The sequence below is a fragment of the uncultured Parabacteroides sp. genome (assembly GCF_947855115.1).
Lineage (GTDB): Bacteria > Bacteroidota > Bacteroidia > Bacteroidales > Tannerellaceae > Parabacteroides.
The window spans coordinates 57,672-115,342 of record NZ_CANTZW010000003.1; the positions used below are offsets into that span (position 1 = coordinate 57,672).

At 45.4% G+C, this 57,671-nt stretch carries 45 protein-coding genes and 1 tRNA gene (2 of these 46 cut by a window edge); 20 read left to right on the forward strand and 26 right to left on the reverse strand.

All coding sequences use genetic code 11. The annotated features are described in order from the left end of the window. Window positions 1-1,284: the 5' portion of a HAMP domain-containing sensor histidine kinase gene (locus Q0110_RS03540; RefSeq protein WP_297902623.1), read on the reverse strand. 687 nt of this gene lie to the left of the window's left edge; only the first 1,284 of its 1,971 coding nucleotides appear in the window; its start codon is at window positions 1,282-1,284; its stop codon lies off the left edge, out of view. A gap of 259 nt (window positions 1,285-1,543) precedes the next feature. Continuing rightward, window positions 1,544-4,165, reverse strand: coding sequence for a valine--tRNA ligase (locus Q0110_RS03545; protein WP_297902626.1), 2,622 nt, complete (start codon window positions 4,163-4,165; stop codon window positions 1,544-1,546). Window positions 4,166-4,460: 295 nt separating this feature from the next. On the opposite strand from Q0110_RS03545, the gene Q0110_RS03550 reads away from it, so the two are divergent. The 3 genes from Q0110_RS03550 to mazG all read left to right on the forward strand — a co-directional run bounded on the left by Q0110_RS03550 (window position 4,461) and on the right by mazG (window position 8,365). After that, window positions 4,461-5,375, forward strand: a complete 915-nt coding sequence (locus tag Q0110_RS03550; protein ID WP_297902629.1) for an RluA family pseudouridine synthase — start codon at window positions 4,461-4,463, stop codon at window positions 5,373-5,375. Window positions 5,376-5,393: 18 nt separating this feature from the next. Further along, window positions 5,394-7,484 carry a cytochrome c biogenesis protein CcdA gene (locus Q0110_RS03555; RefSeq protein ID WP_297902632.1) on the forward strand — a complete coding sequence of 697 codons (2,091 nt, stop codon included), beginning with the start codon at window positions 5,394-5,396 and terminating at the stop codon, window positions 7,482-7,484. Between the two features lie 95 nt (window positions 7,485-7,579). Next, window positions 7,580-8,365 (forward strand): nucleoside triphosphate pyrophosphohydrolase, encoded by a 786-nt coding sequence (gene mazG / locus Q0110_RS03560; RefSeq protein WP_297902635.1) that lies wholly within the window; start codon window positions 7,580-7,582, stop codon window positions 8,363-8,365. Window positions 8,366-8,475: 110 nt separating this feature from the next. On the opposite strand, the gene Q0110_RS03565 is transcribed toward mazG, so the two are convergent. The 12 genes from Q0110_RS03565 to Q0110_RS03620 all read right to left on the reverse strand — a co-directional run bounded on the left by Q0110_RS03565 (window position 8,476) and on the right by Q0110_RS03620 (window position 19,474). Beyond that, entirely contained in the window at window positions 8,476-8,949 is a 474-nt protein-coding gene (locus tag Q0110_RS03565; protein ID WP_297902638.1) for a hypothetical protein, read from the reverse strand. 47 nt (window positions 8,950-8,996) lie between these two features. Then, a complete protein-coding gene (locus tag Q0110_RS03570; protein ID WP_297902641.1) occupies window positions 8,997-9,389 on the reverse strand; it encodes a hypothetical protein in 393 nt (130 codons plus the stop codon). Window positions 9,390-9,436: 47 nt separating this feature from the next. Further along, window positions 9,437-9,988: a sigma-70 family RNA polymerase sigma factor gene (locus Q0110_RS03575; RefSeq protein ID WP_297902644.1), complete on the reverse strand. Its 552-nt coding sequence runs from the start codon at window positions 9,986-9,988 to the stop codon at window positions 9,437-9,439. Window positions 9,989-10,006: 18 nt separating this feature from the next. Beyond that, a tRNA-Leu gene (locus Q0110_RS03580) sits at window positions 10,007-10,090 on the reverse strand. 143 nt (window positions 10,091-10,233) lie between these two features. Beyond that, complete coding sequence (gene groL, locus Q0110_RS03585) at window positions 10,234-11,874, reverse strand: chaperonin GroEL (RefSeq protein ID WP_297902646.1); 1,641 nt, start codon at window positions 11,872-11,874, stop codon at window positions 10,234-10,236. A gap of 41 nt (window positions 11,875-11,915) precedes the next feature. Next, a complete protein-coding gene (locus Q0110_RS03590) occupies window positions 11,916-12,185 on the reverse strand; it encodes a co-chaperone GroES (protein WP_005858788.1) in 270 nt (89 codons plus the stop codon). A gap of 390 nt (window positions 12,186-12,575) precedes the next feature. After that, window positions 12,576-13,931 (reverse strand): histidine--tRNA ligase, encoded by a 1,356-nt coding sequence (hisS, locus tag Q0110_RS03595; RefSeq protein ID WP_297902672.1) that lies wholly within the window; start codon window positions 13,929-13,931, stop codon window positions 12,576-12,578. Between the two features lie 154 nt (window positions 13,932-14,085). After that, window positions 14,086-14,772 (reverse strand): zinc metallopeptidase, encoded by a 687-nt coding sequence (locus tag Q0110_RS03600; protein WP_297902675.1) that lies wholly within the window; start codon window positions 14,770-14,772, stop codon window positions 14,086-14,088. 120 nt (window positions 14,773-14,892) lie between these two features. Next, on the reverse strand, window positions 14,893-16,164 hold the full coding sequence (locus Q0110_RS03605) for an adenylosuccinate synthase (protein ID WP_297902677.1): 1,272 nt from the start codon (window positions 16,162-16,164) through the stop codon (window positions 14,893-14,895). A 33-nt stretch (window positions 16,165-16,197) separates the two neighbouring features. Further along, window positions 16,198-16,659, reverse strand: coding sequence for a transcriptional repressor (locus Q0110_RS03610; RefSeq protein WP_297902680.1), 462 nt, complete (start codon window positions 16,657-16,659; stop codon window positions 16,198-16,200). Window positions 16,660-16,714: 55 nt separating this feature from the next. After that, window positions 16,715-17,410: a DNA alkylation repair protein gene (locus Q0110_RS03615; RefSeq protein ID WP_297902683.1), complete on the reverse strand. Its 696-nt coding sequence runs from the start codon at window positions 17,408-17,410 to the stop codon at window positions 16,715-16,717. A gap of 3 nt (window positions 17,411-17,413) precedes the next feature. Beyond that, window positions 17,414-19,474, reverse strand: coding sequence for a dihydrofolate reductase (locus tag Q0110_RS03620; protein WP_297902686.1), 2,061 nt, complete (start codon window positions 19,472-19,474; stop codon window positions 17,414-17,416). A gap of 172 nt (window positions 19,475-19,646) precedes the next feature. Here Q0110_RS03620 and mnmA point away from each other — a divergent pair, with 172 nt between their 5' ends. Next, a complete protein-coding gene (mnmA, locus tag Q0110_RS03625; protein WP_297902689.1) occupies window positions 19,647-20,723 on the forward strand; it encodes a tRNA 2-thiouridine(34) synthase MnmA in 1,077 nt (358 codons plus the stop codon). Between the two features lie 66 nt (window positions 20,724-20,789). On the opposite strand, the gene Q0110_RS03630 is transcribed toward mnmA, so the two are convergent. Next, window positions 20,790-21,731 carry a ribose-phosphate pyrophosphokinase gene (locus tag Q0110_RS03630; RefSeq protein ID WP_297902692.1) on the reverse strand — a complete coding sequence of 314 codons (942 nt, stop codon included), beginning with the start codon at window positions 21,729-21,731 and terminating at the stop codon, window positions 20,790-20,792. Between the two features lie 713 nt (window positions 21,732-22,444). Between Q0110_RS03630 and Q0110_RS03635 the strand changes: the two genes are divergently transcribed. Continuing rightward, complete coding sequence (locus Q0110_RS03635; RefSeq protein ID WP_297902695.1) at window positions 22,445-23,086, forward strand: DedA family protein; 642 nt, start codon at window positions 22,445-22,447, stop codon at window positions 23,084-23,086. A gap of 152 nt (window positions 23,087-23,238) precedes the next feature. Here the strand turns inward: Q0110_RS03635 and Q0110_RS03640 are convergent, their stop codons facing one another. Both Q0110_RS03640 and Q0110_RS03645 read right to left on the reverse strand, forming a co-directional pair. Next, window positions 23,239-24,942 (reverse strand): alpha-amylase family glycosyl hydrolase, encoded by a 1,704-nt coding sequence (locus Q0110_RS03640; protein ID WP_297902698.1) that lies wholly within the window; start codon window positions 24,940-24,942, stop codon window positions 23,239-23,241. A 59-nt stretch (window positions 24,943-25,001) separates the two neighbouring features. After that, window positions 25,002-25,838: a patatin-like phospholipase family protein gene (locus Q0110_RS03645; RefSeq protein WP_297902701.1), complete on the reverse strand. Its 837-nt coding sequence runs from the start codon at window positions 25,836-25,838 to the stop codon at window positions 25,002-25,004. 165 nt (window positions 25,839-26,003) lie between these two features. Between Q0110_RS03645 and Q0110_RS03650 the strand changes: the two genes are divergently transcribed. Both Q0110_RS03650 and Q0110_RS03655 read left to right on the forward strand, forming a co-directional pair. Then, entirely contained in the window at window positions 26,004-28,208 is a 2,205-nt protein-coding gene (locus Q0110_RS03650) for a sodium-translocating pyrophosphatase (protein WP_297902704.1), read from the forward strand. A 145-nt stretch (window positions 28,209-28,353) separates the two neighbouring features. Then, complete coding sequence (locus Q0110_RS03655; protein WP_297902707.1) at window positions 28,354-30,546, forward strand: glutamine synthetase III; 2,193 nt, start codon at window positions 28,354-28,356, stop codon at window positions 30,544-30,546. A 210-nt stretch (window positions 30,547-30,756) separates the two neighbouring features. Here the strand turns inward: Q0110_RS03655 and Q0110_RS03660 are convergent, their stop codons facing one another. Further along, window positions 30,757-31,644 carry a TIM barrel protein gene (locus Q0110_RS03660; protein WP_297902710.1) on the reverse strand — a complete coding sequence of 296 codons (888 nt, stop codon included), beginning with the start codon at window positions 31,642-31,644 and terminating at the stop codon, window positions 30,757-30,759. A 74-nt stretch (window positions 31,645-31,718) separates the two neighbouring features. Between Q0110_RS03660 and Q0110_RS03665 the strand changes: the two genes are divergently transcribed. Beyond that, window positions 31,719-33,047, forward strand: coding sequence for an MATE family efflux transporter (locus Q0110_RS03665; RefSeq protein WP_297902714.1), 1,329 nt, complete (start codon window positions 31,719-31,721; stop codon window positions 33,045-33,047). 69 nt (window positions 33,048-33,116) lie between these two features. After that, entirely contained in the window at window positions 33,117-34,397 is a 1,281-nt protein-coding gene (locus tag Q0110_RS03670; protein ID WP_297902717.1) for an O-acetylhomoserine aminocarboxypropyltransferase/cysteine synthase family protein, read from the forward strand. Between the two features lie 103 nt (window positions 34,398-34,500). Here the strand turns inward: Q0110_RS03670 and Q0110_RS03675 are convergent, their stop codons facing one another. The 3 genes from Q0110_RS03675 to Q0110_RS03685 form a co-directional block, all read right to left on the reverse strand. Then, window positions 34,501-35,655 (reverse strand): glycosyltransferase family protein, encoded by a 1,155-nt coding sequence (locus Q0110_RS03675; RefSeq protein ID WP_297902720.1) that lies wholly within the window; start codon window positions 35,653-35,655, stop codon window positions 34,501-34,503. Beyond that, entirely contained in the window at window positions 35,652-36,422 is a 771-nt protein-coding gene (locus Q0110_RS03680) for a UDP-2,3-diacylglucosamine diphosphatase (RefSeq protein ID WP_297902723.1), read from the reverse strand. The genes Q0110_RS03675 and Q0110_RS03680 overlap by 4 nt, the downstream gene beginning before the upstream one ends. A gap of 159 nt (window positions 36,423-36,581) precedes the next feature. Continuing rightward, window positions 36,582-38,738, reverse strand: a complete 2,157-nt coding sequence (locus tag Q0110_RS03685; RefSeq protein WP_297902725.1) for an elongation factor G — start codon at window positions 38,736-38,738, stop codon at window positions 36,582-36,584. Between the two features lie 324 nt (window positions 38,739-39,062). On the opposite strand from Q0110_RS03685, the gene hemW reads away from it, so the two are divergent. The 3 genes from hemW to Q0110_RS03700 all read left to right on the forward strand — a co-directional run bounded on the left by hemW (window position 39,063) and on the right by Q0110_RS03700 (window position 41,067). Further along, on the forward strand, window positions 39,063-40,190 hold the full coding sequence (gene hemW, locus Q0110_RS03690) for a radical SAM family heme chaperone HemW (protein ID WP_297902728.1): 1,128 nt from the start codon (window positions 39,063-39,065) through the stop codon (window positions 40,188-40,190). Between the two features lie 117 nt (window positions 40,191-40,307). Continuing rightward, entirely contained in the window at window positions 40,308-40,907 is a 600-nt protein-coding gene (locus Q0110_RS03695) for a zeta toxin family protein (RefSeq protein WP_297902731.1), read from the forward strand. Continuing rightward, window positions 40,900-41,067, forward strand: coding sequence for a hypothetical protein (locus tag Q0110_RS03700; RefSeq protein WP_168354445.1), 168 nt, complete (start codon window positions 40,900-40,902; stop codon window positions 41,065-41,067). Before Q0110_RS03695 ends, Q0110_RS03700 begins: the two co-directional genes overlap by 8 nt. Before the next feature lie 120 nt (window positions 41,068-41,187). Here the strand turns inward: Q0110_RS03700 and Q0110_RS03705 are convergent, their stop codons facing one another. Genes Q0110_RS03705 through Q0110_RS03715 form a run of 3 tightly spaced genes read right to left on the reverse strand, consistent with a single transcriptional unit; the run spans window position 41,188 to window position 44,902 of the window. Continuing rightward, window positions 41,188-43,347, reverse strand: coding sequence for a S46 family peptidase (locus tag Q0110_RS03705; RefSeq protein ID WP_297902736.1), 2,160 nt, complete (start codon window positions 43,345-43,347; stop codon window positions 41,188-41,190). Beyond that, a complete protein-coding gene (locus Q0110_RS03710; RefSeq protein WP_297902738.1) occupies window positions 43,344-43,817 on the reverse strand; it encodes a CYTH domain-containing protein in 474 nt (157 codons plus the stop codon). Before Q0110_RS03710 ends, Q0110_RS03705 begins: the two co-directional genes overlap by 4 nt. Before the next feature lie 26 nt (window positions 43,818-43,843). Then, window positions 43,844-44,902 carry a DUF2027 domain-containing protein gene (locus tag Q0110_RS03715; protein WP_297902741.1) on the reverse strand — a complete coding sequence of 353 codons (1,059 nt, stop codon included), beginning with the start codon at window positions 44,900-44,902 and terminating at the stop codon, window positions 43,844-43,846. A 124-nt stretch (window positions 44,903-45,026) separates the two neighbouring features. Here Q0110_RS03715 and Q0110_RS03720 point away from each other — a divergent pair, with 124 nt between their 5' ends. From Q0110_RS03720 to Q0110_RS03730, 3 genes are read left to right on the forward strand one after another with little or no spacing between them, the layout of a single operon-like run. Continuing rightward, window positions 45,027-46,241, forward strand: coding sequence for an S-adenosylmethionine:tRNA ribosyltransferase-isomerase (locus tag Q0110_RS03720; protein ID WP_297902744.1), 1,215 nt, complete (start codon window positions 45,027-45,029; stop codon window positions 46,239-46,241). A gap of 60 nt (window positions 46,242-46,301) precedes the next feature. Next, window positions 46,302-48,278 carry an OmpA family protein gene (locus Q0110_RS03725; protein ID WP_297902747.1) on the forward strand — a complete coding sequence of 659 codons (1,977 nt, stop codon included), beginning with the start codon at window positions 46,302-46,304 and terminating at the stop codon, window positions 48,276-48,278. Between the two features lie 8 nt (window positions 48,279-48,286). Then, window positions 48,287-48,799, forward strand: coding sequence for a histidine phosphatase family protein (locus Q0110_RS03730; protein ID WP_297902748.1), 513 nt, complete (start codon window positions 48,287-48,289; stop codon window positions 48,797-48,799). Window positions 48,800-48,846: 47 nt separating this feature from the next. On the opposite strand, the gene Q0110_RS03735 is transcribed toward Q0110_RS03730, so the two are convergent. Then, complete coding sequence (locus Q0110_RS03735) at window positions 48,847-49,230, reverse strand: hypothetical protein (protein WP_297902751.1); 384 nt, start codon at window positions 49,228-49,230, stop codon at window positions 48,847-48,849. A gap of 466 nt (window positions 49,231-49,696) precedes the next feature. On the opposite strand from Q0110_RS03735, the gene Q0110_RS03740 reads away from it, so the two are divergent. Further along, on the forward strand, window positions 49,697-50,683 hold the full coding sequence (locus tag Q0110_RS03740) for an SDR family NAD(P)-dependent oxidoreductase (protein ID WP_297902754.1): 987 nt from the start codon (window positions 49,697-49,699) through the stop codon (window positions 50,681-50,683). Between the two features lie 36 nt (window positions 50,684-50,719). Next, window positions 50,720-52,435 carry an alginate export family protein gene (locus Q0110_RS03745; RefSeq protein WP_297902757.1) on the forward strand — a complete coding sequence of 572 codons (1,716 nt, stop codon included), beginning with the start codon at window positions 50,720-50,722 and terminating at the stop codon, window positions 52,433-52,435. A 91-nt stretch (window positions 52,436-52,526) separates the two neighbouring features. Here Q0110_RS03745 and Q0110_RS03750 read toward each other — a convergent pair whose 3' ends face one another. After that, on the reverse strand, window positions 52,527-53,678 hold the full coding sequence (locus Q0110_RS03750; protein ID WP_297902760.1) for an aldose epimerase family protein: 1,152 nt from the start codon (window positions 53,676-53,678) through the stop codon (window positions 52,527-52,529). A gap of 304 nt (window positions 53,679-53,982) precedes the next feature. Between Q0110_RS03750 and Q0110_RS03755 the strand changes: the two genes are divergently transcribed. The 3 genes from Q0110_RS03755 to Q0110_RS03765 form a co-directional block, all read left to right on the forward strand. Continuing rightward, the gene (locus Q0110_RS03755; RefSeq protein WP_297902763.1) at window positions 53,983-54,777 is read left to right on the forward strand and encodes a thymidylate synthase; all 795 of its coding nucleotides are present in this window, start codon (window positions 53,983-53,985) and stop codon (window positions 54,775-54,777) included. Between the two features lie 62 nt (window positions 54,778-54,839). Next, entirely contained in the window at window positions 54,840-55,337 is a 498-nt protein-coding gene (locus Q0110_RS03760; RefSeq protein ID WP_297902765.1) for a dihydrofolate reductase, read from the forward strand. Window positions 55,338-55,424: 87 nt separating this feature from the next. After that, on the forward strand, window positions 55,425-57,671 hold the 5' end (the start) of the coding sequence (locus tag Q0110_RS03765; protein WP_297902768.1) for an alpha-2-macroglobulin family protein. Its footprint extends 3,438 nt past the window's final position; only the first 2,247 of its 5,685 coding nucleotides appear in the window; it begins with the start codon at window positions 55,425-55,427; its stop codon lies off the right edge, out of view.

Below are 57,671 nucleotides of genomic sequence, written 5' to 3' on the forward strand. Positions count from 1 at the left end.
CCGTATCCCCGCACGATGGCGACTATAGGCCACTATACCCAAAGCACCGCAAAGTAACAACACCAAGACAAATCCTCCTCCAAGCATTAAGACACGGATATGTGACTTTTCTGCCTCCAACTCTAGTTTCTTACTTTGCACTTCTAGTTCCTCTATCTCTCGTCGAGTTCTCAGCTTTGCCAAATCCTCGTAATATTTCACCCGCATAATCGAGTCATGTACCACCTTAGAATCTCTGTAAGCCCTAGCCGCTTCCATCCCTCTCCCGAGTTTATAATAGATACCAGCCTTAAAATCCTCCACAGAACTCCAGTCACGAAGGCGTTTCTTATCCAAAAGCATCTGTTCCAGCTTATCCGCTAAATCAAGGGCCTTTTCATATTTTCCCGCTAAAGCATAATAATTCATCCAAAGGAATTGAGGTAGGATTTGCTCGGCATTCATACCATGTTTTTTTTCGATATCCTCCATCATCCTTAAATGCTGATAAGCCAAAGACAGCTCTTTTTCCGCTATATAATATTGAGCAGAGTAATAATGATAACGTTCTTTTAAAAAAGCGACAGTATGTTCCGCATCTAATTGCGTGATCCCTTCACGCTCACACTCTTGTATACAAGAATCTAGCTTATTCAAATATTCCAATCGTAAATCCTTCGCAAGCAGTAACCGTAATACGTAAAACCAACGTATCCGAGAAGCACCGCGTTTCTCCATACCAGACAAGATCTCCCGGCTAAGCCGAACACCTTCTTCATCCAAACCTATATTGAAATAAAAATTAGCTAACGCCAGATTTGCCATATCCACCCCATCCGGATAATCAAAACGAGTTGCCAAACTCTTCAGGCTGTCCACTTCCCGGATTACCAAACCTTGCATTCCCTCATTCGCTAAAGAATAGATGTTCCATCCTTTCGCCCGGCATAATTCCTCAATCCGATTTGTCGCAATAAAAAGAGGTTCTGCTATTTTCAAATACATACGTAAGCTATCCGGATCTTGCATATAATAATAACGCATCAAGAATAACAATGCATTTCCTTTGTAATAATCACTATGTTGCCTCTGGGCCTCTTCCAGCAACAGATCCGCATATACCTTATATACTTTGTTGTGTGTATTGGCATATAGTAACTCATTCAATCGTTTCAGCTTGCTAGTATCCGGCAAGAACTTGATTTCTTTTCGTAAGCTATCAACGAGCGTGTTACCTCTCACCTCATCCGAGACGAACAAAGAGAGAATCATCCACCAACAACATATAAAAAGTAATTTCCTCATATACCTCTCTATATTTATAAGGCGACTCCATATTTTTAATGTACCAAACCGATAATAGAGTAAACGTATAACGGTATATTCCACATTTAAAGTTCCCTGAAAATCGTATCTATACAGTTTACGTGTGGCAAGTTAATAAAAATTTAAACGCTTAGATATTAATACAAGTCACATTTTCCAACTCTTTCAACAAAAAAAGCCTGTATCAATCAAAAGGAAATTGATACAGGCACTTATTTTATAGATACGATCGTTTTCTTTATTTTGCCAAGGCAGAGATACTTTCCTCAATAGACTTAATCTTCAACTCTGCATCGGCTTGTTTCTTCTTCTCCATCTCAATTACTTTTGCCGGAGCTTTGCTTACGAAATTTTCATTGCCCAGCTTCTTCATGACGGAGGCCAAGAATCCTTTTTGGTATTTTAATTCTTCTTGAAGTTTAGCCAACTCCTCTTCTACATTGATCATGTTACCAAGAGGTACCGCAAATTCAGTTGTACGCACCAAGAAAGATACAGCGCCGGCGGCTTTCTCAGCTACCTTGGAAACGGAGGACAAATTACACATTTTAGCGATTACGGCATTGAACGTCTCGTCATGATCACCTACTACCTGTAGTTCCAGCGCATCCCTATTCGGGATAATCTTTTGCAGACGGATCGTACGAACACCACCAACAATTTCTTTCACAATCTCGAAAGCATCCAGATAAGTATTGTCTACAACCGCTACTTCCGGCATCCGGGCAACCATCAGGCTCTCACCTTCTTTTCGAGGCTCCAAGGCTTGCCATAATTCCTCAGTAATAAATGGCATGAACGGATGGAGCAAACGAAGCAAGGAATCGAAGAAACCAAGTGTGGCCTCATAAGTAACCTTGTCGATTGGTTGCTGATATCCCGGCTTTACCATCTCCAGATACCAAGAGGAAAACTCATCCCAGAATAACTTATACACAGCCATCATAGCCTCACTCAGACGATATTTGCTAAAAGAATCATCTACTTCGGCGATCGTCTTATCCAACCGCATCTTGAACCATTTCATCGCGATAGCAGAAGCCTCCGGACAAGCGATTGCCTCATCTACCGTCCACCCTTTCACCAAGCGGAAAGCGTTCCAGATCTTATTATTGAAATTACGTCCTTGCTCGCACAAAGCCTCATCAAAAGGAATATCATTCCCTGCGGGAGCCGCAAGCATCAAGCCCATGCGTACACCGTCAGCCCCGTATTGCTCGATCAATCGCAACGGGTCGGGAGAATTTCCTAAAGATTTAGACATCTTACGTCCCAGCTTATCGCGTACGATACCTGTAAAGTAAACGTTCTTAAACGGCATTTTTCCTTTATACTCATAACCAGCCATAATCATACGGGCTACCCAGAAGAAAATGATATCCGGACCGGTAACCAAGTCGCTAGTCGGATAATAATAACTGATCTCCTCGTTATCCGGGTCATTAATACCATCAAACAAAGAAATCGGCCACAACCAAGAAGAAAACCAAGTATCCAATACATCTTCGTCTTGGCGTAAATCCGCTTTTGTCAAACTCAGATTACCAGATTTCTCTCTCGCCAACTCCAATGCTTTCTCTTCCGTCTCGGCTACCACGTAACCACCTTCCGGCAAGAAGTAAGCCGGGATACGATGTCCCCACCAAAGCTGGCGGCTGATACACCAATCCTTGATATTCTCCATCCAATGGCGATAAGTGTTCTTGAATTTCGGCGGATAGAACTTAATATCATCCTTCATTACTGGCTCCAAGGCGATCCGGGCAAGATGCTCCATTTTCAAGAACCATTGCATAGATAATTTAGGCTCGATAGGTACATTCGTACGCTCGGAATAACCCACTTTATTCTCGTAAGCCTCGACTTTTTCTAGAAGACCTGCGTTACGCAAATCTTCCTCAATCTGCTTGCGGACATCGAAGCGGTCCATACCCACATACAGGCCAGCAGCTTCGCTAAGCGTACCGTTGTCATTGAAAATATCAATGGAAGGCAGGTTATATTTCTCGCCTAACATATAGTCGTTCACATCATGTGCCGGAGTTACTTTCAAGCAACCCGTACCAAACTCTATATCTACATAATCATCCTCGATCACCGGGATCTCACGGCCGACCAACGGGACGATCACTTTCTTCCCTTTCAGATGCTGATTCTTCGGGTCATTCGGATTGATACACATCGCCGTATCTCCCATAATCGTCTCCGGGCGAGTAGTGGCAACAATGGCATATCCCTCCTCGCCTACGATCTTATAGCGAAGATAATACAACTTGCTATGTTCTTCCTTGTAGATAACTTCCTCATCAGACAGGGCCGTCAATGCCTTCGGGTCCCAGTTTACCATACGGACACCTCGGTAAATCAAGCCTTTCTTATATAAATCAACGAAGACTTTGATAACACTCTCCGAACGTTTCTCATCCATCGTGAACGCCGTACGATCCCAATCGCAAGAAGCGCCCAATTTACGTAGCTGCTTCAAGATAATACCGCCATGCTCCTCTTTCCATTCCCAAGCATGCCGCAGGAACTCGTCGCGAGTCAAATCGGTTTTCTTAATCCCTTGCTCGGATAAACGATTCACCACTTTAGCTTCCGTAGCGATCGATGCATGGTCTGTACCCGGTACCCAACAAGCGTTCTTTCCCATCATGCGGGCACGGCGAACCAAGATATCTTGGATCGTATTGTTAAGCATATGTCCCATGTGCAACACGCCGGTGACATTAGGGGGAGGGATTACGATCGTATACGGCTCACGACCGTCTGGCTTTGACTTAAAGAAGCCGTTATCCAACCAATACTGATACCACTTCCCCTCTACTTCCGCAGGATTGTACTTACTAGCGATTTCCATATTTTTCTAACTAATTAGTCTTTACATATTTCTCAATCCGCGAAAGTACAAAAAATATAGACAAAAAAACGTAGGGTATCAGGAAATATAGTCGCCTGTGACAACAGCTCCCCCTGATACCGCCTCTTCATAATCCATATCCCGCTTTTTATAAAACATGACACTGATCCAAGAATGTATCCGGAGATTAGAGGTATATTCTTATAACAATCAAACTATTGTAGAGGTTTTTCTATTCCGTACTATTGCAGCTTTGCGTAAATGCCTGTATCTTCGCGTACTATAAGAATTAGATATGAGAAAGCGATCTGAGTATAAAAGAGGGGATAATCAATGTAAACCCTCCAAAGAACGACGGGTAACGGTGGCAGAAAGTAACACTTTGCTACCTTTCTTGTTCGAGTTATTAAAAGAACAAAGCCGTTCCTCAGTGAAGGGATTACTGAACAGGGGGCAAATCTCGGTAAACGGGAAAGTCACCCGGCAGTTCGATACCCCACTGGCCCCTAACGACACAGTCGGGGTTAACTATGGAAAAGGGAAGGTGGAATTCAACAATCCGCTATTAAGGATTGTTTGGGAAGATGATGATCTCATCGTAATCAATAAGAGGGAAGGTTTGCTATCGGTATCTACCGATCGTGTCAAAGAACGTACGGCCTATCGCCTATTAAGCGATTACGTGAAACAATCCGATCCGCATAACAAGATATTCATCTTGCACCGCTTGGATCGGGATACATCCGGTATCATGATGTTCGCCAAGAATCAGAGGGTGAAAGAGCAACTTCAATCCAACTGGAGTGAAATGATCACCCGACGTACCTATGTCGCTGTAGTAGAAGGGCGACCGGAAAAAGATACCGATTTAATCGTCTCCAATCTTGTAGAGAACAAGAACATGCAAGTATTCGTAACTTTGGAAGGAGACGGGAAAGAGGCAATCACTCGCTATCACTTGTTGCAAACGAATAATCGCTATTCGCTCCTAGAGTTGGAACTGGAGACGGGACGTAAAAACCAAATCCGTGCCCAGATGCAATTCATCGGTCACCCGGTAGTCGGTGATACGAAATATGGGGCAGAGACAAATCCCGCAAGACGGTTAATGCTTCATGCCCGTAAACTCTGTTTCATCCACCCGGTGACGGGAGAGGAAATGTGTTTTGAGACCCGGATTCCGGATATCTTTTCATCAACATCAAAGTAACTTTAGCAATAAATTAAAATGAAGAAGCTCATCAGTTCAATCACGCTGGCGCTCATTGCGTTAATAGCGCAGGCACAAATACTTACCCCTGTCAAGTGGAAAATTAAATTAGACGACAAGGACGGTATGCCTGAGAAAGAGATAGTCTTTACCGCCACGGCAGACAAAGGTTGGCACCTGTATGACATGAACCTACCGGAAGGAGGACCAGTATCCACGTCTTTCATATTCGAGACACTGAATGGGGCAGAACTGATAGGCCAGCCAATTCCTTCCGTAAAACCGACTACGGTCTACGACGAGCAATTTGCCATGAACTTGCGTTGGTATCCGGGTACGGTATCGTTTATCCAAAAATTGAAAGTCACCGATCCCACAAAATTCAAGGTAGAGGGTGAGGTGGAATTTATGGCTTGTAATGATGAGACTTGCCTTCCCCCGGATCAAATACCTTTCTCCTTTGATAAGAAAAGCATCCATGTAGATACGGCAATGGCTGCTAATAGCCCGGATACAGAGGCAAACAAAACCAACACAACGGTCGCTCAACCGGATACTCAGGTCGTAGCGGAAGATCCCAATGAGCCGAAAGCATCGGACTCCGTCGTTAAAGAGACGACTTCCACTACAATGTCTCCTAAATTGTCCGGTAACCTAACTGACAATCCGGCCCTTTGGTCTCCAGTGATCGATCAATTGAAATCATTTGGCGACTCTACCGTGTCGGCTGCAGATACATCTTGGTTATTTATTTTCTTCGCGGGTTTTCTGGGTGGATTGATCGCTTTACTGACCCCTTGTGTATGGCCGATGATTCCAATGACGGTAAGTTTCTTCTTAAAACGTACGAAAGATCGCAAAAAGGCGATTCGCGATGCCATCACCTATGGATTATCTATTATTATAATCTATTTGGTTATGGGATTGTTGATCACTGGTATTTTCGGGGCTAGCGCATTGAATGATTTATCAACGAACGCTATCTTCAATATTATATTCTTCTTGTTGCTGGTTGTATTCGCAGTCTCTTTCTTCGGAGCCTTCGAGTTGGTTCTACCCGCCTCATGGACAAGTAAACTAGACAGCAAGGCAGATTCAACGACCGGAATATTGAGTATCTTCTTCATGTCGTTCACGCTCGTACTGGTATCTTTCTCCTGCACAGGTCCGATTATCGGTACATTGTTGGTACAAGCTGCTTCTATGGGTACGGCGATAGGGCCGGCTATCGGCATGTTTGGTTTCGCTTTGGCATTATCCATTCCGTTCAGTTTCTTCGCCATCTTCCCGAACATGTTGCAAAGCATGCCGAAATCCGGTGGATGGCTGAACTCCGTGAAAGTCGTGCTGGGCTTCCTAGAGTTGGCTCTAGCATTGAAGTTCCTTTCTGTAGCGGATTTAGCTTACGGTTGGCGTTTACTAGACCGCGAGGTATTTATCGTACTTTGGATCGTGATCTTTATCCTATTGGGTGCCTACCTATTAGGAAAAATCAAGTTCAGCCATGATAGCGAATTAAAATATGTATCTGTTCCTCGTTTGTTCATGGCGATTATCTCTTTCGCTTTCGCCATTTATATGGTCCCGGGGCTTTGGGGTGCGCCGCTGAAAGCGATCAGTGCATTTGCTCCTCCTTTATACACGCAAGATTTTAACCTATACAAGAACGAAGTACATGCCGCATTTGATGATTATGAATCCGGTATGGCTTATGCCAAAAAAGTAAACAAACCTGTCATGATTGATTTCTCTGGTTTTGGCTGTGTAAACTGTCGTAAGATGGAGGCTTCCGTTTGGACCGATCCCAAAGTGAAACAGCTCTTGGAGAATGACTACGTATTGATCACTCTCATGGTAGATGATAAAACAAAACTTCCACAACCAATCGAGATACAGGAGAACGGAAAGACTCGCAAGTTGAAAACAATCGGCGATAAATGGAGCTATCTGCAACGAAGTAAGTTCGGCGCTAACGCCCAGCCATTCTACATCTTGCTGAATGACGAGGGGCAACCGCTCGGACCTTCATACGCATTCGATGAGAATGTTTCTAAATATATCCAGTTCCTTCAAAACGGATTGAAAGAATTCAAGAAAGAACAACAATAAAACAAATGGCGGTGTGTCAAGGTCGTAGTCCGAATCTCGGTACTTTTATTTTGACACACCGCCATTTTTATGATTATCAAGAATAAATGAATAATATGGTAACTAGAGAAGAAAAAATGGAAGCCTTCGGGCAATTACTCGATATCTTGGACGAGTTACGAGTAAAATGCCCTTGGGACCGTAAACAGACAAATGAAAGCCTGCGCACGAATACGATCGAAGAGACCTATGAATTATGTGAGGCCTTGATGCGCAAGGACAATACAAACATAAAAAAAGAATTAGGAGACCTGTTATTGCACATCATCTTTTACTCCAAGATCGGTGAGGAAAAAGGGGCCTTCGATATCAAGGATGTTTGCGACAGCCTTTGCCAGAAACTGATCTACCGCCATCCGCATGTATTCGGAGACACTTCTGCCGACACAGCACAAAAAGTAGAGCAAAGCTGGGAACAACTCAAGTTGAAAGAAAAAGGAGGTAATAAAACCGTGCTGGAAGGTGTACCCGCCTCTTTGCCTTCTGTGGTAAAAGCACATCGTATCCAAGACAAAGCCCGCAACGTGGGGTTCGACTGGGAACAACGAGACCAAGTATGGGATAAGGTACAAGAAGAATTCGATGAGTTGAAAACCGAGATTGATAAGATGGACGCTGATAAGATGGAAGCAGAGTTCGGAGACCTCTTCTTTAGCTTGGTCAATGCCGCCCGCCTGTATAAAATAAATCCGGACAACGCCTTGGAGCGCACGAACCAAAAGTTTATCCGTCGCTTTAATTACCTAGAGGAACATACAATCCAAGAAGGTCGTTCCCTGAAAGATATGACATTAGAAGAAATGGATCAACTGTGGAATGAAGCCAAGGCCAAAGGCTTATAATACCGAGACAAGGGAAAAACAAAAGGGGAACCGACATCACGTCGCCACCCCTCCCTTAACTTAAACGCCAAAACTAAATCTAAACAAAAAACACAAATAATGATAATATTTTACTTTTTCTGTTTTTCTTCTTTCTTATTATCTCGACCATTCTTCATAAAATCCCGGACAAACTTATACTCCGCATTTCGGTATCTACAAATTTTCTCCGCAGAAAGTATCTTTTTGAATCTTTCGAAATACTCTTTCTCCAACTGCGCTTCTTTAATCCCAGCATTCAGACATTCATCTATCACCTTATTATAATCAGCGTCTGTCAGATTCTTCTTATGTCGAATTTCTTTTGATAATTTACGACATTCTCGCCCTACCTCAAATTTTTTCTGTCGCAACTCATTGCATAAAGGAATAAATTGTGCAGCCTCCTCCGGTGTCAATCCAACCTCTGCCGTAATAAAAGCATTTCGTCTTGCTTCGAATGCCTCTCTATCAAAATGTCTTTGCTCTTTCTTCTCTTGTGCCGCAGCATTGAAAGAGAGCAAAACCGAAATCGCCACAAATGTAATAAAAAATATTTTATTCATACAAGTATTATTACAAAAATCTTCGATCTAAATTGTTATTTTAAACTTTATTCAGAATAGGATAGTTCCTCGGCCAAGAGATAATTGGCATATTGGGTTTCTAAATACTCCAAGTACTCCTCATCTTCTTCTGCTTCGATAGCGTCTAAAGACGTTGTCGAGACTTCCGTCCGGACCAACAAAGAATCAGACGCAGTACTGTCGCCGGAACCATCTATTCCTACGATTGCCTTGAAAAACAAACCAAGACCCGCAAATACCGCAGCCATATACAACCATGGACGAACACGATCCATCAAGGATATCTGCCTCCCTCTCTCTTCCTGCTTCTCCGGGAGCTGGCTCATAATCCGCTCCGTAAGCCCTTCCATATACCCTTCAGGTACAACGAAAGGATTTATACCTTTCAGGCGATCTAGGTTGTTTTCTTCTTTTTTCATACTTTTTCTCTTTTTATATTGCTTTGACAGCAATTCGGTCAAATGGTTTAAAGTTCTTTTGTTAAAAACTCCTCGATTTTTCTTACCGCATGATGGTATGAGGCCTTCAAAGCCCCGACAGAAGTTCCCAATATCTCGGATATTTCCTCGTATTTCATATCCTCATAATACTTCATATTGAAAACCAAACGTTGTTTTTCCGGCAAGGTAAGAATAGCTCTTTGCAATCTCATCTGTACTTCGTCACCATCGAAGTATTCGTCACCTTTCAAGCGTTCCAACAAAAAAATATCCGTATCGTCTATAGATACGTTATTCATGTTCCGCTGTTTATTTAAGAATGTAACGCACTCATTGATCGCAATCTTATAAAGCCACGTAGATAATTTTGCCTCTCCACGAAAAAGCTCAATATTCATCCAAGCTTTTAAGAATGTATTTTGAAGCAAGTCGTTTGCATCCTCATGATCCAGTACCATCTTTCGTATGTGCCAATACAACTTCTCGCCATACAAGCTTACGACCTTAGCGAAGGCCTCACGTTGTCGGGACGGTTCCCGAAGTTGTACTACAATTTCGTCTTCTGTATAGGATTGCATTTTTTCTATTTTGGGAAGTGCCCAGAACAGGACTCGAACCTGCACGATCGCAAAACCACTCGCACCTGAAACGAGCGCGTCTACCAATTCCGCCACCTGGGCTTTTAAAATCATTCTGAAGCGCAACCTATCGGTATTGCGCATACAAAGGTAATCGTTTTTTCCGATTTACAAGCAAAAGGATATAAAAAAAGCGACCATCCCTTTCGGAACGGCCGCTCATATCATTAATCACGGGAGTTTGATTACATCATACCACCCATGCCACCACCCATACCCGGATTCATCGGGGGCATAGCAGGAGTCTCTTCTTTCTTCTCAGCGATCACGCACTCTGTAGTCAAGAACATACCTGCGATAGAAGCTGCGTTCTCCAATGCTACACGAGTTACTTTAGCCGGATCAATTACTCCAGCCTCACACAAGTTCTCGAAGCAATCTTTACGAGCGTTGTAACCGAAGTCGCCCTTACCTTCTTTCACTTTCTGAACGATAACGGCACCTTCCTTACCAGCGTTAGCCACAATCTGACGAAGCGGCTCCTCGATAGCGCGCTTAACGATCTCGATACCTGTAGTCTCGTCCTCGTTATCACCCTTCATGCCTTCCAAAGCCTCGATAGCACGGATATAAGCTACACCACCACCAGGAACTGTACCTTCCTCGATAGCCGCACGAGTTGCGTGCAATGCGTCATCCACACGGTCTTTCTTCTCTTTCATCTCAACCTCAGAAGGAGCGCCTACGTAAAGAACCGCTACACCGCCGGCCATCTTAGCCAAACGCTCTTGTAATTTTTCTTTATCGTAATCAGATGTAGTGTTCTCCATCTGGATCTTGATCTGGCCGATACGAGCTTGGATAGCTTCCTTGTCGCCAGCGCCGTTTACGATCGTCGTAGTATCCTTGTCTACCGTGATCTTCTCGGCGGTACCTAACATATCCATCGTAGCACCTTCCAATTTCAAGCCTTTCTCCTCAGAGATAACCGTACCACCTGTCAATACGGCGATATCTTCCAACATAGCCTTACGACGGTCGCCGAAGCCCGGAGCCTTAACGGCACAGATCTTCAAAGAACCACGCAGACGGTTCACTACCAATGTAGCCAAAGCCTCGCTATCGATATCCTCGGCAATGATCAAAAGAGGACGTCCGCTCTGTACAGTCGGCTCAAGGATAGGAAGAAGGTCTTTCAATACGGAGATCTTCTTGTCATAGATCAAGATATACGGATTCTCCATCTGGCACTCCATCTTCTCTGTATCTGTTACGAAATACGGAGAGATATAACCGCGGTCGAACTGCATACCCTCAACTACATCAACAGTAGTCTCAGTACCTTTAGCTTCCTCAACCGTGATAACACCTTCAGTCTTCACACGTTGCATAGCCTCAGCGATCAACTTACCGATAGCCTCGTCACCGTTTGCGGAGATCTTCGCTACGTGTTCGATTTTCTCGAACTTATCACCAACAGCCTCAGCTTGGCTAGCGATGCTCTCTACAACCTTAGCGACAGCCTTGTCGATACCACGTTTCAAATCCATTGGGTTTGCTCCGGCGGTAACGTTCTTTAAACCAACACCGATGATAGACTGAGCCAAAACCGTAGCTGTAGTCGTACCGTCACCAGCGTTATCGTTTGTCTTGGAAGCAACTTCCTTAACCAATTGAGCACCCATGTTCTCGAACGGGCAAGTCAACTCAACTTCTTTAGCAACCGTTACACCATCTTTCGTGATGTGAGGAGCTCCGAATTTCTTCTCGATAATTACGTTACGACCTTTCGGGCCTAATGTTACCTTAACGGCATTAGCCAATTCATCCACACCTTTCTTCAGAAGGTCGCGGGCATCCATATCGTATTTAATCTCTTTTGCCATGATTGTATTTCTTTTTTAATATTGTTATTTATAAAAATAAATTAGATAATCGCTAAAACGTCTGCTTGGCGCATGATCAAGTATTTCTCACCGTCTAGTTCGATTTCCGTACCTGCATATTTGCCATACAATACGTTATCACCAACTTTCACAACCATTTCCTCGTCTTTCGTTCCGTTACCTACGGCTACAATCTCACCCTTTAAAGGTTTTTCCTTTGCTGAGTCCGGAATAATAATTCCACCTAATGTTTTCTCTTCCGCAGCGGCCGGCTTAATCAGCACGCGATCTGCTAATGGTCTAATGTTCATTTTCTTGGTATTTTAAATGTTAATAATATTACGTTTTTAGTATGAACTTCACATTCACGCCTAAATCTATGCGAATAGTGTGCCAAACGGATTCTTCCCGGTTTGACTGACAATATTTCGGACGAAATGGACAAATACCCGAAAGAACGACTGACAACTTGTCCTTCTACTTCCTCAGAAGAAAGCTCAACCGATCGCCAGTACATTCATGGAACATGCTTTTTTGAATGGAATATAGGTATTATATGGACAATCATCATGAGTCCCATTGGCGGGAATCAGGGCAATACCGTTGCGCAGAGACAGACTACCTAATGAGTTTGAGTCTGTTTACATCCAGCCGTAGAGACATAGACACAATCTCCACGGCTAGACTATGACTCGTTTTTTCTAAAAACGCTCTATCAACTCTTCGACAGTCACAAGGGTTTGCTCACCCGTGAGCATATTCTTTAAGTTGATTTTATTCTCGGCGATCTCATTCTCGCCGACAATCGCGACAAACGGGATCTTCTTGGCATCCGCATAACTCATCTGCTTTTTCATTTTGGCAGACTCAGGATACAACTCCGTGCGAATACCCGCCCTACGGACTTTCGCTATTAAAGGCAACAAATAAACCTCCTCTTTTTGCCCGAAGTTCACGAACAAAAGCTGGGTAGTCTTCAAAGAGCCTTCCGGATACAAATCTAACTGGTTCAGAACGTCAAAGATACGGTCCGCACCGAAAGAGAAACCAACACCGGACACACCCTCCATACCAAACACGCCTGTCAGGTTATCGTAGCGGCCTCCCCCCGTGATGCTACCAATCTGCACATCCAAGGCTTTTACCTCGAAAATCGCACCCGTATAGTAGTTCAGGCCGCGGGCCAACGTCAAGTCCAGCTCTAGTTCCGCACGAATTGGAGTATGAGATATACGCTCCAAGATAAAATCCAATTCGGCTACACCTTTCAGACCGGTCTCAGACGCAGATAATACCTCTTTCAACGTGGCTATCTTTTCTTGATTCGATCCCTGCAACATAATGATCGGCTGCAAACGTTCGATTGCCTTCTCCGGTAATCCTTTGGAACGAAGCTCCTCGTTCACGTTGTCCAAGCCAATCTTATCCAACTTATCTATAGCGACCGTAATATCCACGATCTTATCTGCCTCACCTATGATCTCGGCAATACCGGAAAGTATCTTACGATTATTCATCTTTATGCACACCCGAATACCAAAACGATGGAACACCTCATCCATAATCTGGATCAATTCCACCTCATTGATCAAGGAATCGGAACCTACGACATCACCATCACACTGGTAGAATTCCCGGTAACGCCCCTTTTGCGGACGATCCGCACGCCAAACCGGTTGTATTTGATAACGTTTAAACGGGAAACTGATCTCATTACGATGTTGCACCACGTAACGGGCAAACGGAACGGTCAAATCGTAACGCAAGCCCTTCTCACAAGCCTTAGAAGCAAATCTCAGCGGATTCTTCTCCATCAACACCTCATCCGAGATCCCCGCGAAACAATCACCGGAATTCAATATCTTGAAAAGGAGCTTATCTCCTTCCTCGCCATATTTACCCATCAATGTAGAAAGATTCTCCATCGCAGGAGTTTCTATTTGCTGGAAGCCATACAGGTGAAACACTTCACGGATCGTATTGAATATATAATTACGTTTCGCCATTTCCTCCGGCGAAAAATCTCTGGTTCCTTTTGGAATGGAAGGTTTTTGCATGATTTTATGTTATTAATTATGGTTGTTCTGCCCGCAAAGGTAATGCTTTTGCTCGAAATAAATAAGAAAATAACAATGCCCATTGTCAGGTGTTAACAACGGGCATCATTAGCTCTTTACAATGGGCATTGTAAATCTCTTGCAACGGGCATCGTTAATCCCGGCTTCTTCCTCCCAAGAATATCATGATATAATATAATAATGTAGCCAACGAACCCAATGCCGCGACTACATACGTATAAGCGGCAGAACGCAATGCGTCTTCCGCTTTATCATGCGTATACACATTCGTTATACCCGCATTGCTCAACCATACCAACGCACGCTGACTGGCATTGATCTCGACCGGAAGTGTGATAAAGCTGAATAAGGTGGTCGAAGCGAACAAAATAATACCAAACAACAACAATTGCGGGAATACATTGATCATTAACATACCACCCAACAACACCCAAGTCATAATATTAGAAGCGAAACTAACCACCGGAACCAAAGCCGAACGCATTCTCAACGGAGCGTAAGCGGTAGCATGCTGCACCGCATGACCACACTCATGGGCGGCAACCGCAGCGGCGGCTATACTATTGCTGTAATAAACCGACTCGCTCAAGTTCACAGTCTGGTTCGCAGGATTGTAATGATCCGTCAAATGTCCGGGCGTGGAGATCACTTTTACATCATAGATACCATTGTCATGCAACATCTTCTCCGCGACATCTTTTCCCGTCATCCCATTGGGCATAGGAATTTTCGAGTACTTCTCAAACTTACCTTGAAGGCGGGACGATACCAGCCAACTCAATAACGCAAATCCAATAAATATAATCCAATACATGCTCATAGAAATCTATCTTATTTAGTTTTACAAAATAACGACAAAAAGTTTGCCAAAGCCAAAAATGGCAGGAGACACCCTTTGAGGTATGTGGTCTTCTGCCATTTTGTACGATTTATAACGGGTTTATTCCTCTGTATATCTGACAATCGTCTGCTCGCGATCCGGACCTACGGAAACGATCTTCACAGGTACGCCTAATTCTTCCTCCAAAAAAGATAGGTAAGCGTTGAACTCCTCGGGGAACTCATCCTCACTTTGCATCTTCGTCATATCCGTCTTCCAACCCGGTAATTCCACGTATACAGGCTCGATCGTATCATCGATCTCATACGGGAACTCGCTTATCTCGACACCATTCACCTTATAAGCCACGCAAGCCTTGATCGTATCGAAAGTATCCAATACATCGCTTTTCATCATGATCAATTGACTAACGCCATTGATCATAACCGCATACTTCAAAGCAACCAAATCAATCCATCCACAACGACGTTTACGTCCGGTTACCGCACCAAACTCATGGCCTAATTGCCCGATCTTATCTCCTACCTCATCAAACAACTCGGTCGGGAACGGACCGCTACCTACACGTGTACAATAAGCCTTGAAGATACCATATACCTCACCGATATTCCGGGGAGAAACCCCCAATCCCGTACAACATCCGGCACAGATCGTATTTGAGGATGTCACGAACGGGTAAGAACCGAAGTCTATATCCAACATCGTTCCTTGAGCACCTTCCGCCAAGACAGATTTACCTTCTTTCAAATAGTTATTGATGACATGCTCGCTATCGATTAAATTAAACTGTCTCAGATAGTTCAAGGCTTCCATCCATTGCGCCTCCATCTCGGTTATATCATATTCATAATTCAACGAACGCAAGATGGCTTCATGTTTTGCTTTAGCTGCCGCATACTTCTCTTCGAAGTTATGTAATAAATCGCCCACACGAACACCGTTACGGCTGATCTTATCCGTATAAGTCGGACCGATACCTTTTCCTGTCGTACCGATCTTTCCCGAACCTTTAGCGGCCTCGTAAGCGGCATCCAAGATTCGGTGAGTAGGTAAAATTAGGTGAGCTTTCTTTGAGATATAAAGCTGCTTGGTGATATCGTGACCACTTGCCGCCAACGCTTCCGCTTCCTGCTTGAACAATAACGGGTCCAGAACGACACCGTTACCGATTACGTTTATTTTTCCACCTTGGAAAATACCGGAAGGAATAGAACGTAACACATACTTTTCCCCGTTAAACTCCAATGTATGTCCGGCATTGGGACCTCCTTGAAAACGAGTTACCACATCGTAATTCGGAGTCAGCACATCGACAACCTTACCTTTGCCCTCATCGCCCCATTGCAATCCTAACAAAACGTCTACTTTCATCTTTTCTATATTTATTATAGGCTATTAATATTCTCACTTACCAGACCTTTGCAATTTAAACTTGCATTTGCTGCACAGGCCATAAACGTACAAACAATAGTACTCCGGCGTAAAACGAGAAACTTTCAAGTTCCTCATATCCGCTTTCAACGTACTATTCCGCAACTCCCGAATGGCCCCACATCGCATGCAAATCAAATGCAAATGTGTGTCGGCGTAAATCCTTAACTCATACTGCACCGACTGGACGGTTATTTGATGACGCACCACCAGACCGGCATCGACCAGTACATCCAACGTATTGTAAAGCGTAGCCTTACTGACATGGAAGTTGTCTTGCTCCAATTTATTCGAAAGCATACACACGTCAAAATGTCCGGGAAAAGCACATATCTCCTTGAATATAGTATATCTTTCCTCGGTTTTCCGCAGTTTCTTCTCCGTTAGATATTCGGTAAACAACGCACACATTTCCGTGTAAACTTTCGCTTCCATCTCCTAAAGACCACACGAACGACAAAGTTAGCGCATTTATTTTAAACGCAAAGCCTTACCGATAATATTCAAACTCGAATTTTAATTCATTATAGATTTCCTGTAATTCCGGCGTGTTTCCCGTAACTTCTTGAAATTCCTTAAAACCGCTCAAGATCTTTTTTGAGTTCTTCTCGGATTGACGCCCGTAAAACTTCATGGCTAGAATTGACGCTTGTTTCTCTTTTAGCGTAGCCTTAAAATCCTCCGTCTCCGCTAGGCTTCTCAAGGTTTCCACCCAGAAAGATTCCAAAACCACAGTCGATAAGCTACCTCCTCGCTTAAAATTCTCGGCCCAAGTAAGGAAAGCTACCGTACGGGCGAACTCATTCTCTTTATCCATAATCAGATCAAACGTGAAGTCTTCCATATAGGGTAAATGAACGAACAAGTTCCTGCAACAATGTTCCGCAATCTCTAGATAAGGAATTTCCTTGACCCAACGTTTCGCCTCATCAGGAAGTAACGTCTCGGCGGGTTGGAGAAATGTCGCCAATATCTTAAACTCACGAATATCTTCTCTCCACAGGGCTGCCGCCAATTCTCCACTCGGCTTATGATTACGAGCGATTTCTCTAATCTCGGGGTATGGAACCCCGAAATTCAACTTATACACAATCCCCTTCTCACGCATACTCGTAGAAATCACCCCATTCATCGCCAGACGAAGTTGCTTGCGAATCTCTCTTATCTCGTCTTGTAAATTTTCCATCTATTAATCATTATAAGTCGGTAAGAAAGAGTAATCACGACCATAACGGAGCATTTGGTCCGTATATCCTTCCGTGTAATCCAAGACAATATCGGTGACCTCACCGTCGGATCCCCTTATCTCTTTCATCACAGGGTTGACAAAACCTTTATAAGGGGCCAAGTTTAACTTAGCATAGCGCTCCAAGACTTCCGCATGTAAATCCGTATCTACTTTCACGCCGAATTCCTCTACAAGATTCTTTCCGGCCTCATAGTCGCCCTCACTTTTGATACGTTGAATCTCAGCCAACAGGGTTCCAAACAACTCACGTAACTTCGGATAGTCATTTACAACCACATAGGTCTTTCCATCCCGTTTTTTCAGTTCGATTACATTAGAGACCTTTCCCTTCTCATAAGTCCACTTAGCGATTAACTGGCGGTTACGCATATGCGCCTCCTCTATATTTTTGCCTAGCTCTATACGGACCAACTGGGTCATCAAGCCATTCATTATATACTTATAGTATTCCGATTTATAAGCTTCACCGTCCGGAAGCAATCCCAGTTCCACCAACTTCGGATCTGCCAAATAATACAGGCCAAACAAATCCGCACGGGTTTCCTCCAAAGTAGAACTATAGGCTTTTAACGCATCCGGGTCTGTATTTTCCAACAATTTGCCGGAACCATGTCCTAGGCACTCATGCAAGTCCGTATGTAAATTATCAGTCAAAAAACCGTACTGTTTCATACCGTTGCGCTCCACGTCACTCCAAACGAACTCCTCGCTAAAGCCATTCCCTTGGGAAGCCTTATCATAAGCCTCCGTGATGTTCTCGATCGTGACAGACTTTGAACCATGATCTCTACGAATCCAATCCGCATTTGGCAAATTAATGCCGATCGGGGTGGCCGGATAACAATCCCCTCCCAACATAGATACCGTGATAACCTTAGCGCTGACACCTTTCACCGTCTCTTTCTTGAAACGTTTATCTACCGGAGAATGATCCTCGAACCATTGCGCGTTATCACTTATGATTTTCGTACGCTTTGTCGCCTCTTTATTCGTAAAGTTCACGGTAGACTCCCAACTGGCCTTCATTCCCAACGGATCTCCATAAGTCTCGATAAAGCCATTAACGAAATCAACTTCCGAGGCTGTATCCTCTACCCAAAGGATCGAATAAGCATCGAAGGTCTTCAAATCTCCCGTTTTATAATATTCGATCAACTTCTCGATAATCGCTTTCTGGGTATCATTCTCCGCGAAAGGCAAAGCTTGCCGCAATTGATCCACGATCTTCTCTATCGCAGCAGAATAGAGTCCTCCCACTTTCCATACCTTCTCAACGATCTTACCCTTCTCTTTTACCAAGCGGCTGTTCAGGCCGTAAGAAATCGGGGAAATCGTATCCTTTCCCATTTTCATTTGCGCATAGAAGTCTTCTACCTCTTCCTGACTGATCCCCCCTCCGTAATAATTATTGGAAGAAGCCTTGATCAAATCGCCATCGCCGCTTTGTACGCTACGCTTTGGCATAACGCTTGGATCAAAGATCACCGGAGCGATCTCAATCATTAATTGATCCACGTTTTGATTTTCACGAAGAGGTAATTCCCTGGCATCGATTTGATGAATACAATCCATAAAGAATTCAGGAGAAAAACCCGGCACAAACTTGTCCAAAGCATAATGATGATGGATACCGCTAGAGAACCACACCCGTTTTAAATATGTTTCCAATGCCTTGAACTGAGGGTCTTCCCGATCTCCTTTATAATTCATATAAATAGCCTCCAATGTCCTGCGGATCGCCAAATTATACTTCCCATTCTGATCAAAGAATATATCACGTCCCATCAAGGCCGCCTCGGAAAGATGATATAGCAATTGCTTTTGCCGCAATGATAAGGATTCGAAACCCGGGACTTTATAACGAAGGATTTCCAGATCGGCGAACCGGTCTACTACATAATTGAAATCTTTATCGGAATTTTGAGATACCGTATCCGACTTTTGGCCCGTACAAGCCATCATAGCCATAACTGTCATAAGCGATAACATTATTTTTTTCATACTTACTACGATTCGAGTTTCCTATAATGTATTACATCTAAAGTACATAGCTTGAAGGCCCACGTTCCGATAAGGCCCAACCGCAAAGATAGAGAATATACAGTCAATATCAAAGGTTTGGGATTTTTTCTCTACTTTTGTATGCTAATAGCAAAGACAAAAAAACGAGAGAATGGAAATTGCAGCATTAGTTTCAGGAGGGGTAGACAGCTCTGTCGTCGTGCACCAACTAAAAGAAGCAGGATACGATCCTACCATCTTCTATATCCGTATTGGTATGGAAGACAAGGATGGCTATATCGATTGCCCGGCAGAAGAAGATATCGAGATCACCTCGTATATCGCCCGCAAATACGGATGCAGATTCGAAATCGTCTCCTTGCACGATGAGTATTGGGACCGGGTAGTAAGCTATACGATTGAATCTGTCAAACGCGGTCTTACTCCAAACCCGGATATGATGTGTAATAAATACATCAAGTTCGGTTGTTTCGAGGAAAAATGGGGCAAAGACTTCGATAAGATCGCTACCGGTCATTATGCCACGACCACGGAGATAAACGGTAAGACATGGCTTTCTACCGCCAAAGACCCGGTAAAAGACCAGACGGATTTCTTGGGGCAAATCACCCGCTTACAAATACAAAAGCTGATGTTCCCGATCGGGCATTTAATGAAAAGCGAGGTCCGTGCCATCGCTGAGGCTCAAAAGCTGCCGAGCGCTAAACGCAAAGACAGCCAAGGTATTTGCTTCTTAGGAAAAATCAACTATAACGACTTTATTGAGCGTTACCTAGGAAAGCGCCCGGGAAAGATCGTAGAACTGGAGACTGGTAAAGTCATCGGTAAGCATAACGGATATTGGTTCCACACGATCGGCCAACGTAAAGGATTGGGATTAAGCGGTGGCCCCTGGTTTGTTATTCAAAAGGATATCAAGCGAAATATAATCTATGTCTCCAACGGCTATGACCCGGAAACACAATATGGCAAAGTGATCAATATGCAAGGTTTCGATTTCATCACGGAAGATCCTTGGGGGGAGTTCGACGATAAGAAGGAAATCACTTTCAAAATCCGTCATACTCCAGAATTCACGCATGGTTACATCCATCGTATCGGAGGCCTATATCGCGTTGAGTCCGATGACAAAATACAGGGTATAGCTCCTGGCCAATATTGTGTAATCTACGATAAAAATCATCATTTATGCCTAGGTAGCGGTATGATTATTGATGAGACTAAATGATATATTCTAAATAAAAACGGTCGCTTCCTTTCGGAGCGACCGTTTTTATTTTTCTTTCTTAATCTATTAAATAGCATACAAAGAACTGATAGACTCACCGCTACATACGCGACGAATTGCCTCCGCGAACATATCAGCGATAGATAATACCTTTACTTTCTCGCATTTCTTTGCGTAAGGTATTGAATCTGTAAAGATCATCTCTGTTAAAGCGGACTGATCTACTCGAATGGAAGCGGGATCAGACATTACAGCGTGACTGGCGATGGCGCGAACAGACTTTGCCCCATTCTCCAACATCAAGTTTGCGGCCTTCGTAATCGTACCTGCCGTATCTACCATATCGTCGATCAAAAGCACATCCAAGCCCTTCACATCACCAATGATACGCATCTCTGCGACCTCATTGGCACGCAAACGAGACTTGTGGCAAATAACCATCGGCAAACCTAAATATTTAGAATAGCTGCTAGCACGTTTCGTACCACCGACATCCGGAGTAGCGATACACAAGTTGTCCAAAGGTAAAGATGTCTTGATATAATCCAAGAATACGGAAGATGCATATAAATGATCCACCGGAACATTGAAAAATCCTTGAATCTGGTCTGCATGAAGGTCCATCGTGATCAAACGGTTGATTCCCGCCGTACTTAACATATCAGCGATCAACTTAGCGCCAATAGAAACACGAGGTTTATCCTTTCTATCCTGACGAGCCCAACCGAAATAAGGGACTACCGCAATGATTGAATGCGCAGAAGCACGTTTAGCCGCATCAATCATCAGAAGCAACTCCATCAAATTGTCTGAGTTAGGGAATGTAGATTGTACTAAGAATACATCTCTACCTCGGATAGACTCTTCATAAGAAACAGAGAACTCACCATCGGCAAAGTGCTGGATATTCATCTGCCCCAGAGGACAACCTAAACTTTTGCAAATTTTCTCTGCAAGATACCGGGAGTTTGTTCCCGAAAACACCAAGAAAGGAGTTTGTGCACTCATTATTCCGAATATTTATCTTAAAGTGAATAGATTTAAATTGTGCCGCAAAAGTACAAAACTTATTTACAATAACCTCTTTATATTTAGAAAACTTTTACGGAAGCCTTGATATAACCTTTGCAAACCTCCTTAATCAAAATCGGCCGTTGGAGGCTTCTTCTTGGAAAACTTTCTATATTTGCAACCGCAATGATAAAGCATTTACTCTATTTCTTCGTACTGGTAAGCGTATTTCTGGCTTCGGGTTCTTCATTATCCCCCAAGAATCTACAGGAATACAAGGATTCTTATGCCATGTATTCTCCATACGAAGACGATACAGAACATAATATCCTCCAAGCGGATATCGAATGTTACGACAAAGAGTCATCTAACGAGGAATACAACTATAAAATAGAAAATGGTTACATCAGGGTTCCTTCTCTATACCGTAGTGTCCCGACATCCAAGAATTTAAGAACAAACATTTCCTCATCCGCAGATAGAATCATCCGTTCTTTAAAAACACAATGCCTTAAAGAAAGACGAACTTTCATTTCATTTTGTATTAATCCTTTTAAATTCTCCCACGGATATTACATCTATACCCTAAGGCGTATCCTCATTTAATCCTTAAGTTTCATTTCTCAGACCACTCTAAAAAGACGGACAAATAGTATTTGTTCTCTTTAGGGATTATAGCGGATATTTATTAATTAACAATACAACACAAAATGGAATTCTTATTAGACTTTATCTTACACATCGATCAGCATATGATTGAGATCGTACAAGAATATCACACTTGGGCCTACGCGATATTATTCTTAATCATTTTTTGTGAAACGGGATTGGTAGTCACCCCGTTTTTGCCAGGAGATTCCCTGCTATTTGTCGCCGGGGCGATAACCGCATTACCCGGTATGCCTTTAGAGATAAACCTCTTAGCTTTAATCTTATTTGTAGCGGCAGTATCGGGAGACTCTTGCAATTATATGATAGGCCATTTTTTCGGTCGCAAACTTTTCAACAACCCTAACTCCAGAATATTCAAGAAGAGTCATTTAGACAAGACACATGAATTCTACAAAAAGTATGGAGGTAAAACCATCATTATCGCCCGATTCGTACCAATAGTCCGTACTTTCGCACCATTCGTAGCGGGAATGGGTAAAATGCATTACTACTATTTCATGATCTATAACCTTATAGGAGGTGCTTTTTGGATCTTACTTTTCTGTTATGCGGGATACTTCTTCGGAGACCTTCCATTCGTGCAGAAAAACCTTAAAATATTGATCATCGCAATTATATTCATATCCATACTTCCTGCCGTAATAGAGATGATACGGGCTAAGCTAAAAGCACAGAAATAAAGTGATAAAGAAAATACAAAACCAGCCTCATCGGCCAAATCAGTTAATAAAATCTGTTATTTCAGTCAACTTACTTGGCCGATGGAGCCGGTTTATTATACCGGGACAATTCCATCCAGGAATTATTGATACCGCCTTTTCAAGAAAGTCCTTTATTTAGGTGAAAAAGTAAACTTTAGCATTTTACCGGAATAAGCCGGAAGTTTCACCTGATAAGGATATGCGTCTGTTAGTGTGCTAATTGTTGTTTCCCCTGTTAGCAGATCTGTCAATTTCGCAGGTTTGTTATCCTCAAAATCAAGAGCTTTAAATGCCTCTTCCGGAATATTTACCCATACACATTGATCAGCACGGTCGAAATTTACGACAACCAAAAGCACCTCGTTCTTCCATTTACGCAAGAATGTATATTGGCGATTCGAATTAAAATAAGGGTTATTGGAGTTCGCATACATTAAATCATAGAACGCGCCTTCGACAATAACCGGCTCAGACCGTACCACATTCAATAACTTAGCATACATCCCACGCAACGAACGTTGTGCCGGTGTTAATTTTGCTCCGTCAAAGTGCCCATTATTATTCCAGTTACGTAAACTTTCAATACTCCAATAATCAAAGATAGTAGTACGGCCATCACGTCCGCTAAAGCCCTCCATGTCCATACCTCTTTCGCCAAGCTCCTGACCACAATAGATCATAACCGGGTTCGTATTCATAGCCGCAGAAACAATCATGCCCGGAATACCCGGACGAGCATCCCCTGCAAAGAAATCAGAGGCGACACGCTGCTCATCATGATTCTCCAGGAAGTTCAACATGTTTTTCTGGATGCCCTCCACCGATTGCCAGCAATATGATATATTACTAGCCGGGGCCTGCCCGCACATCACCGCACGAACCGTATCATAAAGGCCTACCTTATCATACAAATAATCAAAATGCCCTGTATAAATATAGTTTCTATATTCATCCGGATTATACACCTCCGCGATAAAGAGCACATCATGCACCTTCTTCACCTGAGGAATCACCCAATTCCAGAATTCCACCGGAACCATCTCTGCCATGTCACAACGAAAACCATCTACACCCTTACCTGCCCAAAACAGCAAGATCTCTAGCATTTTCTCCCAAGTATTAGGTATGGTATCGAAGTAGCAAACACCACCGTGCATGTAATCCACGCCATAATTCAATTTCACCGTCTCATACCAGTCATCCTGGCTTGGGTAAGCATCGAAATGGTTGTTTCCGGTTACCTTCGCGGGGAACTCGCTATAGGCGAAATCCTCCTCACGTTGCGGATCAAAGCGAAGCGTCAAGGTTTGTCCTGGAAGGTAATAAAAGTTATTATTCACATCAAAAACCTTAGACACATTATCCGTTTGTCCTAAGTCCTCCACGAAAGGCTCTCGTGCGTCCGAGAAATATTGGCGTGCCACATGGTTCGGTACAAAATCAATGATAACCTTCATCCCAGCCTCGTGCGTACGTTTCACCAAATCCTCGAACTCACTCATACGGTTCTGGATATTATCCGCTAAGTCCGGGTCTATATCATAATAATCTTTTATAGCATACGGAGATCCGGCCTTACCTTTTACTACGGCAGAATGGTCTTTCCGGATACCAAACATGGTATAATCGGTTTTCGTAGCGTGTTCTATCACCCCCGTATACCAAACATGAGTAATACCTAGTTCTTTGATTTTGGATAAAGCCAAAGGAGTAAAAGCCGAAAACTTACCTACTCCATTCTCGGCCAAACTACCATTCATCACAGGAGATGGTCGCAGATTCCCAAACCAGCGCGGGAATACCTGATAAATTACCATCTTGTTTTTTTGTTCCATTGCGTTCATCTATATATAAAGTTTTTGCGGGAAAGCACTTTGTCCAGACAGACGCTTTGTCACGGCATCAGGCCTTTCTTTCTTGCCGCGATCGCTTTCACCAAGGTTTCATATTTATTTTCATTCAATACTTTCTCAAAACTTCGGGCAGCGGCAGAATAGCCAATATTACAAATCACGTCTACATTCTCAAGGTCAAACGTCTTATACAGGCCAAATTCCTCCGCCTCTATCAAGACGTCGCACATCTCTCGATCCTCCAGCGTATTCGCCCGGAACATATAATGGTAAGAACGCTCGGCGATATGGAATATGGTCTGCTTATATTTTTGCGGGATCAACGGGCTTACGTTCACCCCGATAATACGTTCACATTCCTCACGGATGATGGAGACCGGAAAGTTATGAAATAAACCCCCATCCACATAATGAACACCATTGATGACAACAGGACTGAAAATAATCGGGATACTACAAGAAGCTGTCACCGCCTCGACAATAGGACCACTCCTAAATTCATGGCTTTCGCCATTATCCAAGTCCGTCGCGACAATCACCATCGGAATCTGCAAATCCTCGATGTTCTTGGTCCGCAAGTGTCGCCTCAAGAAATAACGAAAACGTTTACTGTCGAACAACCCAGCCTTTGGTATTTGTAATCGGGCGAATTCAGAGAACTCACGTCCGGTAAAAAGCTCTTGGATCTCTGCCGCCGAATACCCATCGGCAAACAAGGTTCCCATCAAAGCCCCCGCGCTGGTACCCACTATAATATCCGGTCTCAGCGCACATTCCTCCATCATTCGAAATACGCCGATATGTGCAAAACCTTTCGCTCCGCCTCCGCTAAGCGCCAAGCCCAACCTATAGGGTTTATGGTTCGTCTCTTCTGCCATTTATTTCTTGTCTCTTAATCCGGTAACAAATATGCTGTTTTTTTTAATTACAAACATTATTATTAGGGAAAAAGTTTCTATACTCTTTTATTTTTGCTACATTTACACAGAAAGCAAAGACATTGTCATATCGCTTTTTTAGTATAACATTAAATCTACCACGTTATGATTACGAGTATTTTCTGGATTATCCCGTCAGCGTCTGTTTTAGCGCTGGTGTTCGCCTGGTTCTTCTTCAGGCAAATGATGAAAGAGAGTGAAGGAACTGAGTTGATGAAAAAGATCGCCTCCTTTGTGCGTGAAGGGGCGATGTCGTATCTGAAACAGCAATACAAAGTAGTCGCCTCCGTTTTTGTTGTCCTAGTAATCTTGTTCTCTATTATGGCCTATGGCTTCCACGTGCAAAACGAATGGGTTCCGATCGCCTTCCTGACAGGAGGATTCTTTTCCGGATTAGCGGGTTTCTTAGGTATGAAGACCGCAACTTATGCCTCGGCCCGTACAGCGAACGCAGCCCGTACTTCCTTGAACAAAGGTTTGCAAGTCGCCTTCCGGAGTGGAGCGGTCATGGGCCTGGTGGTCGTAGGCCTTGGATTACTGGATATCTCTTTCTGGTATATCCTGTTAAATGCTTTCATCCCAGACGAGGCCTTAGACCCGACTCATAAACTCACGATGATCACCACAACCATGCTTACTTTCGGAATGGGTGCCTCTACGCAAGCCTTGTTCGCACGTGTAGGAGGAGGAATCTATACGAAAGCCGCCGATGTCGGAGCGGATTTGGTAGGTAAAGTTGAGGCAGGAATCCCGGAGGATGATCCTCGTAACCCGGCGACAATCGCCGATAACGTAGGCGACAATGTAGGTGACGTCGCCGGAATGGGAGCCGATCTATATGAATCTTACTGCGGTTCTATCCTTGCAACCGCCGCATTGGGAGCCGCCGCATTCGTTTCTACCGGAAACGTAGAATTACAATATAAGGCGGTTATCGCTCCGATGCTGATCGCCGCCGTAGGTATCATTTTATCTATTATCGGTATATTCGCCGTCCGTACGAACGAGAACGCGACGATCAAGCAACTTTTGAAAGCGCTGGCCATAGGAACAAACCTGAGTTCCGTATTGATCGCCATTTCTACGTTCGGGATTCTTTATGTATTAGGCATGGAGAATTGGTTCTGGATCGGTTGCTCTGTAATCGTGGGTTTGCTAGTCGGGATCGTGATCGGGCAAGCGACAGAATATTATACCTCTCAATCCTATAAACCGACCCGGCTTGTTTCCGAATCGGGACTGACTGGCCCGGCAACGGTTATTATCTCCGGCCTCGGGCTGGGGATGCTCTCAACAGCCATCCCGGTACTTGCCGTTGTAGTCGGTATCATCTGCTCCTTCTTGTTCGCCTCCGGATTCGATTTCACGAACGTGGGCATGGGATTATACGGAATCGGTATAGCGGCTGTAGGTATGCTATCGACATTGGGTATCACGTTGGCCACGGACGCTTACGGCCCTATAGCGGATAATGCCGGAGGTAACGCCGAGATGTGTAACCTCGGGAAAGAAGTACGTAAACGTACGGACGCATTGGATTCATTGGGAAATACGACAGCGGCTACGGGAAAAGGTTTCGCTATCGGTTCCGCCGCATTAACCGGCTTAGCTTTGTTGGCTTCTTATGTAGAAGAGATCAAGATCGGTCTGCTCCGCTTGGGCGAGACGGCCCTGAACTTTACCGATGGCAGGAGCATTGAAATATCCAAAGCCTCCTTCTCGGACTTTATGGTATATTATGATGTTACCTTGATGAATCCGAAGGTGCTGGCCGGAATGTTCTTAGGTTCCATGATGGCATTCATGTTCTGCGGCCTTACGATGAACGCTGTAGGACGTGCGGCCGGGCACATGGTGGAGGAAGTTCGCCGTCAGTTCAAGGAGATCAAGGGTATCCTGACAGGAGAGGCACAACCGGATTATGCCCGTTGCGTTGAGATCTCGACGAAAGGAGCGCAGCATGAGATGGTACTTCCCTCCGTATTAGCCATTATCGCCCCCATCCTGACCGGACTTGTTTTTGGCGTGACAGGCGTTGTCGGATTATTGATCGGTGGATTAAGCACAGGTTTCGTATTAGCCGTATTCATGGCGAACGCCGGAGGAGCATGGGATAACGCAAAGAAATTCATCGAGGAAGGAAATCACGGCGGCAAAGGTAGCGAGGCACATAAGGCAACCGTTGTCGGCGATACGGTTGGCGATCCGTTCAAAGACACTTCCGGCCCGAGCTTGAATATCCTTATTAAGCTGATGAGCATGGTAGCGATCGTGATGGCGGGATTGACGGTGGCTTGGAGTCTGTTTTAATCCTTGACCGTCGGCAGTTGGCAATTGACAGTTAGAGAAGTAAATTGACAATTTAATAGAGAAAACTAAATAATTGTCAATTGCCAACTGTCAATTGTCAACTGTTTTGTATTTTCGCGTCGTAAATACATAAAATAATTCAACAATGTCAATCTCACGCTTTAATGCTGTGGAGAAGGCATCCAACCGAAAGGCCGTGGAAGCCGTCACTCCCGAACACAAAGTATCTGAGTACTATGGCGAGAATGTCTTCAACCGGAAGGCTATGCAGAAATATCTCTCCAAGGAAACGTACAAAGCCTTGACCCACGCCATTGACAGTGGCACGCCTATCGACCGGGAAATAGCCAATCATGTGGCAGCCGGCATGCGTATGTGGGCATTGGAAAAAGGAGTCACTCATTACACCCACTGGTTTCAACCGCTTACCGATGGCACCGCCGAAAAGCACGACGCTTTTGTAGAACACGATGGCAACGGCGGTATGATCGAGGAGTTCAGCGGTAAGTTGCTCGTCCAGCAAGAACCGGACGCTTCCAGTTTCCCGAACGGTGGCCTTCGCAATACTTTCGAGGCCCGCGGCTACTCAGCCTGGGACCCTTCCTCTCCCGCTTTTATCGTAGATGACACACTTTGTATCCCTACCGTCTTTATCGCTTACACAGGCGAGGCCCTCGATTATAAGACCCCGCTTATCCGTTCCATCGAGGTTTTAGGCGAGGCGGCGAAAGAGGTCTACAAATACTTCGACGAGGATGTCAACAAAGTGATTACCTATCTGGGATGGGAACAGGAATACTTCTTGGTGGACGAGGATTTATATTCCGCACGACCCGACTTATCATTGACCGAGCGTACGCTACTCGGGCACGAAAGCGCCAAGAACCAACAGTTGGACGATCATTATTTCGGCGCTATTCCTTCTCGTGTACAAGAATTCATGAAAGATCTGGAGACCGAATGTTATAAATTAGGCATCCCGGTCAAGACACGTCATAACGAGGTAGCTCCCAACCAGTTCGAGCTTGCCCCCATTTATGAGGAGTGCAATTTGGCGAACGACCATAACCAGTTATTGATGTCGGTCATGAAACGTGTGGCCCGCCATCATAACTTCCGCGTATTATTACACGAGAAACCTTTCAACGGGGTAAACGGTTCCGGTAAACACTGCAACTGGTCTATGGGAACGGACAAGGGCGTAAACTTATTCTCGCCGGGTAAAGATCGCGAGGACAACTTACGTTTCATCACTTTCGTGGTGAACACCATCATGGCCGTTTACAAATACAACGCTTTATTAAAAGCAAGTATCGCTTCCGCCACGAACGCACATCGTCTTGGAGCGAACGAGGCTCCTCCCGCTATCATCTCCACTTTCCTCGGAACACAAATCAGCGAGATCTTGGATAAGTTCGAGAATAGCTCTATCGAGGATGCCATCGAGGTGGACGACAAAAAGGGCTTGCATCTTGGCTTCGGGCAGATCCCCGAACTGCTGCTGGACAATACGGATCGTAACCGTACCTCTCCTTTCGCCTTCACCGGAAACCGTTTTGAGTTCCGTGCCCCCGGTTCTTCCGTGAACTGCGGATCGGCCATGTTAGCATTGAACTCTGCCGTGGCTTATCAATTACAACAATTCAAGAAAGACGTAGAGGCCTTGCAAGCGGAAGGTAAAAGCAAGGAAGTAGCGATCTTCAAGGTGTTGAAAGCCTATATCAAGGAATCCAAACCGATCCGCTTTGACGGAAACGGCTATTCCGACGAATGGAAAGAAGAAGCTGCCAAGCGAGGCCTGGATTGCCAAAATAGTGTCCCTTTGCAATACGACGCTTATCTTAAACCGGAGTCAATCGAGATGTTCACATCTACCGGCGTGCTTACCCAGAAAGAATTGGAAGCACGTAATGAGGTAAAATGGGAAGTCTATATCAAAAAGGTACAGATCGAGGCCCGTGTATTAGGGGATTTATCCTTGAACCATATCATCCCGGTAGCCGTTCGTTACCAGAGTGTGCTACTGGATAATATAGCGAAGTTGAAAGAGACATTCGGCGAAGAGCCGGAATTCCGCGACATGTCGGAAGAGCCCCGTCGCTTAGTCCGTAAGATAGCCGGACATATCTGTGCCGTGACCAAGAAAGTAGATGAGATGGTAGAGGCCCGCAAGAAAGCGAACCGCTTGACCGATATGCGGGAAAAGGCGATCGCTTACCATGACTCGGTTGCTCCTTATCTGGACGAGATCCGTGACCATATCGATGATCTGGAATTGATGGTAGACAACCAGATGTGGCCGTTGCCGAAGTATAGGGAATTGCTGTTTATCCGGTAAAAAACACCGGTACTGGCGCTGCCTTGTGCCCGTACCGGTATAGCCTCACATCGATACCGACATAAGGCTACGCTTATATCGGTATGAGGTTATGCCTATACTTCTCATTCAAGATAGACAACCGTATCAATCAAAGCCTCTGTCCGACAGTTTCGCACATCGCCGTCGGACAGAGGCTTCTTACTTACCTTCCGAAAAGGATACCCGTATTTACCACTTCACATAAGAAGCATTCATCAAGAAGTCATAGTCATGTTTCATCGCTTGTAGCGGTGTCATATTATAACGTTCTTGTTCAACGAAGTAATCCTCTAATCCGGCCTTCTCAGCTACAGCGAATAAAGACTTGAAGTCTACGATTCCGGCACCCATCTCCGTGCTGCCCTTTCCATCCGCGTTCGCGTCTTTCAAGTGCCAGTTGGCGAAACGGCCGGGATAACGGTTCACGTAATCATGGCATTTAAAACCGCCATACACCAATTGGGCCGTATCGATCTGGAAAGTAACCAACCCTTTGTCCGTATTCTCGATCATCACGTCGAACGGTATTTTTCCTTCCAGTTCATGGAATTCATCCACATGGTTATGGAAAGCGAAACGTAAACCATTCGACTTCGCGATCTCACCACATTTGTTAAATTGATCCGCTAAACGCATCACGTCCGAAAGGCTTTTGATATCCTTGGAAGGATAACCCGCCTGAACGATCCATTTACAACCTACCTCAGCCGTATCAGCGGCATTCTTTTTCCAGAAATCCCAGCCTTTGGTATCACCTTCTGCCAACAAACCGCTTCCGGTATGAGAACCCACCATACGGGCACCCATATCTGCCAGGTATTTCTTCATCTCGGCCGGAGATTTCCCATAGAATTTGCCATCCCGGTAACCGGCGGCTTCCATCCGTTTATAACCGATGTCCACCAAAGCCTTCATCGTCCCGTCAAAATCCGTCCGTAAATCATCCCGGACACTATACAATTGCACGCCTATCGCCTTCTCTTTCTTAGCTAAGATAGAGGCGAAGCCATTGGGCACTACACTCAGCGCTGCCACCGCGGCACCCGCTTTCAAAAAATTCCGTCTCGTTATCATCATACTATTCTTTAAGATTAACATCGCTAAAGGTAGGAAAATTATTTTTACTTTCGCGCAAGTTTAAACAAACGATCATGCAAGGAACAAAGAATCTGACCGAAGGCGTCATCTCCCGGCAATTATTCAATCTGGCGATGCCGATCATGGGTACCTCATTTATCCAAATGGCCTATAGCATCACCGACATGGCTTGGGTGGGCCGGCTGGGAAGCGAGGCTGTAGCCGCCATCGGCGCCGTAGGTATCCTTACTTGGATGACGAACTCAATCTCTTACTTGAATAAAGTGGGCTCGGAGGTGAGCGTCGGGCAAAGTATCGGGGCGCAAAACGTGGAAGATGCCCGGGGATTCGCTTCCCATAACCTAACGATCGCCTTGATCCTCTCGCTATGCTGGGGATTCTTGTTATTCGTCCTCGCCCATCCGATTATCGGCTTCTACAAACTGGAGGAACCGATCGCGCTGAATGCCGTGGAATACCTGAGAATCATCGCTTCCGCTTTTCCGTTTATCTTCCTCTCGGCGGCGTTTACCGGGATTCATAATGCCTCGGGTTTGAGTAAGACTCCATTCTATATCAGCGGAACAGGCCTTTTACTCAATATGGTGCTAGATCCGTTGTTTATATTCGGGTTCGGTATGGGAACGGCTGGCGCTGCTTGGGCTACATGGATCTCTCAAGGGGTGGTTTGCGGATTATTCGTCTATCAGTTAAAGTACCGGAATAAATTGTTCGGGGGATTCCCGTTCTTTGTCCGTTTAAAAGAACGATACACCAAGAGGATCTTCCAATTGGGCCTTCCGGTGGCGTTATTAAATACGTTTTTCGCAATCATTAATCTTTTCATGGCCCGTACAGCCTCTACTTACGGAGGACACATCGGCCTGATGACTCTTACGGCTGGCGGACAAATGGAGGCGATCGCATGGAACACCTCTCAAGGTTTCAGCACGGCCCTCTCCGCTTTCACCGCTCAGAACTACGCCGCACGTAAGAAAGAACGTATCCTGACCGCTTATCATACGACGCTTAAAATGACTTCCATCATCGGTGTACTCTGCACGTTGTTATTCGTCTTTTACGGTAGCGAGATATTCTCGTTGATCGTGCCGGAACAAGCCGCTTACGAAGCCGGTGGCGTATTTCTTCGAATCGATGGGTATTCAATGATCCTCATGATGTTGGAAATTACCACACAAGGGATGTTTTACGGTACCGGCCGAACCGTTCCACCGGCGATCATCAGTATCTCGTGCAACACCCTACGCATACCTTTAGCCATCGGGCTGGCGGCCGCGGGACTGGGCATTACGGGCGTTTGGTGGGCAATCAGTATTTCCAGCATGCTAAAAGGTGTTATCGCTTTCATCTGGTTCAGTATCTTACAGAAGAAGATCTTGTAAGCGGAACAATTCTTACCGATTTTCCGTACATTCGCGATTAAAATGACATTTAATTAAAAAACAACCTATATGGATAACAAATTCAAACCGGAGACCCTGTGCGTACAGGCCGGTTGGCAACCAAAGAAAGGAGAGCCCCGTGTCCTCCCGATCTATCAAAGCACGACATTCAAGTATGAGACCAGTGAGCAAATGGCTAAGTTGTTCGACTTGGAAGAAAGCGGCTATTTCTATACTCGCTTGCAAAATCCGACAAACGACGCTGTAGCCGCTAAAATCGCGGCGCTAGAAGGAGGCGTGGCAGCCATGTTAACCTCGTCCGGGCAAGCGGCAAATTTCTTTGCCTTTTTCAATATTTGCGAGGCTGGCGATCATATCGTAAGCGCTACCAGCATTTACGGAGGAACCTATAACCTATTGGCCGTTACCTTGAAGAAACTGGGAATTGAATGTACGTTCGTCGACCAAGACGCAAGTGAGGAAGAGATTTCCAAGGCTTTCCGTCCGAATACGAAAGCGATGTTCGGAGAGATGATCTCCAACCCGGGTGTCATGGTATTGGATATAGAGAAGTTTGCTCGTATAGCCCATAGTCATGGCGTACCTTTGATTGTCGATAATACATTCGCCACACCGATCAATTGCCGTCCGTTCGAATGGGGTGCGGATATCGTTACTCACTCCACGACTAAATACATGGACGGACATGCCACGAGTGTAGGCGGTTGTATCGTGGATAGCGGAAATTTCGATTGGGAAGCGCACGCCGAGAAGTTCCCGGGACTTTGCCAGCCAGATCCGTCTTACCACGGTCTGACCTATACCAAGGCATTTGGGAAATTGGCATTCATCACGAAAGCGACCAGCCAACTCATGCGTGACCTCGGATCGATCCAATCTCCGCAAAACGCATTCCTATTGAATCTTGGTTTGGAGACATTGCACCTGCGTGTACCGCAACACTGCAAAAACGCCTTGGCGGTAGCGCAATGGCTGCAAAAATGTGATAAGGTGGCTTGGGTTCATTACCCGGAGTTGGAAGGCAATCCGTATCATGAACTCGCCAAGAAATATCTACCGAATGGTTCTTGCGGCGTACTGTCCTTCGGATTGAAAGGAGGACGAGAAGTGGCGATCAAGTTTATGGATAACCTGAAACTCGCCGCTATCGTAACCCACGTAGCGGATGCTCGTACTTGCGTACTTCACCCGGCCAGCCATACGCACCGCCAGTTGAGCGATGAGCAGTTGATCGAGGCAGGCGTGGCTCCGGACTTGATCCGTTTCTCCGTAGGTATCGAAAATGCCGATGATATTATCGCCGATATTGAGCAAGCGCTGAATAAGTAAGACTTCAGTGCCATGCCGATGGCATGAGCGTGCCATCGGCATGGCACAGCCGTTTCATCAGCGTGGCACACCCGTTTCATCAGCATGGCACTGGTATAAGTTCCTAGATGGGCAGGAATCTCCCCAGACGTGCCACCCAGTTTGTCGTAATCCTCTCTAGGTTTGTTGCCGGATGTTCCTCACGTAGCAAATCCTCGCGGAACTCACGAAGAATAAGCCAATCCGCTTGTCTTACCCAATGCCGGAACACCGGATTCTCCGTATGTTTTTTCGAGATAGATACCAATGCGTCCAGATCAAAACAATCAGCGACAACGCCCGCGCCAGACAAAGAGGCATCGTAAGCGTTACAAGCTTGCTCAATATGAGTAGGAACCATCAACACGGGTTTATTCAGATACATCGCCTCACAGACCGATTCGAACCCGGCGGTCGTAGCATAAGCCTTCGCCCCCGACATATAATGTAGAAACAACGTATCATCCAGTTGATGGAAAGAAAGGCGGTCGTCTATTTTCACCTCATCTAATTGATCTTTCTTATCCCAAAAGAAATGCATCGGTACTTCAGGATGGCGGGAATGCCAAGAACGGATCTCCTCACTAAACCCGCTATTTAACAGATAACCATGCAAATAACCACCGTCCGAAGGAACTGCATCCAAGACCTCTTGCCTTAATAAAGGAGGAACCACGACTATTCCTTCTGACGGTACCTCACGCATCTTCCGGAAAGACAAGGCCAATTTCTTGACGGAGCCTATCGCCGTCAATCTCGTAAAAAAGCGTAACGATGCCAATGATAACGCATTTTGCCTCGGGAAAACAAAGTCCGGATGTAAGAATAGGTATTGATGGGCGATACACACCATCGTCGCTTTCGGACGAAAAAGCAAATAAGTCAATCCCGTCAGCAATTCGTAGAAATTCACGACGACATCCGCATCCGTCTGCCGGATCATCCGATCGATATAACGGATACTTCCCATATATTTGCGCAGACGCAATACATTATATAATACGCTACGCATCAAATTCACTTGTTTATTCTTAGCCGTCGGTAAAAAGTTCGGGCTCTCAAACGGATATACCGGCGATTGAATCCTATCCAAGAAAAAATCCGGTAAACGGCGGGCCGGGCTTTTTCCCACCAACACACCTACGACTTCATGCCCTTCGGTCAGCAATTTCTGGCGTAAGGATAACGCCTGGGTCAAATGCCCACGCCCTTCACCTTGTATGATAAACAGGAATCTCATACGGCATCTACATATAGTTGTACATTATTATATGTAACAATATCCCACTCTCCTTGCTCATCTTCCACGAGGGCAGTCATGCTTTCCACCCAATCGCCGGAGTTCAAGTAATGCACGTTGCCATACCAGATGTTCGCCGCTTGATGGATATGGCCGCAAATAATCCCGTCCAGACGCTTGGCCTCCGCTAGGCGCACCAGCTCTTTCTCAAACTCCGAGATATAAAAGACCGCACTTTTCACCCGGTGCTTTACCTCTTGGGATAAAGAGAAATAAGGTTTCCCTTGCCTCTCCCTACGGCGGTTGTAGACCTTGTTCAACCACAATAAGAAAGTATATCCTACATCCCCCAGCATGGCGAGCCAACGCATATGGGTCGTGACCGTATCGAAAATATCGCCGTGTGTCACGAGATAACGTTTACCTCGTCTCGTATTCAGCAGATAATCCTTTACGACCGAGATATTGGAGAACTTAAAAGGAACCAAGCTATCGAGGAAATCATCATGGTTCCCCACTACATAGATAATCTCCGTACCCCTTTTCTCCATCATTTTCATCAATACCTTAAAGAAATCTGTATGCTTTTGCTTCCAGCGTTTACCGGATTTCTTCAGTTGCCAGCCATCGATAATATCGCCATTCAGAATCAATCGATCGCAATCCACGCTCTTGAGAAAAAGGGTTACTTCCTCCGTCCGGGAATGCTCCGAGCCCAGATGGATGTCCGAGAGGACAATAGTCGGATAATATTTTCTTAATATCATCTTTGCTTTATTTAAGATGATACAAAAGAACGCCTTCGATATTACAAGCTCACGACAACCTGGTGAAAAAGGCATAACAAAAAGGCCAGCTCTTCACAAAGCCGGCCTTTTCTTGTTTAACTTTAAATATTAAAAAATTATGATGACATTTTACTTTACCTATTCTTCCGATTGAGTAGCCTCGTAAGCCTTTAACAACTTCTCTTGTACGTCGGCAGGAACCAACTCATAACTAGCGAACCGCATCGTAAACGAGGCACGTCCTCCCGTAATAGAACTTAATGAAGTTGAATAATTAGACATCTCTTTCAAAGGAACTTTCGCTAATAGCTTCTCAAATCCTTTCTCACTGTTCATTCCCATAATCAAGGCACGGCGTCCTTGTAAGTCGCTCATTACATCACCTAGATAATCAGCGGGAACAGAAACCTCCACATCGTAAACAGGTTCCAATATCTTAGGACCGGCATCTTTGAATGCGGTACTGAAAGCATTACGTCCGGCAAGCATAAACGAAATTTCATTACTATCTACCGGATGCATCTTACCATCGTATACACAGATACGTACGTCACGAGCATACGAACCGGTCAACGGCCCCTGCTCCATGCGTCCCATAATACCTTTCAGGATAGCCGGCAAGAAACGAGCGTCGATAGCGCCACCAACGATACAGTTCACGAACACGACCTTACCTCCCCAATCCAGATCGATTATCTGGGTATCACGGACATTCATCTTATATTCCTGTCCACCGAAACGATAGGTATCCGGAGCTGGCATACCTTCATAATAAGGCTCGATAATCAAGTGAACCTCACCAAATTGGCCTGCGCCACCAGATTGCTTCTTATGGCGATAATCCGCACGGGCCGCTTTCGTGATCGTCTCGCGATACGGAATCTTCGGCTCCAAGTACTCGATCGGCAATTTATCATTATTCTCGATTCTCCATTTCAATGTACGAAGATGGAACTCTCCCTGGCCGGAAACGATTGTCTGCTTCAATTCCTTGGACTGCTCGATTACCCATGTCGGATCTTCCTCGCGCATACGCATCAAGATTTCCATCATCTTCTCCGCGTCTGCCTCATTCACAGGTTTGATAGCACGACGATATTTCGGGTCTGGATATTTAATGAAGTCGAAACGATAATCGCAACCTTTTCCATTCAAGGTATTACCACGACGAACATCCTTCAACTTAACGGTTGCTCCGATATCGCCCGCTACCATTTCCGTAACCGGGATACGGGTTTGTCCGGCCACCGCAAATAACTGCGCGATACGTTCCTTCGAACCACGATCGGCATTCATCAAGTCGTCACCTTCTTTTACTTTTCCTGATATCACTTTAAAATAGGAAACCTGACCGATATGAGGTTCCACGGTTGTCTTAAAGAAGAACAAGCTTGTAGGACCGTTCGAATCCGGAGTCACCTCCACACCTTCCGTAGTAATCAAACGAGGCATCTTGTCGGTACAAGGAACCACATTACCCAAGAACTCCAACGTACGGCGAACGCACATATCACGACCGGCGCATACACAGAATACCGGGAACATGCCGCGAGTAACCAAACCCGCACGGATACCGGCACGCATATCGTCCTCGCTCAAAGCTCCTTCCTCAAAGAATTTCTCCATCAACATATCGTCGTTCTCAGCGGCGGCTTCCACCAAAGCTTGATGTAGCTCCATCGCCTTATCCATTTCCTCAGCGGGGATTTCCAATACGTCAGGAACTCCACCTTCCGGCTTCCAACGATACATCTTCATCTTTAATACATCCACCACGGCATTGAAAGAAGAGCCGCAACTAATCGGATATTGGATAGGTACGATCTTATTACCCCATCGGTCTTTCAATTGGGCGATGGTCCCCTCATAGTCGGCTTTATCATTATCAAGCTGGTTGACAACGAAAATCACCGGTTTATGGAATTGTTCAGTATACCGGAACTGATTGACAGTTCCAACCTCTACACCGTACTGGGCGTTCAATACCATCAGTGCCGTATCCGTGACATTCAATGCGGAAACAGCTCCTCCCACGAAATCATCCGAACCCGGACAATCGATGAAATTCAGTTTCCGATCCTGCCATTCTACACTGAAAACGGTTGAGAACACTGAGTATCCATACTCTTTCTCAACCGGGAAATAGTCGGACACCGTATTCCCTGCCTCAACGGAGCCGCGACGTTTTATAACTCCACCCTCGTAAAGCATAGCTTCAGCGAGAGTGGTTTTCCCAGAGCCAGAACTTCCCAAGATAGAGATGTTCTTGATTTCATTTGTTTGGTATACTTTCATGATATCAGGATTTATTTGAGTTTAACAATACGTTTATTTGGCGTGAATCATTTTCACGAGGGCGCAAATTAGAGATTGTAAAGGAAAAAAGCAATTATCACCCAGTGTTTGAGAACTATGTTGTGCAGCAGTAGGATTAACTCAATGTTTTTATGTACCTTTGTATCATAAATATATGGCTGATATGACTACAATTGAATTCAAGGCCCGAAAGATGGATTTGCTAGAAACATTAATGCCTCTGCACGAAAAGAAATTATCAAAAGCAGAAAAATACATACATAAGTTCATGCAATATCCTCAAAGACTACGAATATTATAAATATGGCAGGCTTATACATCCACGTCCCTTTTTGCGCCAAGCGGTGTTTATACTGTGACTTTTTTTCCAATACGGAGATGAAGTACAAAGAGCCATATATAAACGCACTTATAAAAGAGATGGAATTGCGTAAGGGATATATAGGAAATGAAACGTTAGAAACCATTTACTTCGGGGGAGGTACACCCTCCCAATTAGACGAGAAAGATTTCGGGAAGATATTCGAGGCCATTTATCATCATTTCGATGTAGCCGAGCAAGCGGAGATCACTTTAGAGGCGAATCCGGATGACATAAAACCAGAATATGTATCGCTTCTCCGGTATTTTCCTTTTAACCGGGTCAGCATGGGGGTACAAAGTTTCCATTCGAAAGATTTACGTTTCCTGAACCGCCGTCATGATCGGGAGCAAGCGATTAAAGCTGTAGAGCTATGTAAAGAACATGGGATTACAAATATCAGTATCGATTTGATCTACGGACTCCCAAACCAAACGCCGCAAGCATGGGAAGACAATTTGCGACAAGCGATCCAACTGGATGTTCCCCATCTTTCCGCTTACCACCTCATTTACGAGGAAGGTACCGCTCTTTACAAATTGATGGAAGCGGGAAAAGTGAAACCCGTAGATGAAGAGTTAAGCGTCTCGTTCTTCTCCACATTAATAGATCGGCTGACGGAAGCGGGTTATTCGCATTACGAGATATCGAATTTCGCCCGACCCGGATTCTTCTCCAAGCATAACAGTTCCTATTGGACAGGAAAGAAATATCTGGGGCTCGGTCCTTCCGCCCATTCTTATAACGGAATAGACCGGGAGTGGAATCCATCTTCTCTACCTATATATATAGAAGGTATAGAAAACGGGCATCCGGTAATAGAATCTGAGAATTTAGACCTATATACCCGATATAACGACTTCATCATCACCGGTCTTCGGACGATGTGGGGAATCTCTTTCGCTGATATCCAGACAAAATTCGGAAGGAAGCTCCTTTCTTATTGTCAAAAGCAAGCACAGCCCTATATCAACCAAGGGTTCTTATTACAAACCGATGACAAATTGATTTTATCTAAGGCAGGAATCTTCGTTTCCGATGGAATAATGAGTGATCTACTCTGGGTATAAAAATTAACAAAACCTCCTCTTTCCCCAACAAACCTGTTAGTTAAAAGTACATTTCCTGCACATTTTCACGATTTTTGAGAAATAAAACGACGCATATTAAAAAACTATTACATATATTTGCAACATCAAAAACAGCAGACAGTGCCATATTTATATATAATATCAGGTTGCAACGGAGCAGGAAAAACAACAGCTTCCTTCACGATTTTACCAGAAATGTTAAAGTGCAAGGAGTTTGTTAACTCAGACGAGATAGCCAAGGGACTTTCTCCTTTTAATGCAGACAGTATAGCCGTCGCCGTTGAAGCTAGCCGTATTATGTATAAACGAATAAAGGAACTCATCGGTGCCGGTGAGACTTTTGCGATGGAAACTACGCTGGCCACCCGTTCAGTCGCAAACCTGATACGGGAAGCACAAAGGGAAGGTTATTATGTTACATTGCTTTATTTCTGGTTGAATACACCGGATTTAGCCGTGGAACGAGTGAAAATGAGGGTAGCCGCCGGAGGTCACAATATCCCGGAAGCAACGATAAGGCGCCGGTATGAGGCCGGTATCCATAATTTGTTTGAGCTATACCTGCCCATTAGTGACTATTGGATGATAACAGATAATTCGATGTCTCCCATGGAAGTGATCGCCAAGGGATTCAAGAATGATAAAAAAGAAGTTTATAATCAAGATATTTTTACAAAACTTGAACATCATGAATGAGCAAGAGGTTAGAGAATTCGAAGAGAATATAGTAAAAGGTGCGAATATAGCTTTTCAGCGTTTGGTGAATCAGAAGAAGAAGGAAGACGGTGAGTTAGTATTCTCTCGTAACGGCCATATCTTCAGAGTCAAAGCCGCTGATCTTGATAAGATTTATTAAGTCATAGATATACATATACAAAAGGAGGAGACGTATCTCTAAGAGATATGCCTCCTCTTTTTGCATTTATAAGAACTCACGATACAGCCTGAATATCAGGCTGATCGTAAGAATTTATTGTTATCTGACCAATTCCATCTCGTCTAATAAATAACCGGCCCCGGCATATTTATCTATCACGAACAGAACATAACGGATATCTACGATAATGCTACGTTGGTAGTCGGGCAGATATTGGATATCACCACCTACACCTTCCCAGTTACGATCAAAATTGATGCCGATCAATTCCCCTTGTCCATTCAAGACCGGACTTCCGGAATTTCCTCCTGTCGTATGAGTCGTAGCACAGAAAGCGACCGGCATTTTACCACTCGACATCTTATAAGGGCCAAAATCCCTTGCTTGATATAATTCTTTCAAACGAGCAGGAACCACAAACTCCCAGTTCGTGGAATCTTCCTTCTCCATCACGCCGTCTAATGTTGTTTGATGGCCGTAATAATCACAATCGCGGGGGCTATAGCCTTTCACTTGTCCATAAGTCAGACGAAGCGTAGAGTTTGCGTCCGGGAAACTGGCCAAATCTCCATACATCGCCAAAAGTCCTTTTACATACGTGCGGTGGGCAATCGCATATCCGGCATCAAAATCAGCCAATGCCTTATTCAAGGCCTTTTTCTCCTCTTTCACGGATTGGGCGAACAAGATCATCGGATCTTCCCTCAAAACCTTGGCAGACGGATGCTTCTTGAACTCACTAAAGTTCTTCTCACTGCCATAGATGGATTTATCAAATAGATAATCCACGAATTTATTCACATCCCCCTTAAATTTACTATCGATTACGGAAAAATAAGCTGGTTGCGCTCCCGGAGCGACCAAGCGCCTGTATTCCTTTAACATGACTTTCGCAATCTTCTTATCAACCTCCGGCGCATAATCCTTATCGGCGAAACGCTGATAAGCTTTCTCCAATAGAGAGACCTGTTTCTGTTGCTCGGCCCGATCCTTTCCTTGCAAAGCCTCGCATATAGACCCGATATCGGTCGGTACTTTCGAGAACTCAATACCGCGGCTCAAAGCCTCATCCAACATCCAGCTTCGGAAGCGCAAATCCTTACGATCATGAACGATCTGCTCCAATGTCAGGAGAGCTTCCGGATAAGAAGGCTCACACATCTTCTTTGACCAAGCGATCAAACGATTCTGCTCGTCAGCTTTCACTTGCTCAAAATCACGCTTGTTGATCGCCCAATTACTACCGATCGCATTCTTATAAGCGTTCGTAGAGCTAGCGTATTTGCTAGCATATTGAATCCGGACTTGCGGATCTTTCAGCATCTCCTCAAGCATCGCCTGTTGACGGATATTACGGATATTGATACGTACCGCATTATCTATATCCCGGCGCTCGGCTACCTCCCACGAAGTATAATACTTATTCGTGCGACCGGGAAACCCCATAATCATGGCATAATCATTCTCCTCCACACCTTTTATGGAAAGCTTCAACCAACGCTTCGGGCGAAGCGGAACATTAGTCTCCGAATAAGGGGCCGGATTTCCGTTCGCATCGGCGTATACACGGAAAAGAGAGAAATCTCCGGTATGGCGAGGCCACATCCAGTTATCCGTATCCGCACCGAATTTACCGATAGACGAAGGAGGGGCACCTACCAAACGGACATCAGAATAGATCTTCTTCGTGAACATATAGTATTTATTGCCTCCATAGAAAGCCTTGATCTCGACTTCCGTTCCCGGATTATCCTGTAAGAATTTCTCACCGACTTTCGCTCTCGCCAGATTGTTCAGGTACTTAGCGGACAAGAAATCCATACTATTCGGATCTGTAATCTTTTTCAGCTCCGACATTACATAATCAGTCACGTCATCGATCTTATCGATAAAAGTAACCGTCAATCCCGGATTCGGAAGTTCCTTATCACGAGACATCGCCCAAAAGCCATCAGTCAGATAATCATGCTCCAAGGTGCTGTGACGCTGGATACTACCATAACCGCAATGATGGTTTGTCAGCACCAAACCGTCCGGCGAGATTATCTCGCCCGTACAACCTCCACCAAAACGGACTACCGCATCTTTCAAGGAAGGAGCCTCGGCACTATACACTTCCTGATCGCTTAATCGCAACCCCAGAGCTTGCATTTCCGCAAACTTCTGTTGTTTCAATAAAGGAAGCAGCCACATACCCTCATCGGCCAAAGCCGGAAACGCCAATATAGCGGCTGCTAGAGATAAAAAGAGTTTTTTCATGTATTTGAACTATTAAAAGGATGTTTTGTTAACATTGAATTATAATAACGGCGGTCGCCACTCACCTCCTCTCCCAGCCAGGCCGGTCTCTCGAAAGATTCATCCTCAGACGATAACTCGATCTCCGCAAGGATCAATCCCTCATTCATTCCGCGGAAGACATCGACTTCCCACGTATGGCGGCCTTTGGGAATCAGATAACGCACTTTGTCGATCACTCCCGGCTCACAAAGTCCCATCAATCGCTCGGCATCTGCCAAAGGAATCTTTTGCTCAAACTCATAACGGCTCAAACCTTTCTCATCCGAAGCGCCTTTGATAGTCAGGAATCCCTCTTCCCCCCGGATACGGATACGAACCGTACGTCCGGGCTGCGAGCAAATATATCCCTGCACGATATGGGTGGAACTGACAGCCTCCGGCAAGAAATCACCGGAGACCAAGAATTTCCGTTCAATCTCAATCGCCATATGTCCTAAACTCCAATATATGGTTACTACTTAATCGTTACCATAGTCGCTCCAAAACCATATTCGCGGAAAGAAGCGTCTTGGTAATAATATTGTTTATAGCGGGTTTTCAATTCTTTCTCAATCGCTTTGCGAAGCACGCCGTCGCCTTTCCCGTGGATAAAGACAATCTTCTGTCCTTTCTTGGAAGCATATTGCGCCAATACCTCATGAAATTTATCCAATTGATAAGTCAACATATCCGCGTTACTCAATCCATTCGTGTTATCCAACAACTCGGTTATATGCAAATCCACCTCCAAGATAGCGCTATTCATCGGCTTCTTCTTCACGATCTGCCGGGGAACCCTACGCTCCTCGCAAACCTTTCGTAACATAGCTTCCTGCAACTCCGCAGCCGATACCAACAATTCCTTCTCGGGCAGATCATTGCGGATAATCGGATAAACCAAAGCATCTTCCTCGAAGAAATCATTCTCCATAAAACAATGAAGCTTATAAAATTTAACCGTATCCAAACGCAACTCCACAGACACGGCATTTTTCAACGAATAAGGCTTATCTTTCTTGAAAGCGATCAGTTGCACGCAAATCCTCTCCAAGTCATTCAACTCCGGCTTACCGAACTCTTCCAAGAAGATTTTGGTATTCGGCTCGATAATCCCGTTATAACGGCTCGTCCAGCTATTATTCGTCCGGTTCATATAATTGAAGAACAAATAATAATTGCTATCATTCACGAAATACGTCTCATAACCACATTGCTGAAACGCTTTCGGATCAACCGGAAGATAAGCCAGATATACGTTCAAACGCTCTCCTTCCGGTGTCTCCTCAACCTTTTCCTCTTTCGGCTCAGGTTTCCTCGGAGAAGGAGTCTCTACCGGAACCTGTACTTTCGGGCGGTTCGAACTATACACCTGCATATCGTTGCCGCCGATCACGACACATTCCTTGATCAAGGCCGGAACCTCGAATCCATCCTCATCCTCGACCAACACTTGATCCTTTCCTTGGAATCCACATACGACTCCACCTCCCACACTATTCAGGAAGCGAACTTTATCACCTATTTGAATACTCATATTCTATACCTTATTACATTATGCGCACAAAATTAGGGAATAATCCGCGAATCCGAAACCTATTTACTACTTTTGCACCCGGAATCCGTACGAACGGATATTTTTTAACAGGACAGAAGAAGTAATGAAGACGCAAGAAATACGTATTGATGATTATAACTATTCGTTACCGGACGAACGAATCGCAAAATTCCCATTGCCTAGGAGAGATGAATCCAAGCTCTTACTTTACCGTAACGGAGAAATAAGCGAAAGTATCTTTAAACATATCACGGATTATCTCCCCCAGAACACCTTGATGGTATTCAACAACACCCGGGTCATACAAGCCCGCCTGCTTTTCCAGAAAGAGACCGGCGCACGTATCGAGATCTTCTGCCTAGAGCCTATCGAGCCGCATGATTACGCCTTGATCTTCCAAGAGCCCCGCCGTTGTAGTTGGACCTGCTTGGTTGGCAACCTCAAGAAATGGAAAGAGGGAACTTTATCCAAAACGATCTTTATCGAGGATCAGCCGGTCGTGCTGACAGCGAACAAAAAAGAATCTCACGGCGACACACACTTGATCGAATTCACCTGGGACAACGAAGCCTATACATTCGCCGACATCTTGGATGCCGCCGGAGTCTTGCCAATCCCTCCTTATTTGCACAGGGAAACAGAGAAGAGCGATCTCCAGACTTATCAAACAGTCTATTCCAAGATAAAAGGCTCTGTCGCCGCACCGACCGCCGGACTTCATTTCACGCCGGAGGTACTCGCCGACATAGACGCTCGAGGCATCCAACGGGAAGAAGTCACCTTACATGTCGGAGCGGGAACCTTCAAACCCGTAAAAAGCGACACGATCGAAGGGCACGAGATGCACACGGAATTTATCTCCGTCCGTCGCAGTTCCATCGAACGCATTAAAAGCAACCTTGGAAATATCATCGCCGTAGGAACAACTTCCGTACGAACCTTGGAAAGTCTTTATTACATGGGCGTGATCCTCGAAAGCAATCCGGAAGCGACTTCCGAGGATCTTGTCGTAAAACAATGGATGCCCTACGACACTAATAACAACCGGCTGACAGTGGAACGATCCCTTCAAAATATCCTCGATTATCTGGATAAACACCATACGGATACCTTGGTGACAGCTACGCAAATCATCATCGCTCCGGGCTATGAGTTCAAGATCGTGAAAGGAATCGTCACCAACTTCCATCAGCCCAAAAGCACCTTACTTTTACTGATCTCCGCTTTCGTAAAAGGAAACTGGAAATCTATCTATGAGTATGCCTTAGATCACGATTTCAGGTTCTTGAGTTATGGAGATAGCTCATTGTTATTGTAACAGACATACAATAAGATCCCATACAATTCGTTATATTTGCATGAATATATTCCAGACTGAATGAAAGCGCATTTTTCCATATATGTTTTATTTTTGCTCATCGTATCTTCCTTATATTCCTGCAAATCGGCGAAATTGAGCGATGCCGAGGAAAAACAACGTATCGGGGAGTACTATGAGGCCGCAGCCATTTATCGCAAAGTTTACACGAAAACATCCCCGAAAAAAAGAGATTTACGCGGTTACATCGCCTACCGTATGGCCGAATGTAACCGGTTGATCAACAATACAGGGAAAGCGACTAGCGCTTATATGAACGCCATCCGTTACGATTATCCGGACAGTATCGTCTACCTGCGCCTGGCCCAGATGCAGCATAAGGCCGGACGCTATGCCGAAGCGATCAAGAACTACGATATTTACATGGAGAACGACCCCAGCAGCTTGTTAGCCATCAACGGCATACAGGGATGCGAGCTTGCCCCCGGATGGAAAAAGAACCCTACCCGCTATGAGGTAAGGCGTATGGACAAATTCAATTCCCGCCGAGGAGAATTCAGTCCGATGCTAGCCGGGGATAAATACGACCAACTATACTTCGCCTCATCCCGCTCGAAAGACAAGGACGCAAAAGTCAGCGCTATCACCGGGCAAAACAACAACAACCTCTTCTTGGTTAAGCAAGACGAGAAAGGGGCTTGGCTAGCCCCTGTAGAATTGGAAGATGAAGTGAATACGGAATACGACGAAGGAACCCCCTCCTTCTCACCCGATGGGAATACGATGTACTATACTTACTGCGCCCAAGATCCGGAAGGCCCTCGGACGGCCGAGATTTACATATCTACCCGAAGTAGCGCCAAATGGGGGAAAGGGACCCGTGCGATGATCGTGAAAGACTCGGTTACCGCCCTTGGACATCCATCCATCTCGCCGGATGGCAAATACCTGTATTTTGTATCCGATGCCGTAGGCGGTTTCGGCGGTAAAGATATTTTCCGTGCCCGGGTAGCGGGAAACGATTTCGGCCCGATGGAGAATCTCGGCGAGGAAATCAACACCCCGGGAGACGAGATGTTCCCGTATGCCCGGGATTCTGTCACTCTCTATTTCGCCTCCAACGGACATCCGGGAATGGGTGGCCTCGATCTGTTCAAGGCCACGCAAGACAGCACGGGGAAGTGGAACGTCGAGAACCTAGGTGCCCCTATCAACTCTATGGGAGACGATTTCGGCATCACTTTCGCCGGAAAAGAGGAACGGGGCTTCTTCTGTTCCAATCGTAACGACGCTAGGGGTTACGACCATATCTACTCTTTCGAGTTGCCCACGATCACCATCTTCATAGAAGGAATCGTAAACGATGTCGATGAATATCCGATCGAAGACGCTACCGTACGTATTGTCGGAAAAGACGGGCTGAACGTGAAAGTCCCCGTCAAGAAAGACGGAACCTACCGTGTAGAGCTGGAACGAGACATCCGTTATGTCATGATGGCCAGTGCCCGAGGCTACCTCAACCAGAATTACGAGCTACATACCGGGCCAGAGGAGAAAAACGAGACATATATCGTAGACTTCTTCCTCTCTCCGATCAGTAAACCGGTTGTCATTGAGAATATTTTCTACGATTTCGATAAGGCTACCCTACGTCCGGAATCCAAGAAAGCGCTGGATGAGATGATCAAGATGCTAAACGACAACCCGAATGTAACGATCGAGCTTGGTGCCCACACAGACCGGAAAGGTACAGACCAATATAACGAGCGGCTGGCTCAACGTCGTGCGCAATCGGTCGTAGACTATTTGATCGCAGGAGGTATTGAAGCAGATCGCCTGGAAGCGAAAGGATACGGAGAAAGTGTTCCTAAGACCATCAACAAGAGGATGGCCAAACAATTCGATTTCTTAAAAGAAGGGGATGTGCTTACCGAGGAATTCATCCTTGCCTTACCACCGGAACAACAAGAAATAGCCGACCAGATCAACCGGAGAACGGAATTCAAGGTATTACGTACAAATTACAACTTATTCTAAGAATCGCGATGATTACCTTATATTTAACCCGCCACGGACAGACGGAGCAAAATCTTGCCCATATCTTTCAGGGGCAGATGCAGGGTACGCTTACAGAGGAAGGCAAACGACAAGCCGCCGAACTAGGAGAACAATTAGCCGGTGTTCATTTTGATACCTTGATCAGCAGCGACCTGGATCGTGCCCGGAAGACAGTGGAAATCGGGTTCGGCAACCGGAATATCCCCCATATAACGACCCCTTTGCTACGGGAAATCGATTGGGGAAGTTGGACCGGGCAACCCATTCCCGCCACTCGCTTACATCCTCCACTCGATGCGGAAACGGACGAGATGCTGTATATGCGCACCGGAAAGTTTTTGGATTACTTAAAAGCAAATTTCGACGGACAAACCGTATTAGCCGTGGGGCATGGTATGATCAACCGACGGATAGTAGCCTGTCTGGAAAACCTAGATAAAGATCAGGTGAAGAAAGTTCCTGTTTTCAGTAATTGCGAGTACAGGATATTCCGGATATAAGAATAAGAATAAGAATCTATATCCCGATCATAACAAGACCGCTATTCTCACTCTTCCTCGCCTTCCCGTGAAGGAGCGAAGAGTGTAATGTCTTTAAAGGAAACGGGCCAATCAATCGCGTTCATCAGCACATCGAAGGCTAAGCGCCGCTGATAAGAGATTGAAAGCTCTCTTGAATACAAATCGTAAGCGATCAATCCGATCATCATCTTGACCTTATGGTGCAACTGCCTTGATAATACCAAGCAGGCAAGCACACTTAGGCCTTCTGCCTCCTCCCAATCCCGCTCTGTCAGGCACATCTCCCTTTGAAGCGCCGGATAATGGCGAGCTTGGACGATCAGATCAGGGTCACGAACTTCACACGCTCCTTCCACAACATCCAACAATATACGGCAGACAGCCAAGCGTCGTTCTTTAATCAAATCCATATACATTTCCCTCAAACCGGACCGTTCGCCTTGTTCGGTATTTCTTTATGCCACAAAAAAAGCGTGGGAACTGTTAATCTACTATTCGAAACTGAGGTATCGCCAAACACCCATCGGACAAATAATAAACAACAGCCCACGCCTTATTACGTATACTATTAAGCAGTATATATAACAAGCGTGAGCGTTTAGTTGCCTATTACCTCTGTCCGACTTGAAACTTGGCGATTTTCAGTTCCAAAGATAATATCTTAAACGCTTATCGTAATCACACTTTGATCCATAACCCCTTGAGTCTTTCCCAAAGAGCTTGGTTTATCGACACAAATATAATGCTTTTTCCCATACTTCATAAGGATTTATTTGTCTCTTTTAAAATCTATTGGAAGGGATATGAATAAATATTTTCCTCAACCTTTTACCTCCGGAAAATGTTCGCTGAGATAATAACCATAAAAACAAAAGTATGATGAAGAAATTATTTTTACTATTTATCATGGCATTAAGCGGTACGGCTCTCTCGGCACAACAGGTTGGAGAGACGGAACAAAATTCCCTAAAGCATAACGTAAACCGGCTGTCCGCGGATTATTTCATACCCGGCAGGTTCGAGGGAAAGACCATATTGATAACCGGAGGGGCCAGAGGTATCGGGAAATGGACCGCTGTACGAGCTGCTAAAGAAGGGGCGAATGTTGTCATCATGGATTGGCTCGACAAAGAGGGCCGACACGTTGCGGATTCCTTGAATACGATCGGGCTAAAAGCGTTGTTCGTATACGGCAACATCCAAAAAGATGAAGATTGCCGGAAAGCGGTGGAAGAGACTGTCAAGGCTTACGGTAGGCTAGATTACGCATGCTTGAACGCAGGTGTCATGGACGGGGTCTTCTCCGGAACACCTTTTAAATATGACGAGAGCCAACGTAAATTAATGCCAAACGTCATCACCCAAGCGACAGACGAGTATTGGGATAACGTATTCGCCACCAACGCAGCAGGTACGTTTAAATCCATGCGTGCCGTACTCAATCAAATGATAGAACAGCGAAACGGAGGGGCAATCGTGGTTGTCGGCTCTATCGCAGGCATGACCGGCTTGTCCGGTAATCCCGCCTATGTAGCCAGTAAACATGCCGTGAACGGATTGGTACGCAACGCCGCCATCGATTACGCTCCTTATGGGATCCGTATCAACTCGGTAAATATGGCCGAGACGAGAACTCCCATGGTGGAACGGGCCGAGGAATTTGTCGCTGCGCAACAAAAAGCGGGTATAGGCTTTGGCATGGGAAAGATCAAAACGATGAGTTTATTAAAGTATTGCGATTCGGAGCATCGAGGCTCGTTCCCTTGGGAACAGGCATCCACCATGCTATATCTGATCTCTGACGAAGCATCGGCTATCACGGGTTCTATCATCGCCACCGATGGAGGATGGACTGATTTTTAAATCCTGATCGTACGTATCCACAAAACACCGAGAAATATGAGAAAGTCTCTTTTCATCCTGTTGGCCTCGCTCCTTTGGCACATCGAAACGATGGCCCAAAGTAATAATGCCCTGTCTATTTATGAGGGAGAGCGCATACAATCCGTAGAGTTCGTATATGATAACCTGCCCCCGGATTCCGCAGAAGCTACGCTGTCGAGGCAACAGGTAGAACAGACTTTCCTTGTATATCCGTATACTCACTTCAATGAGTTTCAGGTAACTTACTATTTGTCTCAAGTCCGGAACCTCCCCTTTGTAGAAAACGCCACATTCAATGTCGTTCCACAAGGAGACGGAGGTTTCTCTCTGCGAGTAACAGTCCGGATAGCAGAAAAAGACATCGTGACATCCCGGCATGCTAATTTATTCAAGACTCCCCAAGCTTTTCCAGTCATCTATTCCGGTAAGCATTCCTTATTGACCTTCAAGATAGCGGCCTCCGAGATGGCCTACAGCAATAACAACGCTTGGTTCGCCCAACCGGAGCCTCTACTCGTGGGGAATCCACTTGCCAATAATCCGTCTGGAAAAGGGTACCTCGCTTGGATCGAGGGGTTTACTATGGGAGGCATCTACGGCATCACGAGAATTGTCCCAAGACTAAACCTCCATTTATACGGAGGAGCCAGTTATATCCTATCTTTCAGCGCAGGAAGGGAGCTGTTTACCGATCAGTCCAGATTTCATGGGGAGATAGAGGATGCTTTCGCCGGAATTATCGGAGGAAAGCGGTTAAGTGACAATCATGAGTATTCCTACAGCGTGCTTTACGGAAGGAAACAATTTGTCTTAGGGAACGGTTGGCTTATCATTAACACATCGATGAACGGGCAAGAGCGGGCGGCCTTACAAATCAATCCTCGCTGGGCGGCCAAAAGGCTTTTTCTCGCCACTTTCCGTTGGGATCGTCTGACTTTCCAAGCTTTCCAGCTCCGTCCGAACGAATTACCGATATTCTATAGCGGCACGATCTTGAATGGCGCTAATCTTGAGATCAATAACAACGACCGCATACAGATCGGTGCCAGCTTGCTTCACTCTCCACGCTCTGAGGTTAAGTATTACCAACCCGACGGAGAGGTTCTTAGCCGGAAAGGTTTGTGGGTTTATAACCTGCGTCTTTATGGGAATCAAGCCCCCGGTCAGCCAGGATTATTCTATAAAGCCGAAGGTGGATATCAAACCAACAGCCATTATAAGATGAGAGCCTACGCATGGTATACGCAACTAGGCTGGAATTTCGCCAAGACCCGGGGTAAACCAGCGTTGAGTTATCGATTCGCCTATTTCTCGGGAGATAATCCAGAGACTAAAGCGTATGAGCGTTGGGATGCCCTATACACGGGAGGTACGGGCGAGCAATGGGTACAAGGTTCCAATATGTATAAGATCGTGCAAAACTCCAATGAGATGTCGCACCTGTTACAATTGGTATACTCTCCGGCTCCGAAGTTACAAACAGTCACCCAGCTATGGTCGTTCATGGCTCCGCAGACAAACAATCTAGGAGGCAACCCGGGATTATCGGTCATGAAATCGAGATACTACGGTACGGAGTTGAATCTCACGCTGAAGTATTTTCATTCACGCCAGTGGTATTTTCATTTAAATAATGCGATTACATTCCCCGGCTCAGCCATTAAAGAGACAATCTCCGGAGATCTTAAAAGCTGGTTTTGCCTAATGGCGTTCGTGAGGTATTCCTTATAATAAGAAAGGCACATATACATTGATTTATAAAATGTATATGTGCCATGCTATTACTTAAATGTCTCTGAATCCCTGAGATTCCCTTCCCTATTTACTCTACCGAGAACTTATAAATACACTCGCTCGCATATTTCTCGCCCGGACGTAGAACGACACTCGGGAAAGATGGTTGATTCGGGCTATCCGGGTAATGTTGAGTCTCCAGACATAGAGCGCCGCGGTGCGGGTAAACAACACCCAACTTACCTTTATCACCCGCTTTTGCCATGGAGTTGCCGGCATAGAATTGAATACCCGGCTCGTTGGTGTAAACCTCCATCACGATACCGCTTGTCGGAGATACGACTTTAGCCGCTACTTTATTGATATCGCCCGCGGTGTTCAATACCCAATTATGATCGTAACCGCCACCATAAACCAATTGTGTGAACGGATCATCGATATGAGCGCCTACGACTACCGGCTGGCGCAAATCCATCGGGCCTCCCTCGACTGGCTCAAGTACGCTAGTCGGGATCAAGGTAGAATCGACCGGGACATATGTATCCGCATCGATCATGATCGTATGATCCATGATTTGCGAACCGGGAACACCGGAAAGGTTGAAATAACTATGGTTAGTCAGGTTCACGACAGTAGGCTTATCCGTTGTCGCCTCATATTTAATATCGACAGCGTTATCATCCGTCAATTTATAGATCACCTTGATATTCAAATTACCGGGGAAACCAGCCTCACCGTCTTTCGACAGATAAGTCAGTTCCAAGGTCTGGTCATCAATCTGCTTAGCGTCCCAAACTACCGCATGATATCCTTTCGGGCCACCATGCAAGCAATGTCCGTTATTATTCTGCGGAAGTTGATACTCCGTTCCGTCCAACGTAAACTTACCATTCGCAATACGATTGCCGTAACGACCGATCAAACCGCCATAATTGTTGTCTGGAAAAGCTACGTACTGGGCGATATTATCATATCCGAGCACCACGTCCGTCATCTTGCCGTTCTTATCGGGAACCATCACGGATACCAAGCGTCCACCCCAATTCGTCACGCAAGCCTCAGCCCCTTTCTTATTCTTCAGCACATACAAAGCGGTCGGTTTGCCATCCACCTCAGACACGAAGTCCGACTTCATCAAACCCGATAGCGTGGCCTCTTCCGTAGCAGCCCCCTTCTCACTCTTACCTCCGCATGACAACAACATACACATTGCCATGACTGCAAAACAAAGTTTTTTCATCTTTTTCCTTTAAAATTAATAATTGCTATTCTTCAGGCAAAGATACGCATTCTATCCACATGCGATCCAATATCCTTGCTCATTTTCTAGGGAATCCTTACTGATTTCCTCCCAATTGATTACGGCATTCGTATGGAGACATTGATCTTCTACTATCTGTCACATGATTGTCCAACATATAAAACCGCTTATGATACCCGGAGAAGCCGGTAGAAGATTCCTGCGATTTCATATTTTGACGCTATAGTTCTAGTAAAATACAATCCTCTTTCGTACATTTGCACACTATAGTAAAAAGTGAGTAATGAAACAATATCTAGATTTGCTCGACAGAGTACTTACCGAGGGGATAAGAAAAGAGGACCGGACAGGTACGGGAACGATCAGTATATTCGGCCATCAGATGCGATTCAATCTGGAAGAGGGTTTTCCGCTGTTAACAACCAAGAAATTGCATCTGAAATCTATCATCTACGAATTATTATGGTTCCTGAATGGAGATACCAACGTAAAATATCTACAAGATCACGGTGTACGTATCTGGAACGAATGGGCCGATGCGGACGGAGATCTTGGACATATATATGGCTACCAATGGCGCTCATGGCCGGATTATAAAGGTGGATCCATCGACCAGATCACCGAAGCTGTAGAAACGATCAAGCGCAACCCGGATTCACGACGGATCATCGTCAGCGCATGGAACGTGGCAGATTTAGGCAACATGAACCTACCCCCTTGCCACACCTTCTTCCAGTTTTACGTGGCGAACGGGCGCCTAAGCCTTCAATTGTACCAACGTAGCGCGGATATCTTCCTTGGTGTCCCGTTCAACATCGCCTCTTATGCCTTGTTGCTACAAATGATGGCGCAAGTTACCGGTCTTAAAGCCGGAGACTTCGTACATACGCTGGGAGATGCCCACATCTACAACAACCACTTGGAGCAAGTCAAGCTACAACTGACCCGCAAGCCACGTGCGTTGCCACGGATGGAGATCAATCCTGATGTAAAGAGCATCTTCGATTTCAAGTTCGAAGATTTCAATTTGACCGGATACGACCCACATCCCCACATCAAGGGTGAGGTAGCGGTTTAAATAGCCGGCAATTGATAGCTGGCAGTTAATTCATGTGTTATATATCTAAATTCAATAAGTTTATGAGTACAATTTCTATCATCGCAGCAATCGCAGATAAAAACGCGATCGGAAAGAACCAGCAATTATTATGTCACATGCCTTCAGACATGAAGCGTTTCAAGGAACTAACCACGGGACATGCGGTTATCATGGGACGTAAGACATTCGAGTCTCTCCCTGTAGCGCCACTGCCTAATCGGAAGAACGTCGTATTAACGACTATGCCCGAAGCCGGTTTCGTGAATTGTTTCGCTTGCGAGTCTATGGGCGCCGCCCTGGATTTATGCGAGAAAGAGGACGAGATATTCATTATCGGAGGAGCGTTGGTATACAGACAGGCTTTGAGAATAGCCGATAAAATGTATATCACCCGCATCCATCAAGAGTTTCCCGACGCGACCTCGTTTTTCCCGGTCGTAAACTGGGACCTCTGGGAAGAGACTGAGCGTGAGGAACATCCCGCCGACGAGAAGAACCCTTATCCCTACACCTACATCACTTATGTACGTAAAAAGTAAACATTAACGTACGTTTTACAACTTTTTGCTCTTTCTTTGTATCTATATAGGAAAGGTTTATTGTTAAACTTATAAAACCCAAAAGATATGAAGATAAGAGCAATTATTTTATCTGCCCTGATACTTTGCGGCATCTCGGCGGTTATCATGTATAGCCGGGCCGCCCAGCCTCGACAAGAAAGTCCCGTTATCACACAAACAATAAACGAGAAGGACACCCCGATGGCAATCAAGAATCTTATCCTCAAGATGAAAGAACAAATGGAGGTAAACAATGACCAGTTCCCAGAACTGATTGAGGAAACGGAAGATTACGCAAATAGCTGCCCCGACTCGGCTTCCACGGCGGTGTTGCATTCCATGCTGGCAGAGATGTACCAGACCTACTACCAACGAAACCGATGGGCTATCAACCAAAGGACCCAGCTAAGCGGTTATACCCCCGACGATATCCGGGAATGGACTTCCAACTTGTTCGCCGATAAGATCAAGCAAGAAGTAGACTTATCGTTGCGGCCTGCGGCCTTATTGCAAAGTACGCCGGTAAGCCGGTTCAAAGAGATACTGGAAACCGGGAAGGACTCGCAGAAACTGCGTCCTACCCTTTACGAGTTCCTGGCTTTCCGGGCGCTAGAAATCCAACCGTCCGCACAGATATATAAAGACTTGATCGCCTTCCAGAACAAGGAGACGGATATGAAGCCGGCTCTCCTTACGGAATTGGATTACCTGCGGTTTCTTTACGGAGATAAAAGAGACAAAGAGGCGTACAACGCTTATATGAACGCATTAGACGAGCTTTACAGGAACCTGGCTCCTCAAGATTATGCGGCCGAGATCTTAATCGCTAAACTAGACTTAGTCAGCGGCAGCATGTCCCGCTACGTCTCGACCCAATGGGATTCCATCAAGGCAGAAGAAGTAAAACTATGCGAGGAGGGTATCAAACGGTATTCCGGTTATCCCCGCACCGCGATCTTAAAGAATCGCTTGGCGCAATTGGAACAACCTACCTTATCTGTCTCCACGGATAACACGGTTTACCCGGAAAAACAATTGGGAATCAAACTAGAATACAAGAACGTGCAGAAAGTCACCGTACAAATCTACCGAAGCCCGAAGACCCCATTACAGGCGGCTCATTCTTCCACCAGGAAATCGGATAACGATACATTGGGGCAACTCGCGAAAAAGGCGACTTTCTCGCTGCGATTACCCAACTCCTACTCGCAGCAGGATACGACCTTGTATATTCCGATGGATCAACCGGGGCTGTATGAATGCGTCGTAACCGTACCGGGACAAAAGCTCAAGACAGTCAACACGGTAAGCGTAACCCGCTTGGCAGCTCTCTATCGTAATCTTCCCGGTGATAAACGGGAAATCATGGTTACCGATTATCTTAGCGGAAAGCCGGTAGATGGCGCAACCGTCACCTATTATGGCGGGCAGCGCCGTAACTTGCAAGAGCTAGGAACAGCCAAGACTGACCGGGAAGGATTGGCGACACTTCCGGTGAACAACCAGATAATAGCGTTCCAAGCCAGCAAACTGGGAGATACCAGCGCGATGCTGACCCATATCTATCCGATGGGTTCCGGACACAGGCCGGAGAAGAATCCGGTGGAAGTATCTGTCTTTACGGATCGCGGGCTTTACCGTCCGGGACAAACCATTTTCTTTAAAGGCCTCGCCTATGTAAAAGACACGGACGACCCACACGCCGCGGCCGGACAAGAATTCACGGTAACTCTATACGATGCCAACGGGAAGGAACTGGCCAATAAGAAATATACGACCAACGATTTCGGTTCTTTCAACGGAGAGTTCAGCATCCCTAAACAGACATTGAGCGGCGTATTCCGGCTAAGTACCGGCCAGACGAGCGTATACATCAATGTAGAGGAATATAAACGCCCGACATTCCAAGCGCATTTCCTTCCGGTTAAGGAAGAGATAGCCTTTGGAGATTCCGTTACGATACAAGGCAAGGCGGCTACATTCTCCGGTGTGTCTTTACCTGCCGGAGACGTCAGTTGGCGTATCACCCGTAGGCCCTTCATGTTGTGGAGATACTTCAGTCCGGCCTCTTCGGTACAAGTGGCAGAAGGAAGTACGACACTTTCCGGCGACGGGACATTCAGCATATCTTTCCGGCCTCAAAAAGAGGATGACAATGGCATATATCCTTCCGCATTCCAAACCTACGAGGTATCGGCTACCATAACCGACAGTAAAGGTGAGACCCAAGAGGCAGAGTATACTTTCTCGGTCGGAGAATCCAGTATCGTCTTGTTAGCCAACCTACCGAGGCAAATCGAGAAAGACTCGGTA

Bases quoted from the DNA above. Each gene is read 5' to 3' on its own strand.
- Q0110_RS03545 (WP_297902626.1), bottom strand. From the start codon at position 4,165: ATGGAAATCGCTAGTAAGTACAATCCTGCGGAAGTAGAGGGGAAGTGG.
- Q0110_RS03550 (WP_297902629.1), top strand. From the start codon at position 4,461: ATGAGAAAGCGATCTGAGTATAAAAGAGGGGATAATCAATGTAAACCC.
- Q0110_RS03555 (WP_297902632.1), top strand. From the start codon at position 5,394: ATGAAGAAGCTCATCAGTTCAATCACGCTGGCGCTCATTGCGTTAATA.
- mazG (WP_297902635.1), top strand. From the start codon at position 7,580: ATGGTAACTAGAGAAGAAAAAATGGAAGCCTTCGGGCAATTACTCGAT.
- Q0110_RS03565 (WP_297902638.1), bottom strand. From the start codon at position 8,949: ATGAATAAAATATTTTTTATTACATTTGTGGCGATTTCGGTTTTGCTC.
- Q0110_RS03570 (WP_297902641.1), bottom strand. From the start codon at position 9,389: ATGAAAAAAGAAGAAAACAACCTAGATCGCCTGAAAGGTATAAATCCT.
- Q0110_RS03575 (WP_297902644.1), bottom strand. From the start codon at position 9,988: ATGCAATCCTATACAGAAGACGAAATTGTAGTACAACTTCGGGAACCG.
- groL (WP_297902646.1), bottom strand. From the start codon at position 11,874: ATGGCAAAAGAGATTAAATACGATATGGATGCCCGCGACCTTCTGAAG.
- Q0110_RS03590 (WP_005858788.1), bottom strand. From the start codon at position 12,185: ATGAACATTAGACCATTAGCAGATCGCGTGCTGATTAAGCCGGCCGCT.
- hisS (WP_297902672.1), bottom strand. From the start codon at position 13,931: ATGCAAAAACCTTCCATTCCAAAAGGAACCAGAGATTTTTCGCCGGAG.
- Q0110_RS03600 (WP_297902675.1), bottom strand. From the start codon at position 14,772: ATGAGCATGTATTGGATTATATTTATTGGATTTGCGTTATTGAGTTGG.
- Q0110_RS03605 (WP_297902677.1), bottom strand. From the start codon at position 16,164: ATGAAAGTAGACGTTTTGTTAGGATTGCAATGGGGCGATGAGGGCAAA.
- Q0110_RS03610 (WP_297902680.1), bottom strand. From the start codon at position 16,659: ATGGAAGCGAAAGTTTACACGGAAATGTGTGCGTTGTTTACCGAATAT.
- Q0110_RS03615 (WP_297902683.1), bottom strand. From the start codon at position 17,410: ATGGAAAATTTACAAGACGAGATAAGAGAGATTCGCAAGCAACTTCGT.
- Q0110_RS03620 (WP_297902686.1), bottom strand. From the start codon at position 19,474: ATGAAAAAAATAATGTTATCGCTTATGACAGTTATGGCTATGATGGCT.
- mnmA (WP_297902689.1), top strand. From the start codon at position 19,647: ATGGAAATTGCAGCATTAGTTTCAGGAGGGGTAGACAGCTCTGTCGTC.
- Q0110_RS03630 (WP_297902692.1), bottom strand. From the start codon at position 21,731: ATGAGTGCACAAACTCCTTTCTTGGTGTTTTCGGGAACAAACTCCCGG.
- Q0110_RS03635 (WP_297902695.1), top strand. From the start codon at position 22,445: ATGGAATTCTTATTAGACTTTATCTTACACATCGATCAGCATATGATT.
- Q0110_RS03640 (WP_297902698.1), bottom strand. From the start codon at position 24,942: ATGGAACAAAAAAACAAGATGGTAATTTATCAGGTATTCCCGCGCTGG.
- Q0110_RS03645 (WP_297902701.1), bottom strand. From the start codon at position 25,838: ATGGCAGAAGAGACGAACCATAAACCCTATAGGTTGGGCTTGGCGCTT.
- Q0110_RS03650 (WP_297902704.1), top strand. From the start codon at position 26,004: ATGATTACGAGTATTTTCTGGATTATCCCGTCAGCGTCTGTTTTAGCG.
- Q0110_RS03655 (WP_297902707.1), top strand. From the start codon at position 28,354: ATGTCAATCTCACGCTTTAATGCTGTGGAGAAGGCATCCAACCGAAAG.
- Q0110_RS03660 (WP_297902710.1), bottom strand. From the start codon at position 31,644: ATGATGATAACGAGACGGAATTTTTTGAAAGCGGGTGCCGCGGTGGCA.
- Q0110_RS03665 (WP_297902714.1), top strand. From the start codon at position 31,719: ATGCAAGGAACAAAGAATCTGACCGAAGGCGTCATCTCCCGGCAATTA.
- Q0110_RS03670 (WP_297902717.1), top strand. From the start codon at position 33,117: ATGGATAACAAATTCAAACCGGAGACCCTGTGCGTACAGGCCGGTTGG.
- Q0110_RS03675 (WP_297902720.1), bottom strand. From the start codon at position 35,655: ATGAGATTCCTGTTTATCATACAAGGTGAAGGGCGTGGGCATTTGACC.
- Q0110_RS03680 (WP_297902723.1), bottom strand. From the start codon at position 36,422: ATGATATTAAGAAAATATTATCCGACTATTGTCCTCTCGGACATCCAT.
- Q0110_RS03685 (WP_297902725.1), bottom strand. From the start codon at position 38,738: ATGAAAGTATACCAAACAAATGAAATCAAGAACATCTCTATCTTGGGA.
- hemW (WP_297902728.1), top strand. From the start codon at position 39,063: ATGGCAGGCTTATACATCCACGTCCCTTTTTGCGCCAAGCGGTGTTTA.
- Q0110_RS03700 (WP_168354445.1), top strand. From the start codon at position 40,900: ATGAATGAGCAAGAGGTTAGAGAATTCGAAGAGAATATAGTAAAAGGT.
- Q0110_RS03705 (WP_297902736.1), bottom strand. From the start codon at position 43,347: ATGAAAAAACTCTTTTTATCTCTAGCAGCCGCTATATTGGCGTTTCCG.
- Q0110_RS03710 (WP_297902738.1), bottom strand. From the start codon at position 43,817: ATGGCGATTGAGATTGAACGGAAATTCTTGGTCTCCGGTGATTTCTTG.
- Q0110_RS03715 (WP_297902741.1), bottom strand. From the start codon at position 44,902: ATGAGTATTCAAATAGGTGATAAAGTTCGCTTCCTGAATAGTGTGGGA.
- Q0110_RS03720 (WP_297902744.1), top strand. From the start codon at position 45,027: ATGAAGACGCAAGAAATACGTATTGATGATTATAACTATTCGTTACCG.
- Q0110_RS03725 (WP_297902747.1), top strand. From the start codon at position 46,302: ATGAAAGCGCATTTTTCCATATATGTTTTATTTTTGCTCATCGTATCT.
- Q0110_RS03730 (WP_297902748.1), top strand. From the start codon at position 48,287: ATGATTACCTTATATTTAACCCGCCACGGACAGACGGAGCAAAATCTT.
- Q0110_RS03735 (WP_297902751.1), bottom strand. From the start codon at position 49,230: ATGGATTTGATTAAAGAACGACGCTTGGCTGTCTGCCGTATATTGTTG.
- Q0110_RS03740 (WP_297902754.1), top strand. From the start codon at position 49,697: ATGATGAAGAAATTATTTTTACTATTTATCATGGCATTAAGCGGTACG.
- Q0110_RS03745 (WP_297902757.1), top strand. From the start codon at position 50,720: ATGAGAAAGTCTCTTTTCATCCTGTTGGCCTCGCTCCTTTGGCACATC.
- Q0110_RS03750 (WP_297902760.1), bottom strand. From the start codon at position 53,678: ATGAAAAAACTTTGTTTTGCAGTCATGGCAATGTGTATGTTGTTGTCA.
- Q0110_RS03755 (WP_297902763.1), top strand. From the start codon at position 53,983: ATGAAACAATATCTAGATTTGCTCGACAGAGTACTTACCGAGGGGATA.
- Q0110_RS03760 (WP_297902765.1), top strand. From the start codon at position 54,840: ATGAGTACAATTTCTATCATCGCAGCAATCGCAGATAAAAACGCGATC.